Origin of the sequence: Brucella pseudogrignonensis (assembly GCF_031454375.1) — a bacterium.
GTDB lineage: Bacteria > Pseudomonadota > Alphaproteobacteria > Rhizobiales > Rhizobiaceae > Brucella > Brucella pseudogrignonensis_A.
In genome coordinates, this window is sequence record NZ_JAVDQT010000002.1 from 339,704 (window position 1) to 397,374 (window position 57,671).

Below are 57,671 nucleotides of genomic sequence, written 5' to 3' on the forward strand. Positions count from 1 at the left end.
CGCACTTGCTGCCATGGGCTTGCTGCCTGACCGGATGCGCGTGCGCGGAACCTTGCGTTTTGATGGGCAGGATCTGGCAAACAAGCCAGAAGCCGAACTCTGCAAAATGCGCGGTCGTCGCATGGCGATGATCTTTCAGGAGCCAATGACAGCGCTCAATCCGGTTAAAACCATTGGTGCGCAAATTGCCGAAGGCCGCCGTCTGCATCTTGGCGAAAGCCGCACTGATGCAGAACGCAAGGCGCGCGAGTTGCTGGATCGCGTGGGACTGCCTGCACCGCGCTTTAATCTCGATCTGTATCCTCACCAGCTTTCCGGCGGGCAACGCCAGCGCGTGATGATCGCCATGGCGATTGCGTGCGAGCCTGATCTGCTAATTGCCGATGAACCGACCACGGCGCTTGATGTCACTGTCCAGGCACAGATTCTTGATCTCATGGATGAGCTGATCGACGAAACAGGAACAGCGCTGATGCTCATTACCCATGATCTCGGCGTTGTGTCGGAAATGACTGATCGTATCGCAGTGATGTATGCCGGGCGGATTGTAGAAACCGGGCGAACCGAAGCCGTGTTCAATCGTATGGCGCATCCTTATGCGCGGGGGCTGTTTCAGGCTTCTCCACATGGGGCTAATCTGGTTCGCGATCATACGAAGCCGCGTCAGCGCCTCGCTGCAATTCCCGGTGTTGTACCGGACCCGCTGGCCCGCCCGCCATATTGCAGCTTTGCTGATCGCTGCGCATTCGTTGAAGGCGATTGTCGAAAACTCATTCCGCCGCTCGATCTGATCGGTGAAAGCGAAGGCATTGCCCATCGCGCTGCCTGTCTACATCCACGCGATGGAGAGGTGCTGGCATGAGCAAGATGATTTTGCAGGTTCGTGATGTCGTGCGTGAATATCAGCTCCCGCGCCCATCATTCCTTTCAAAGCCGGGATCATTGCGCGTTCTCCACGGTGTTAATGTCGAGATCGAAGCAGGGCAAAGCCTTGGTATCGTGGGCGAAAGTGGTTCGGGCAAATCAACACTCGCCCGTGCTGTGATGGGGCTTGAACGACCGCAATCTGGCCAAATTCTTATCAATGGTCAGGATATCTACGCGCTTGACCGTTCAGGCCTGCGTGAAGCGCGTAAAGGTTTTCAAGCGATCTTTCAGGACCCTTATGGTTCGCTCGATCCGCGCCACACGGTAAAGCGGATCATTTCGGAGCCGATTGTTTCACTGGAGCGCGGGACAAGCAGCAAGGAGCGGGATGAGCGCGTGGCAGAAGTGCTGGAAGCTGTCGGCCTCCCCAAAGCATCTGCCGAAAAATATCCGCATGAGTTTTCCGGGGGGCAGCGCCAGCGTATTGCTATTGCCCGAGCCCTGATTACCAAACCGGCGCTCATCGTTGCTGACGAACCCGTTTCAGCTCTTGATGTCTCCATTCAGGCGCAGGTTCTCAATCTGATGATGGATCTGCAGGAAAAATTCGGCCTTTCCTATCTTTTCATCAGTCACGATCTCGGTGTCGTGCGCGCAATCACCGATCGTGTAGCGGTGATTTACCACGGCAATATCGTCGAGCAGGGAGAGACCAGCGCGGTCTTCGACAATCCGCAACATGAATATACGCGCGCATTGGTTGATGCTGTGCCGAAGCCATTTTCGGGACGGCGCAAACGTGCCCGCAAGCTCAATTCTACAATCAAACTACCAGAATGAAATAAGGGAACGCTATGTCTTCACTTGCCGATTTGTCAGCTGTCGATCTTGTTTCTGCCTATAAGGCGAAATCGCTTTCGCCGGTTGAAGCTACGGAAGCTGTAATTGAGCGCATTGAGGCCTATGAGCCGAAACTGAATGCGCTTTGGGCGTATGATCCGGAAAACGCGAGGGCTTCTGCGAAGGCATCGGAAGAACGTTGGGCAAAAGGTGAACCTGCTGGCCCTATTGACGGCGTCCCGCTGACAATCAAGGAAAATATTGCCACGCAAGGTACTGCTGTTCCGCTCGGCTGTGCGGCGCTGCCTCTCAATCCTGCTGCTGTTGATGCGCCGCCCGCAGCTCGCACCCGCGAGGCTGGTGGCGTGCTTTTGGCTAAAACAACCATGCCTGATCTCGGTATGTTGTCCTCTGGGCTTTCGAGCTTTCATAAGCTTGCGCGCAATCCGTGGGACTTGAACACCAATCCGGGCGGTTCAAGTGCTGGTGCGGGCAGCGCTGGTGCTGCTGGTTACGGGCCACTGCATATCGGTACGGATATTGGTGGCTCCATCCGTCTGCCTGCCGGCTGGTGCGGCCTGGTTGGTCTGAAGCCGTCCTTCGGGCGTATTCCAATCGATCCGGCGTTTCTCGGTCGTGTTGCCGGTCCGATGACGCGCACGGTTGCCGACAGCGCGCTTTATATGTCGGTGCTTTCCCGTCCTGATCGCCGTGACGCGATGAGCCTGCCATATCAGGATATCGACTGGATGAACCTTGATATCGATGTAAAAGGTCTCAAAATCGGCCTTTGGCTCGATGCCGGTTTTGGCGAGCCGACGGGCGATGAAACACGCGCGGCTGTGGAAGCGGCAGCGAAGCTGTTCGCGGATGCTGGCGCGATTATTGAGCCGGTTGCTCCATTCCTCAATCGCACCATGATCGATGGGCTTGATCGCTTCTGGCGCGCACGTTCCTGGGCCGACGTCTCTAAGATGACGCCGGAAAACCGTGCGAAGATCTTGCCATACATCTATCAATGGACTGAAACCGCTGAAGGTTTGACTGGCGAGGAAGTCTATTCCGGCTTTTCCCAAATAGATGCGATGCGCCATGCAGCCCTTGCGGCGTCGAAAGATTTCGATTTCATCATTTCCCCAACTGCTCCAATGCCGACCTATCCGGCGGAATGGGCCTCTCCGGTCAATGATCCGCAGCGTCCTTTCGAGCACATCGCGTTTACCGTTGCGATGAATATGTCGGAACAGCCTGCAATCTCGCTCAATTGTGGCTATACGTCCAAGGGACTGCCTATTGGCTTGCAGATTTTTGGCGAGCGCTTTGATGATCTGGGCGTGCTGCGACTTGCAAAGGCCTATGAGGATATGCGACCCGTTCAGCGTCCTTGGCCCATCATTGCATAAGAAGAAAGGCCGCGTGATGCGGCCTTTTCTTTATTTTGATCTGAGTGGCGCTCGTTCTTTGTAACGATCAACAGCGGTGAGTTTCTGAACCAGAGGTTCTGCATCGCGCCAGCCGTATATTTCGGTGCGCAGATATTCGAGTTCCGTATCAAGCTCGTCTTCGCCGACTTCCGTCCACCAAGACTTTGGCCGTCCGTCCGTGCCATCTGACCAGCGATAGCGACGCTCCTTTAGCTTGTCTTTCATTTCAAACGGGCTGTTTTCTGCATAAATGCGAAGGCGCGATTTCTGACTTGCTTTAAGCAATTCTGCAAAGGGCGTGGTCTTGCCGGACTTTTCCTTTAGCACTGCGAGCAACGCCTGACAGTCGTCTTCTGCGCGGTGGCCATTATGGAAATAGCCGCTCTGGCCGATCAGATAACCAAGTTTGGTGCCTTCAAAGCCGCGAGCCGTCCAGTCAATCTCCTTGACCGAGCAAGCCCAAGGCTTGTTTTCAAAGACGGGTGAAAAACGTTCCAGAAAAGGCCGATCAAAACCAGCATTATGTGCAATGATGATGTCGGCTTCAGCAATCAGCGCTTCAAGTTTAGCACGCGGGATTATTTGCCCGGCTACCATTTCATCAGTGATACCTGTGATACGGGTAATATCGGCTGGAATTGGCTTTGAAGGTTCTTGCAAAGCGCCAAAAGTTGCACAAACATCACCGATGGAGCCATCATCCGCATAGCGGAAGGCCACCGCACCGATTTCGATGATTTCTTCCTGCGCTGCATTTAGGCCGGTCGTTTCAGTATCAACCACAATGCCAAGTCGTGGGAAACTAATCTTATCAGCATTCGCGACTGTTCGGGGAGGATCAAGTCTCTGCAAAATACGATAGCGCCCGCTGTCTTTCAGACGCTGTACCATTTCCGCTTCATCAATAGGAGTCGATTTTCCAACTTTGGTTCGGATAGGACGCAGTTCTGCCTGTTTTTCAACCTCCGATGTGGAGGCGTTAAAAAGGTCAAACTGTTGTCGCATATAACGTCTCCGCCTTATAATAATTGGCGTTAGATTGCCATTTCAGCAATTTCTTACCAAGAGGAGAAATTAATTAGTAACAGATAATGTTACGATCCATGTGTCTAAATATTCTTGAATTATTTGATTTTGTTATCAAAAATTATTTTAAGAGTGGATCACCTTTTATTGTTTATATTGTGTCATTGTTTTTCGTCCTTGTAAAAAACGAGGAGGAACTGAAAGCTGCTACTTACAGGAAAAACGGGCGGCTCATCCGGCTAACTGTCGATTTTTAGCTCTTCGGGCGTATCTATAATCGGGAATGTGACCAGCGCGTCGTTGGGTGAATCATATCACTTATCGAGTGAATTATTTATTTTCGTAGATGAGGATGGGCGCGTAAAGAATTTGGTTACCATAATTTTGCATAATTAGAATGTCTTATCAGCGGATCATTGAGATTACGGGTGTTTGTTTTTTGACGAAATCCTGGCTTCGATGACTTTCTGAATTCTATTTTCCATGCGGGTTAAGAGTTATGGCGCTGGTAACTGATACATTCGATTTTAGTTTTGATACCGCATTCAGTTTTCGGTATAAATTTTCTAATAAGAAGAATTTTAGATTTCCTCAAATTGCTACGGTTTTAGCAGTTGGTTTGTTTGCATTTAGTGGTGTTTTAAGTGCGATAGGGGTCGCTGAGACTGTCTTGCCCATTTTTGCGTCCGTTGCCCCTGTAATGCGGCGCTTGCCTGGGGATTTTCCGCAGAAATTTGCGACTGTAAATCATAGACTTGGTATAGATAATGTCATTCGGCAGCGTTTTATTGCGGCTTATACCGCTGATACGCGTTATTCAAATGTCGATTGGCACCGCAACAAAGTCGATGGCGACCGAGATATCATTTCGGATATCGGACCAGATAGCGTCATCGAAGAGAAGGTGGCAATTTCAGAAAAGATAGTGGAGCCACGTGCAGAACGTGTTCCTTACACGCCGATCAAAGCTGAACGAGTTGCCGAAATAGACACCTCACATCTGGTGCCTGACGTTGCGCCACAGATACCGATCATAAAAAATGCCCCAGAAATATTAATGCCTGACGAAGTTCCGTTACCTTCGCGTAAGCCTGTAATAAGCCGCTTACCTGCACAGACAACTCGTTATGCTTCAGAAGCCACTCGGAACGACGAACCGAAGCATGACGGACTTTTGAAGAGACTGTTTAAGTCGCCACTTAATAGTCGCGTCGCCATTTATGATATTTCTGCCGCGACTGTTTATTTACCAAATGGCGAGCGGCTGGAAGCTCATTCCGGTATCGGGCCAATGCGCGATAATCCAAATTCGGTTACCCAGAAAAATCGAGGTGCCACGCCACCTCATACATATAATTTGCGCATGCGTGAAAGTCTTTTCCACGGCGTCGCAGCAATTCGATTGACGCCCGTCGATGGTCGTAATCCACATAATCGAGATGGTCTTCTTGCGCATACATATATGCTGGGTAAAAGTGGAAACTCGAATGGTTGCGTTGTTTTTAAAGACTATCCGCGGTTTCTGAACGCCTTCAAGCGTGGTGATTTCAATCAGCTTGTTGTTGTATCTAGTATGACATCCAAGACGCCACGAGTTGCTTCTATTTATTGACGGAAAAGTTACAGATATTTTAAAAATGTAGGTCTATGACTTCATCAAATGACATATCTAATCTTTTGAGATGCAATTGTATGTTTGGCGAAGCCGAATAAGGGTTGCGGGACTTATGCAAGGTACAAAGCGATATCGCCGAACGTGGTGTTGGTGAAGGTGCAGAATAAGTCACTGTTCGTGATCGAATATGTGCAGAAGATAAAAGTAAAGAAGCGCATTTTAAAAATACGGAATGAAACAGAATTAATTTGCCTGAATACAGTATATTTCAGTCGTTGGATCTTTGAGATTTTATGTCAGCGCCGGGAAAATAAGCTCGGCTGATCGCATCTATGTGCTTCGCATAATGGGAAAGCTCTGCCTGTTCACATTCAGGCAGTTTCAACTTCTCAATGAAAGCGGATGCGTCGATGCCCTATCAGTTAAGCCTTCTCGACAAGAGCCCTGTGGTGCCGGCAGGACACGCGGAAACTGCACTTGCTAATACCGTGTCCTATGCGCAAGCGGCGGAGAAGGCCGGATATAAGCGCTTCTGGGTAGCGGAGCATCATCATGCAGATGAGTTGGCCGGACCATCTCCAGAAGTTCTTGTGTCCTATCTTCTGGCGTTGACCAAGCGCATAAGAATTGGCTCTGGTGGCGTTATGCTTCAGCATTACAGCCCCTATAAGGTTGCCGAGAATTTTAACCTGTTAGCAGCACTCGGGCAGGGGCGTGTCGATCTTGGTGTTGGGAAAGCGCCGGGTGGGTTGCCGCTATCAACCAAGGCGTTGCAGCAGGAGCTAGGCGCCGAAAAACGCCTCGATTTTAACAGCAAGATTGAGCAACTCAGCGCGTTTCTTGGTGGTGATAGGATTACCTCGGGGCAATTCGAAGGGCTGGCAGCGACGCCGAAGCCGCAGGTTCCTGCTGAAAAATTTGTGCTTGGTGCAAGCCCTGATAGCGCATTGCTCGCCGCTCGTTCAGGTTGGGATTTTGTTTATGCGGGCCATCTCAACGGCGATACTGCCAATCTACAGAAGACCTTTGATGTCTATCGTGATGCGACCGGGAACGTGCCAGTTCTAGCATTGGGCGCAGTGGTGGCTGAAAGCAAAGACGACGTCGATGCGGCTGTCAGCAAAATTAAGATTTTTAAAGTCCATCTGGCGTCAGGTGTATCTGTTTCAGTTGGCACACCGGAGGCGGCAGCGGAGTTTGCGCGGCAGGCTGGTGAGACCGATTATCGTGTCGAGGAAAAGCACCCAAGCGTGCTTTCAGGTTCTGCAAAGCAGGTGAAGCAGAAGCTTGATGAATTGCACGCGCAATATGGGGTTAAAGAGTTTGTACTCGAGTTCCCTGCTGTTTCCCATGAGCAAAGACTGGCTGCGATTGAAAGCCTCGCAGGCGAACGCCTAGCTATTGCCGCCTGATTAAAAGCCATTGGCTAGAGCGTGTTGCGCTTATTTGTAACCAAGGTGCTCGCTCTAATTCTTTGTTTTTACGCATATCGTTATCGGAAAACCGGTCCCCACTTTTCCGCGACATGCTTTAGAAGGAGAATCTCAAATGAGTTCCAAGCAGATTAGATTTGGCGTGATGCTGCAAGGTGCAGGCGGGAATATGAGCGCCTGGAAGCATCCGTCCGGCCCTGCTGATGCCAGTGTAAACCTCCAATTCGTTATTGATACGGCGCGCAAGGCTGAAGAGGCGGGCATTAGCTTCGCATTTATCGCGGACGGGCTTTATATCAACGAGATTTCCATCCCACATTTTCTCAATCGTTTTGAGCCTTTGACTGTTCTCTCAGCGCTTGCAGCGCATACAAAACGTATCGGCCTCGCGGGCACGGTTTCTTCGTCTTATAGCGATCCGTTTACAATTGCGCGGCAGTTTGCATCGCTTGATCTGATTTCCGGTGGGCGCGCTGGCTGGAATGTTGTGACAACCCCGCTGGAAGGATCGGGCCGGAATTACGGCAAGCCGCATCCCGATCATGCGCTTCGCTATGAAATTGCTGATGAATATCTCGACGTCACCAAAGGCCTTTGGGATTCATGGGACGATGACGCTTTTGTTCGTGATCGCGAAACTGGTCAGTTTTACAAGCCGGAAGGTTTCCACCGCCTTGACCACAAGGGTCGTTTCTTCTCCGTTGAAGGACCGCTCAACATTCAGCGTTCACCGCAGGGGCAGCCGGTTATCTTTCAGGCTGGCGCTTCGGAAGCAGGTATCGGTCTGGCCGGTAAACATGCAGATGCTGTTTTCACCAATGCAGGCACGATCAAAGACAGCCAGACATTCTACGCGCAGATCAAGGCGAGTGCTGTTGCGCATGGGCGCTCACAGGATGATATCGGTATTTTCCCCGGCATTGGTCCGATTGTCGGACGAACGGAAGCTGAAGCCGAAGAAAAATATCAGGCAATCCGCAATCTGGTAAGCGTCAACGAGGCTCTCGCCTATCTTGGACGCTTCTTCGATCATCATGATTTTACGGCTTATGACCTTGATGCGCAGTTCCCTGAGCTGGGTGATATTGGCAAGAATAGTTTCCGCTCCACAACAGATCGTATCAAGCGTGATGCGGCTGAACAGAAGCTGACTTTGCGTGAGGTGGCTCTTAATGCCGCAACGCCGCGCACCTCTTTCATCGGCACGGCTGAGCAGATTGCCGATGAAATTATCCGCTGGAAAGAGCAGAAGGCTGCGGACGGCTTCATTCTCGGATTTCAGGTCATTGCCGAAGGGCTTGATGATTTCACTGCCCATGTTCTGCCAATTCTGGAAGAGCGCGGCTATCATGAAAGCACGCTCAAACACGATACATTGCGTGAAAATTTGGGGCTAGTCCTTCCGCAGAGCCGTTATGCGGCGCCTGCACAGGAAGGCGATCAGAAGGGCGCGGCATGACTGTTCAACCGTCGCCAGAGGTAAACCGAAAACTCGAAATCGAGGCAGGTCTTGCCTCGTTTATCGGCGAGTTTATCGCTCTGCGTCGCGACATTCATGCGCATCCTGAACTTGCGTTCAACGAAACCCGCACATCTTCACTGGTTGCAGATTATCTCAGCCAATGGGGCTATCAGGTAACAACTGGTATTGGTGGTACTGGTGTCGTGGGAACCCTGAAGCGTGGTACCTCCGGCAAGACCATCGGTATCCGGGCAGACATGGACGCGCTGCCGATCATTGAAGCGACGGGTCTTGATTACGCAAGTGACAATTCCGGCGTTATGCATGCATGTGGCCATGATGGGCATACGAGCATTCTTCTAGCCGCTGCGCGGTATCTCTCTGAGTTCGGTCGTTTTTCAGGCACGCTTCATGTGATTTTCCAGCCTGCGGAAGAGATCGGAGCAGGGGCGAAGCGTATGATCAACGATGGTCTGTTTGAGCGCTTTCCCTGTGATGCAGTCTATGGGCTGCATAACTGGCCGGGCGTACCTGCAGGACAATTTGGCTTTGTGAGCGGGCCTGCGATGGCGTCCGTGGATCGTGCGCGAATCCGCGTGAATGGTCGCGGCGGTCATGGTGCGGAACCACACAAGTCGGTTGATCCGGTTGTCGTTGCTTCTTCTATCGTTCTGGCATTGCAAACTGTTGTTGCGCGCAATCTGGACCCGCTCGATATGGGAGTGGTGACCGTGGCGTCCATTCATGGGGGCGATGCACTCAATGTCATTCCGGCGCATGTTGATCTTGGGCTTACTATTCGCTCGTTCTCACAGAGCGTCCGGGAAGAACTGCGGTGGCGGATCGAAGCCGTTGCGCGCTCTCAGGCTGAAAGCTATGGCGCTATTGCTGATGTCGATTATCAATGGGGCTTCCCGGCGCTGATCAATGCGAAAGCTGAAACGGAATTTGCGAAACAGGTCGCGCTTACAAGCTTTCCAAAAGGAACGGTGATCGAAGACTTCCGGCCGCGCACAGCAAGCGAGGATTTTGCTTTCATGCTGGAGGAAAAGCCGGGGTCTTATTTCTTCGTCGGCAATGGTGACAGCGCCGGTCTGCATAGCCCGGATTATAATTTCAACGATGACATCTTACTGCCAGCAGCCCTGTTTTGGGTGCGTCTGACTGAAGCTTCTCTCAACTGATACGGAAGACCACATCATGGCGGATGAATTTCTCTACACCTCAACACTTGATAGTCGTGCAGTGCCTTTGATCGAAGCGCTGACGATTGAATATGATACGCGCTATGGCAATTATTTCAGTGAAGAGGGTGCTGCTGCGGAAATGAACAAATATCCGCCGGAGGCCTTTGCGCCGCCGCATGGTAATTTCCTTTTATTGCTGCGTGACGGTCAGACCATCGGTGGTGGTGCATTCATGCGCTATGACGATGAGACTGCAGAGTTCAAACGCATCTGGACTCATGGTGATCTGCGCCGGCAGGGACTGGCGAAAAAGGTACTGCAAGAGCTTGAAACACAGGCTCGGATTCAGGGCTATAAGCGCGTTTACCTGACCACTGGTTTCAGGCAGCCGGAAGCCAAAGAACTCTATCTACGCAACGGATATACAGCACTTTTCGATGTTGCTGCTGATCCGGAAATTTACGGGACGCTGCCGTTCGAAAAGCACATTGCAAATATTTCTGAGCGCAGTTTTGAATCAATTGAAATTGCGCAGAAACAGCCGGTTTTTGGCTAAGTAAATGCATGGCGTTTAAGTGGGTGTTGTAGAAAAAACATCCACGTCAGCTCGATTAAATAGACTTATTTGTTTTGAAAATGGGTCAATCTTCTCCGAAAATTGCAACATAAGACTTCCATGACAGGCGCTTTCGCATCTCGTCATAAGTGGAATGACAAATCGGAGCAGCGTTGATCATGGCCATTGCTACAGACTTTGTGGGTACCGAACGCGAGGCTAAACCTCGCGTTAGTCCCGGTGATTTTAAGCATTACCGCATTGTGCCAGCGCGTTATCCGGCGCGGGTTGTGGGTACGATTTTTGCGGCTGGTTTGATCATTGCTGTGATGCAATCGGTCCTCACCAATCCGAAATGGGGCTGGTCAGTTTTTGCGGAATGGTTCTTCGCTGAGCCAGTGCTTGTCGGTCTGATGCGCACACTTTGGCTAACCGCGCTTGCAACTGTGCTGGGTTTTGCCCTTGGTACTGCACTCGCACTAGCGCGTGTTTCAAAGTCGCCGCTTTTGTCGGGATTGTCGTGGGCCTATATCTGGCTGCTGCGCTCCATTCCGCTGATCGTTCTGCTGCTCGTGCTCAACAACCTTGGCTATCTGTATGAAACCGTTCGTTTCGGTGTGCCTTATACAGATATTACCTTCGCCGAATATCCGACCGTTCAGATATTGAGTCCTTTTGCAGCAGCACTTCTTGGGCTTAGTCTTAATCAAGCGGCATTTTCATCCGAGATTATTCGCGGCGGTATTTTGTCGGTAGATCAGGGGCAGCTTGAAGCTGCTGCTGCTCTTGGTTTGCCGCGCCGTCGTCAGGCTTTCCGTATCGTGCTTCCGCAAGCCATGCGCACGATCCTTCCGACAGGCTTTAACGAAATCATCGGCCTCGCGAAGGGCACGTCGATGGTCTACGTGCTGGCACTGCCTGAACTGTTCTATACGGTCCAAGTCATTTATCGCCGTAACCTTGAAGTCATTCCGCTGCTGATGGTTGCGACTGTCTGGTATCTGATCATCATGACTGTGCTTTCGATTGCGCAATATTATACGGAACGGCATTTCTCGCGCGGCGCATTGCGTAATCCACCACCGGCTTTGTTTGGACGTCTGTTCTCGCGCTTTGTTCCAACCCGGGAAAAGGCATCTGCTGAAGTTCAGAATGTTGTGAACCGCGAGAAGGATGCACGAATAACCGAAGCGCTTGCTGTTGGTGGATTTACAGGTGGACGACGCGGATCAGTCGATATTCATGGCGTATCAAAAAGCTTTGGCGATAATCTGGTTCTTGATAATGTCAGCCTTCACATCAAGCCGGGCAGTGTTACGGCCATTCTAGGGCCATCGGGTTCTGGAAAATCGACACTTCTGCGCTCGATCAATCATTTAGAGCGCGTCGATGATGGCTTCATCGCGATTGATGACGAATTGCTTGGCTATCGTCAGAGCGGCAACACGCTCTATGAACTCAAAGAAAAGGATATTCTGAAAAAGCGTGTCGATGTTGGCATGGTGTTCCAGAACTTTAATCTCTTCCCGCATCTGACCGTGTTGGAAAATATTATCGAAGCACCGATGATTGTGCGTGGTCTGAGCCGCGACGCCGCAACCGTTATTGCAAAGCGTCTGCTGGCTCGTGTTGGTCTCAGTGAAAAGATCAATGCTTATCCGCGTCAGTTATCCGGTGGTCAGCAGCAGCGTGTTGCCATCGCCAGAACGCTCGCTCTTAATCCAAAAGTCATTCTGTTCGACGAGCCGACCTCTGCGCTCGATCCGGAACTGGTTGGCGAAGTGCTTGATGTGATTAAGGAGCTTGCACGCTCCGGCACCACGCTTGTGATCGTAACCCACGAAATCGGCTTTGCGCGTGAAGTGGCAGATACTGTCGTCTTCATGGAAGAGGGCCGCATTCTCGAAACAGGCCAACCGGAACAGCTGTTCAACGCGGCCACGCATCCAAGAACCCGGGAGTTTCTCGCCAAAGTTCTCTGACGCCAGAACACCCGCTTAACCTATCCCAAAATTCAGACAGCAGCGATCGCCCTTGCACCGGCGATCGACGGGAGCTGTTTGTCGAAAATTCAGATCAATCTCAGGAGTTATTCAGTGAAACCAGCTCATTACAAAAATGCAATTCTGGGCGGCTTGTTTGCAGCAGCCACCCTGTTGAGCGCACCAGCCTTTTCCGCAGAACTCGATTTTAGTCCGGAGCAGCCAAATCGTCTGCGCACTGAAAAGAGTGATGCTGTCATTAATGCCGTGCCGAAAGATTTCAAATTCGTGCAGGACGATAAGTTCGTCGTCGGCATCAATCCTTGGGTGCCTCCGATCAGCACTTATGCAACGGATGCAAAGACCGTGGTGGCATTTGATCCTGATCTTATTCAGCTCGTTTCCGATTCACTGGGTCGTGAGCTGGTGCTGGTGCCGATTGCGTGGGCTGACTGGCCGCTTTCGCTTCAATCCGGCAAGTTTGATGCGGTTATTTCCAATGTGACCGTGACCGAAGAGCGCAAGGAAAAGTTCGACTTCTCGACCTATCGCAAGGACGAGCTTGGCTTTTATGTGAAGGCTGACAGCCCGATCACGTCGCTGAAAGAGCCAAAAGATATTGCGGGTCTCAAAATCATCACCGATCCAGGCACCAATCAGGAAAACATCCTTGTGCAATGGGACAAGCAGAACGTTGAAGCAGGTCTGAAGCCTGTCGAAATTCAGTATTACGACGATGATGCGGTCAAGAGCCTTGCGATTGATTCCGGTCGCGCGGATGCGGTCTTCAGCGTCAATGCTGTGCAGGCCTATGCGGCATCGCAGCATGGCAAAACCAAGCTTGTCGGAACTGTAAGCGGTGGCTGGCCACAGACAGCGGAAGTGGCAATCACCACACGCAAGGGCAGCGGTCTGGCCGACGCGCTGACACTTTCACTCAATGAACTTATCAAAAATGGCAAGTACCAGCAGGTGCTTGAACGCTGGAGCTTGAGTTCAGAGGCTGTTGATGAAGCCAAAACCAATCCGGCTGGCCTGCCGAAAAGCGGATCGTAAGATCCGCTCGTAAAGAGCCAGAATATCGAGAAATCAGGTCATTACATGGAGCTTTAAGCTCAAGGAGATGGGAATATGACATATATCAGAAAAGCGGGATACTTCACTGCAGGCCTGATTTCGATGGCTGTGCTAACTTCGGGGACAGCGTGGAGCGAGGGTAAGTTTGACCTTAGCCCCGAACAGCCAAACCGCTTACGGGTTGAAAAGCTCGATAAGCGTATTGACGAGGTGAAGGACTTTAAATTCGTCAAGGATGGTGTTTTGACCATTGGTATCAGCACCAGCGGACACTTGCCACTGCATGATTATGCGTCTGACTCCAAGACTGTCATCGGCTACGATGTTGATCTGGCGCAGATCATTGCCGACAGCCTTGGACGCGATCTTCAGCTGGTTTCGGTCGCTTGGGCTGATTGGCCGCTCGGACTTGCTTCCGGCAAATTCGACGCCGTGATTTCCAATGTCACAGTGACGGAAGAGCGCAAAGAGAAGTTCGATTTCTCCACCTATCGCAAAGATGAGCTTGGCTTCTACGTCAAATCAGACAGTGCGATCAAGGAGTTGAAGCAGCCAAAAGATATTGAAGGTCTCAAGATAATTACCGATGCCGGAACCAATCAGGAAAAGGTATTGCTTGAGTGGGATCGCCAGAATGTTGCAGCTGGTCTCAAACCGATTGAGGTGCAGTATTACGACGATGATGCCGTAAAAGATCTCGCAATTCAGAGCGGCCGCGCTGATGCAGTGTTTAGCGTGAATGCGACACAGGCCTACTCGGCTGGCATCAACGGCAAGACCAAGCTTGTTGGCACTGTTAGCGGTGGCTGGCCGATTACCGCCGAAATTGCCGTGACGACACGCAAAGGCAGCGGACTTGCACAGCCGCTGACCAATGTTCTCAACGATCTGATAGCAAGCGGTGCCTATACCAAGGTTCTCGATACATGGAACCTTGGGCCAGAAGCTATCACCGAAGCACATACAAACCCGCAGGGTCTGCCAAAGAGCGGATCGTAAGGGTTTGGGCTGGCGCATGAGGGGTGATTGTGCCAGCCCGCAAAATTCCAAGCTGATGGAGAATGGTTTATGAGAGCAAGTGCTCTGTTGTTAGCTACATGGGCGGCTATCGCGGCTTCGTCGCTGCCGGCCCTTTCGGCGGATGATTTTGATCTGTCGCCTGAACAGGCCGGACGTATTCACGTACAGAAAGATGCTGCGGCAATAGCCGCCATTCCTGCTGATTTTAAATTCGTGACGCCGGGCAAGCTGACCGTGGCGGTTGCGCCCGGCGGACCGCCGCTCGCAGCCTATGCAACAGATGCCAAGACGGTTGTCGGGGCTGATTTGGATTATGCATCGGCGATTGCTGAGAGCCTCGGCCTTGAACTGGAAAGCGTGCCGGTTGCGTGGATTGACTGGCCGCTGGGGCTCGCATCCGGCAAATATGATGCGGTGATCTCAAATGTTGGCGTGACAGAAGAACGCAAAGAGAAATTTGATTTTTCGACCTATCGGCAAGGTCTACATGGCCTTTTTGTGAAAGCTGACAGTGCCGTTACGTCCATTAAAGAACCCAAGGATGCGGCTGGTTTGCGCATCATCGTGGGAGCCGGAACCAATCAGGAGCGTATCCTCGTTAAGTGGAGTGAGGAAAACGAAAAGGCAGGGCTGAAGCCGCTAGAACTGCAGTATTACGACGATGAGGCAGCGAGCCTTCTGGCTCTGCAATCGGGTCGTGCCGATGTGATTGTGCAGCCTCATGCGCAGCTCGTGTTCATTGCCTCGCGTGACGGAAATATCAAACGTGTAGGTACGCTGAGCGCTGGCTGGCCAGATCGGTCTGACGTGGCGATCACTACACGCAAAGGCAGCGGTCTGGCCGACCCGCTGACTGTGGCCACCAACACTCTGATTAAGAGTGGCGAATATGCCCGTATTCTTGATCGCTGGCATTTGAGTGAAGAAGCCCTAGAGCGATCTGAAACCAATCCGCCCGGATTACCAAAGTTCAAATAACTTCCCCTCCGCAGCATATATCGAAGGACAAAACGTGCCAAAAACGATTGATTACTTCTTTTCCATCGGATCACCATGGTCTTACCTTGGGCTTGATACGCTAGAGGAACTCGCAGAACGGCATGTGGTCGAAATCAAACCCTATCTTGCAACTGTGATTGAAGAAAACGGCGGCATCTTTTCGCGCAACCGGCCGGAAGCCCGGCGTGCTTATGGTACACAGGATCTTAAGCGCTGGGCCAGATTTCGTGGCAAGCCGCTTTTGATTGATGACAGGCCCGCTCTAAGCGATCCAACTCCCGCTTCCTTCAGTGTGATCGCGGCCTATCTGGATGGTCAGAACTGGCTGCAACTCACCCGCGTTCTGCAAAACGCTTTCTGGTCCGAAGCAAAGGATATTGGCAATCCAGAGGTCCGCAGGGCGGTCGCGGATGAAGCGGGTTTCGATGGCGCATATCTCATCGGGCGCGAAAATGATCACGATGTTCAGGCTAAGTGGAAGGCTGATCGTGAGCGTGCTGTCGATAAGGGTGTGTTCGGTTTCCCAACCTATATCTATGACACAGAGACTTACTGGGGGCAGGATAATCTCGGCTTTCTAGCAAGCCACTTGCGGGGAGAAACTTTTTAAATTCAAATGGCTGCATTAGAAACTTCAGATAATGCAGCCAGTTGTTACATCGGCTTTTATCGAAGTGCGTAGCCTCCGTCCGGATAAAGCGTTGAGCCGGTGACAAAGCGGTTTTCCATGAGATAAAGCACAGTATCAGCGATCTCCTGCTCAGTTCCCGGACGCCCGACAAGTGACGCTCCGCGGTAGTGTTCAAAGGCCATTTCGCGTATTTCCTGCGGGCGATTTTGCCACAAGTGGCCATCGATTGTGCCCGGTGAAATCGTATTCACACGGATGGGGGCGAGATCAATTGCCAGTCCACGGCCAAGTCCTTCAATCGCACTGTTACATGCGGCATAGATCGCTCCACCCTTGATCGGTCTCGCACCAGCGGCACCTGCCATCAATGTTATCGACCCCGTTTTATCGAGATAAGGAAGAGCCTGCTTTACAGCCCAGTACTGCCCCCAGAATTTGGAGCGAAATGGACTTTCTATTGCTTGCTCATCATTGCTGTCGATGCCAGCAATTGTGTAGGTTGCTGCCGAAATAAACAGATGATCGAATTTCCCCGCTGTATTGAAAAAAGCTGCAAGCAATTCATGGTCAGATGTATCGACCTCTAAGGCTTTCGCGGGTTCGCCTAAGCTCGCCTTTGCCTCCTGTAGTTTCTGAGCGTTGCGTGCGCCAATGACGACATGAGCACCTTTCGCTATGGCATTTTGAGCAACCGAAAAGCCGATGCCTGTGCTGCCACCAATCACAACAATAGTCTTGTCTTTCAATGCATCTGGCATGCTTTCGCTCCTCGAATACTGGATTTCTATGCGGAGCAATTTACCATGGATATAAATTCGCATTTCTGGCATTTAATATAGTCATATAAGACACATAGTATCGAGTGATGATCTCAAACGAACGATTTAACGGTATCAGAGCTTTTGTTCAGGCAGAGCAGTCGGGCAGTTTTGCTGCTGCATCTGCCGTGCTGGGACTGTCGCAATCCGCAGTCAGTAAGGCTGTTGCGCGGCTTGAAGAGCGTCTCGGTGTTAGGCTGTTTCAACGGACCACCCGTAGCTTAAGCCTCACCGACGAGGGGCGTGTCTATCTCGAAAGCTGCCGCCGTGCGCTTGAAGAACTCGCCAATGCAGAGATGGTGCTTTCCTCGCGTCAGGAAGTGCCGACGGGCCGCGTCAGGATTAATTTGCCAGACTTGTTCGGGCGCAGACGCATCGCGCCAATTCTGATCCAACTGGCGAAAGAACATCAGAATCTTCATTTCGAGGTTTCGTTTGAGAACCGCATCGTAAACCTTATTGAAGAAGGTTTTGATTTCGCGGTTCGCATTGGCCATCTGCCGGATAGCATAGACCTTTTTTCAAAATGCATTGGCCAGCAAGATATTATTCTGTGTGCAGCGCCCAGCTATATCGCTTTGCATGGCGAACCGGTGACGCTGGAACAACTCGTTGAGCATAGCTGTATTACGCAGTTTCGTGGTGGGCACGTTGAGCCATGGATGACGCTGAACGCTAAAGGAGAGGCCGTTCGATGCGAGATGCGCGCCAATCACAGTTTTGCTGGCTATGACATGATCGTCGATGCGGCAGTTGCGGGTCTTGGTCTTGTACAGGTGCCGCATTGGCTGGTTGAAGATCAACTTGCATCCGGTGCACTGGTTCAGGTGTTATCAGGCGTTAAAATGCCGAGATTACCCATCCATATTCTGTGGCCGGGTGGGCGCATTGTTGCTTCGCGCGTGCGGGCAACGATTGACGCTATAGCAGAGGATTTACGACGGGTAGCACCGCGCTCAATTTGATAAGCGCGGCGCAAGTCACATTATTGGCTGGAAAGACTATTTCCGGCTGGAGCGCTAAGTTCGAAGAGATGTGCTCCGTTCTCCGTGCTGATTTCTCGATAGCCGATGATACGAAACCATTTGACGACGTCAGGACGATCTAGCCAGCTTCGGGAATGGATGGGGCGGTCGCCCGATAAGGCCTGAATTTGCCTTATATGCTTGCGGCAAAACCGAACTGACCGCGCATTGAAAAAGTCTTCTTTGGCCGCAAAAAGCGTATCTGTTGCGTCGTCAGCTTCCTGCCATGCAATGATCGCAACAACTCTATCGCCTTCGATTAGAGCATGTGCACGACCTTCACTAAGATTCATCGTGAAATTGTCATGGGCAGTTTTGACGTCTTTTCCGGCAGCGTTGTATTCCGTAGCCATCCGCTCTGAAAGGTCGTGAAAAACGCTCTCAAGATCACCGACACTCGCTGTGCGTGCTTTCATCTTTCTGACCTCCCTTTGTTGTTTTCCTCCCAAGCCAGACGACAATTTGATTATCCTCAAGGCGGTTGGGAGCCACATCTTCAACGATAAAACGTCGATGTCGGTTCCACTAAGAAATTATGCCACGTCGAGTTTATGGATAAAACCCAAGAAAGACGACGCTATATCTTGGGTCAAAGTTTAGCATCTCTATGTGACAGATGATGAGCACGATGATGCATGAATCACGGAAATATGAAGTGTTAATTCCTTGAGTGGCGCAGGCTGCGCAATCATATTTCTTAGCTCAATGAGTGTGCAGTCGTAAAATCACCGATCCTACTAGCACTCATCAAGACGGTCCCGAATTTCGCAATAGCCTCAGGAACAATCAATTGACAAAGTCTCTTCATCTTACGGCGTTTATGCGCCCTGTAAGTCTTCACACTGGCGCTTGGCGATATCCCGGCGCCTATGCCGATGCGAATTTCAATTTTCATCATCTGAAAGCTTTTGCGCAAAAACTGGAGGCGGCCAAGTTCGACGCATTTTTCATGGCAGACCATCTTGCAGTCCTTAACATGCCGGTTGAGGCACTGAAGCGCAGTCATACGGTTACGTCGTTTGAACCATTCACGCTGCTGTCAGCTCTGGCCGCAGTGACTGACAAGATTGGGCTAGCTGCGACTGCTTCCACCACCTTTGACGAGCCTTACCATATTGCCAGACGTTTTGCCTCGCTTGACCATATTAGCCAGGGACGTGCAGCGTGGAACATCGTGACGACATCCAATCCCGATTCAGCACTTAATTTTGGCAAGGACGAGCATGTCGAGCATGGCGAACGCTACAAGCGTGCGCGTGAGTTCTATGATGTTGTAACGGGACTATGGGACAGCTTTGCGGATGATGCATTCATCCGGGATCAGGAAAGCGGCATTTTCTTTGATCCATCCAAGATGCATGTTCTTGACCATCATGGCGACGATTTTAACGTGCGTGGGCCACTCAATATCGCGCGCCCTGTACAAGGATGGCCGGTGATTGTTCAGGCTGGTCAATCAGAACCGGGCCGTCAGCTTGCGGCAGAAACTGCGGAAGTGGTGTTTTGTGCGCCGCGAGACATTGTTGAATCAAAAAAGCTTTATGCTGATTTGAAGTCGCGGTTGGCTGCGACTGGACGTGCGCCAGCATCGTTGAAGATATTGCCTGCAGCCTTTATCATCCTTGGCGATAGCCTTGAGGAAGCCAAGCAGAAGCGTGCGAAGCTCGATAGTCTTGTTCACTATGATAGCGGTATCGCATCGCTATCGATTGCTCTTGGTCATGATGTATCAGGCTTTGATCCAGACGACTATTTGCCTCAAATTCCCGAAACCAATGCAAGCAAGTCGGGCAGGGCGCAGGTGCTTAAACTGGCCGAAGAGGAAAAGCTGACTGTCCGTCAGCTCGCCCAGCGTTACGGCGGCTATTCGGGTCTTGCTTTCGTCGGAACCGTCGAAAGCGTTGCAGATGAAATGCAGAAATGGCTGGAAGAGGATGCCAGTGATGGCTTCACGGTTGTTTTCCCTTTCCTGCCGGAAGGCCTTGATGATGTGGCGGAAAGACTGGTGCCTGAGCTACAGCGCCGTGGTATTTTCCGCACGGATTATGAGGGCAGCACGCTGCGTGAACATTTGGGCTTGCCGCGCCCTTCAAACCGCTTTTTTGATGGCAGCTAAGGTGTCTGACTTCTGAACCGATGTAGCGGGATGGATCGGTATTTTCAAACCGAGATTGTCCCGCAATGTCGTTCCATCATAATCGCTGCGGGCAAGCCCGCGGCGACGAAGCTCCGGCAGAACCAGCTCGGCAAAGTCTTCCAGACCTGCCGGGAAGATAGGCGGCATCACATTGAAGCCATCCGCGCCATAGGTTTCAAAACGCTCTTCGAGCGCGTCAGCCACTTCCGTCGCCGTGCCGACGATTTGCAAATGACCACGCGCGCCCGCAACCCGTAGATAAAGTTCGCGAATGGTCAGATTTTCGCGCCTCGCCAATTCAAACAGAAGCTCTTGTCTGCTTTTGCTGCCTTGAGTTTCCGGCAACTCCGGCACGGGACCGTCGAGATCGAACTGCGAAAGGTCGGGGCCGGACCAGCCCGAAGACAGAATATTGAGCCCCACAGACGGGTGAATGAGGTTTTGGAGCTGATCGAACTTATCCTGAGCCTCCTGCCTCGTGCGACCAACAACCGGAAAAATGCCCGGCATGATTTTGATATCGTCGGCATCACGGCCATAGTGCGCTGCACGCTGTTTGACATCCTTGTAGAAAGCGGAAGCTTCCTCAACAGTCTGCTGTGCCGTGAAAACAACATCCGCACTTTTTGCTGCCAGTTCCTTTCCTGCTGCCGATGAGCCGGCCTGCACCGTCACCGGATGCCCTTGCGGCGAACGCGGCACATTCAACGGTCCCTGAACTGAGAAGTGCTTGCCTTTGTGATCAAGCACATGCCGCTTGTTAGGGTCGAAAAACCGTGCCTGCTCCTTGTCATAAAGAAAGGCATCATCTTCCCAGCTGTTCCATAGCCCCGTGACGACATCGGCAAATTCTTCCGCGCGTTCATAACGGTCGGCATGTTCATAATGACGGTCGAGATTGAAATTGCGCGCCTCAAAGTCGCTGGCCGAAGTCACAAGGTTATAGCCCGCGCGACCACCGCTTAAATGGTCAAGTGAGGCAAATTTTCGTGCGATGTGAAAAGGCTCATTGAAGCTTGATGAGGCCGTCGCAACAAGACCGATGTGGCTGGTGACAGCCGAGAGCGCGGACAAAAGCGTGAGCGGCTCAAACTGTGCTACATAGCTGTGCGCTGTGCGGCTTAAAATTTCGAGATTGTCGCCGCGAGTTCCTGCGCCATCGGCAAGAAACAGCAGATCGATTTTGGCTGCTTCTGCCAGCGAGGCAACGTTGCGGTAATAGTCGAAATTGATGCCAGCATTTGCAACAGCATCCGGGTGCCGCCATGCAGCAATATGATGGCCGACCGGATAGACGAACAAGCCAAAACGCAGAAAACCCTCACGCTTTGCCATTTCAGGCGCTCCGCGCCTGAGATGGTGTTGCAACGGATAAGGCTGGCAGTTCCAGATTGGCGCGGAAGTCAGAACCGATATACTCCGTATCAATCAACGACCGGCGTCGAAGCTCCGGGATCAGACCATTCAGCAGCAAATCTTCCTGATCAGGATTACCAATGCCGTGCAGTGTGAGAACGTCAACAGCACCCGTATTGAAGCGTTCTTCAATCGCATCAACAAGTTGCTCCGGCGTACCCGCAATCGACCAGTGACCGGTTTCCTGTGCCTCAATAATCAACTGACGCAGGGTCAGACCTTCACGCGCATAGCGGCGGAAGACTTCAACACGGCCCCGGCGGCGGTTAATGCTGGTGACTTCCGGCAGCAGGTTTTCCGGTAGAGACTTGTCGAGCGGCAGATCGCTCAGATCAATATGGCCGCCGAGCATATCTGCAAGTTTGACACGTCCCTGTTCATAGTCGATTGCTTCATGCTTGTCTTTCAGACGGCGAGCGACATCGGCTTCCGATGAGCCAATCAGCGAATGAAGCGAGTTCATGATGAATGGCAGATTGTTGCCACGGCCAAACTGTGCTGCTCTGCGGCGCAGCTCGGTGGCAAAGGCCACAGCATCTTCAAGCTTTGGCTGTGATGTATAAACGACCTCCGCATAGCGTGCACCAACTGTGACACCGGCGTCGGATTGGCCGGCCTGAAACTGAACCGGACGACCCTGCGGCAGAGGTGGCACATTCAGTGGCCCTTCGACGCTGAAATGCTTGCCCTTATAATTGATCGGGTGAAACTTTGCCGGATCAACCGCGATATTACCCGACGCTTTGCGGGTGATCGCATCTCGCTCATTTGCATCATAAAGCGCGTTGACGATTTCGATAAATTCTGCGGCCTTCTCGTAGCGTTCCTCAGGGCTTGGTAATTCACCGCCGAAATTTTCTTCGCCGACCGAAGAAGTCACGGCATTCCAGCCCGTTCTGCCACCGCTCAAATGATCCAGCGTTCCGATCTGGCGTGCGAGATTGTAAGGATGCAGAAATGTCGTTGAGACGGTCGCAATAAGCCCGATATGCGATGTGGCATGTGCCAGCGCTGCAAGCGCGATAACCGGGTCTTGCGTGCCGGTGGTGCCTGCAAGACCCGCTGGATCAAGTTGCAGAAGGTCGGCAGTAAAAAGACCGGTGATTTTCTCGGCTTCAGCCTTCTTTGCCAACTCTATCGCGCGTTTGAACCCAAAGGTCTTGTCCTGGTCATTGTCCGCGGAAACAACGTTGCTTGCACCGAACAGGGTTTTCAAGCGGCGGGTACGTGTTCTTGTCATGGAAGTATCCTCGTTTTTATGCCGCGCTTATTGTTGGTACTGCATCAAGCAGGGCGCGTGTGTAATTGTGCTGTGGTGTGGAAAAGACGTTTTCAACGGCACCACTTTCGACAATGCGACCATCTTTCATCACTATTACGCGGTCCGTCAGATGGTGGACAACGCCAAGATCGTGGGAAATGAACAGAAGCGATGTGCCGGAGACCGCTTGTAGCTCGGCCAGAAGGTCGAGCACCTGAGCCTGCACCGATACATCAAGCGCGCTTACAGGCTCGTCGGCGACCAGCAATTTCGGGCGCGGTGCGAATGCACGCGCGATGGCAACACGCTGGCGCTGACCGCCCGACAATTCACGGGGATAGCGCTTGAGAAACTGTGCCCCCAGACGCACGGCATCCAGCACTTCCACCACGCGCTTGCGGCGTTCATCGCCATAGACATGAACTGAATCAAGGCTTTCACCGACGATCTTTTCAACCGTGTAACGCGGATCAAACGAACTGAGCGCATCCTGCGCAATCAGTTGCATATGCGCCCGCTGCGCGCGACGTTGCTCCTCGCGCAGATTGCTCCAGAGTCTGCCATCAATATGCACAGTACCCTGATCGGGTTCAGTTAACCCCAGAACGATCTTCGCGACGGTGGTTTTGCCAGAGCCGGATTCCCCGACAATGCCGAGCGCTTCGCCAGCTCTCAATGAGAATGAGACATCATTGACGGCCAATGGCGTGTTGGCTTTGCCATAATGTTTGAAAAGCCCCTTGGCTTCCAGAACATTGGTGCTCTCATCGATGCGCTTTGCTGGCAGAGCCACCCTGACTTGCGGTTGGTGCGGCTGTGCTGGCGATAGCCGGTAGCCGCGCGACCCGGCCGACGGTACGGCTTCAAGCAAATGTCGCGTATAGGCTTCCTTCGGCGCACTAAGTATCTGCCTTGTTGGGCCTTCCTCAACGATGCGGCCATTGTGCATGACCAGAACGCGATCGGCCAGCCGTGAAACAACAGCAAGATCATGGCTAATCAGCAGAAGTGTGTGTCCCGCCCGGCGACGCTCCGCAAGAAGATCGAGGATCTGCTTCTGAACCGTCGCGTCAAGCGCTGTGGTCGGTTCGTCGGCAATGAGCAGTGACGGCGAACGGGCAACCGCTGTTGCGATCAGCGCGCGTTGCCGCAAACCGCCGGAAAGCTGATGTGGATATTGCAGCAATCTGCGATCAGGGTCGGGGATACCGACCGAGCGCAGCAATGCCTTGCTGCGATCCGTGACATCGGGCCTTCGGAAAAAGCTTGTTGTCCCGAAGGCATCGGAAAGCTGTTGCGAGATACGACGTAGCGGATCGAGCGACACCAGCGCGTCCTGCAGGACAAAACCGATTTTGTTGCCACGAAGACCGCGCCATTCCTTATCGCGGTAATCAAGGACATTCAGACCATCGATCTCGAAAAGGTCTGCCTTGACGATAGCGCTTGGGCCTGAAAGTCCGATCAGTGCTCGTGCCGTCACTGACTTGCCCGAACCGGACTCTCCAACAAGCGCCACCGTCTCACCGGGGTGAATGGTCAAATTGATGCCTTCGACGACTTTGACCAACTGGTCGTCGCGTTGAAAGCTGATGGATAGATTGCGAATTTCAACAAGGGGCGTTGTCATGACTGCCTCCGGCCTTCAAAGGCAAGTTGCCAGCGCCGTCCGAGAATGCTGATGGAGATAACGGTGAGTGTGATGGCCAGACCAGGCCAGACGCCAATCCACCATGCAACACGCAGATAATTGCGCGCTTCTGAAAGCATTGCGCCCCATTCGGGAGCTGGTGGCTGTGGTCCCATACCAAGAAAGCTCAAACCCGCAGCACTTATGATTGCTGTGCCAAGCCCGATTGTTGCAAGAATTGGTACCTGCGCAATGGCGTGGGGCAATACGTGCCGCAACACGAGGATATGACGCTTCAGCCCAAATGTTTTCGCCTGCTCGACATAACCGCTTTGCGCAATAACAAAGGTCTGCGCGCGCACGACGCGGGCGAAACGCGGAATGATGGCAACCCCAAGCGCAAAGATCAGATTGACGGTGCCCGGTCCTGTGAACGAGATGAAAACAAGAGCCAGCAGCAGATCGGGAAAGGAAGACACCACATCGAGAAAGCGGGAAATTGCTTCATCAATCAGGCCGCGCGATAGTCCAGCCAGCAGCCCTAAAATCGAGCCAGTGATAGCACCGATAGCCACAGCACTAAAGCCGATCAGTACCGAATAGCGCGCACCGTGAACCACGCGCGAAAACACGTCGCGGCCAAGATGATCGGTGCCAAACCAATGCTCTGCCGACGGCGGCAATTGTGCTTGTAGGGGATCGGCCAGCAATGGATCGGCTGTTGTGAGTAAACCCGGCCAGAGCGTTGCAACGGCAATGAGCGTTAGAAAGAGTGATGGTAGTGCCAGTGCCGGGCGCGAAAGGACCAATCGGGTTAGATCACGTAAGCTTGTGCCAGCCGGTTTTGCCGTCGAGTGTGTTTCAAGTGCGGGGGTGACACTCATGATCTATCTCCGGCCTTCGGTTCTCAGGCGCGGATCAATCAGCAGATAGAGCACATCAACGATGGTGCTCATCACCACATAGATAAACGCCGAGAAAATAGCGACAGCCAGCACCACCGGCAGGTCGTGATAAAGCACTGCATCAACGGTGATGCGCCCAAGACCGGGTCGCCCGAAGACGGCTTCGGTGATGACAGCACCTGAAAGAAGTCCACCAATCAGCCAGCCGGTCAGTGTCACTGCTGGTAGCGATGCATGGCGCAAACCATGTCTCAAACGCAGCACAAGATTGCTGGTCCCCCAACTGCGCACTGTAAGCGCAAAGGGTTCTTCCAGTGCGCGTTCCAGACCTTCGCGCAAAACCTGTCCGATCACCGCGCCTAAAGACAAGCCAAGCGATAGAGCTGGAAGAACGAGTGCTGCGAAATTCCTGTCCCCCGACACCGGAAACAGCTTGAGTGTGAAGGAGAAGACGAAGAGCAGAACGATGCCAAGCCAGAAGGATGGCGTTGAAATCAGAACCAGTTCTGTGCCGGCCGCGATTGAGCGCGGCAGCTTTTTACCGGCTGTCAAAACAGCGCTGCCCACAGCAAAGACTATTGCCACAAAGAGCGCAGCACCCGCGAGCTTGAGCGTCGGCCACATCTGCGAAAACAACAGCTGTGAAACGTCTGTTTGCAGATAATAGGAGCGACCAAAATCGCCATGCAGAATACGTCCGAGATAGGACAGGTATTGCATGAAGATTGGATCATCCAGCCCCCATTCAGCGCGAATGGCAGCTTCGACTTCAGGCGTGCGCAGCTGCTCGCCAATCAGTATGCTGACGATGTCGCCCGGCGCGAGGTGGACGCTGATGAAGCTCAAGGTGATTGCCGCCCAAAGAACCAGCAGGCCTGAGCTTATGCGCAGAGTGATTTGTCCCGTAAGGCTGTTCCGCGGGACTCCGAAACGCCGGGGCAACCAGCTTGCGGGTGCGCGACCGATGGTCGTGGTATTTTCAGCATCCATGATCTGTAGCTCCTCTGTGCCGAAGTCCGCAGGACGGCGTGTTTATTCGCTGCGCCAGATATTGTGCGCGCTTTCAGGAAGTTGCTTGAATGGGCGGAAGCTGATGCCTTTGACATAGCTTGCAGCCGCAACCTGATCTTCAGGCTCGTACAGCGGCAAGGCATAGGCCTGATCCAAAATGGCGAAGTTTTGCAGCTTGCTGTAAAGCTCAAACCGCTTTGCCTGATCGAGCGTTGAGGCGGCTTCATTCAACCATTGCGCTAATTCAGGTGCTGAAGCGCGGCTGTAATTGATGTAACCGCCCTTATCGAGTGGCAGGTAATGCAGCTCGATATCGATAGCGTCGGTTGGCGTGTTGGAATTGGCAATCGAGCCAAATTCGCCGGTCTTTCGGCGATCTGTGTAGGTTCCAGCATCCACATAAACGATCTTGAGATCAATGCCCGCACTCTGGCGCGCCTGCGCCTGCAAAGCCTGCAAGAGAACGTCGCGCTGGTCACGCACTGTTGCCTGTGCCTGAATAACTTCGATGGTCAGCGGCTTGCCATCCTTGGTGCGGAAGCCTTCGGCATTGCGTTCCGTCCAGCCTGCTTCATCGAGAAGCTTGTTGGCAAGCTCTGGATTTGCACCGTACTTTCCTTCGATGCTTTTATCGTAGAACTGCGGATCAATAGGCGAAGTGATGCCCCATGCGCGGGTGCGTTCCCCGCGATAGACAGACTTGAGAACGGCATCGACATCAATGGCTGCAACCAGTGCTTTGCGAACATTAAGCTCCTGCGTCGGCCCCCATTCGACATTGAGGAAAAGCGAATAAGGCGTGCCCGTATTCAAGGCCGTCTGATATGTGAAATCAGGATTGTCCTTGAACAAGGCCGCATCATTGCCGGAAACACCTTCAATGACATCAACCTGACCAGACGTAAGAGCGCCGGTTCTGACCGAGGACTCGCCTAAGAAACGGTAGGTCACTTCATCCAGATAGGCTGGACCCTGATGAGCAGCATTTGCCGGTGCCCAGTTGTAATCCGGGTTTTTTGCGAAGTTGAGTTCCTGTCCTTTGGCATAGCGCTTCAAAATGAAAGGACCAGTTCCTGCAATCTGAGGTCCGCCGGATTTGATTTCTTCAGATTTGAATGCAGCAGGTGAGAGAATTTCCAGACTGGCAATATAATCGAGAAATGGCGCGTAAACGGCTTTTAGCGTGAAACTGACGGTGTTTTCGTCAAGCGCTTTCGCTTCTGCAATGCGCGACACGGGACCGGTGCTTGTGCTGCCGGAATAGGCCGGGTCTTTGAGCGCAGTAATGTTCGCTACCACGGCTTCCGCATTGAATTTTTCGCCGTCCGTAAACTTCACATCATCGCGTAGCGTGAATGTGTAGGTTTTACCGTCGTCCGAAATCTTATGATCTTTCGCAAGCCAGGATACATAACCGCCGTCAGCGGTGCGTGCGAGCAGCGATTCATAAGCATTGCGCAGCAGAAGTTTGGTTTTGTCCTGACCATTGAGTTGCGGATTGAGCGTTGCAGGCTGGGTTTCAACGCCCCAGACCAGCTTGCCACCTTCAACGGGTTTGGCATCTTCCGCGAAAGCGATTTTTGGCAGTGCGACCGCTGCGAAAACTGCGGTTCCGAGTGTCAGGAAATATCGGCGATTAAGCATGTATCGGTCTCCCGTCAAAAGGATGAAATTAATCTTGAATCCAGATGTCGTAGGCGTTTTCCGGAAGCCGCTTGAAAGGGCGAAAGCCAATGCCTTGAACGCGAGATGATGCGACGATCTGATCGGCAGGAACGTAGAGCGGTAGGCCATAAGCCTGATCGAGCAACGCAAAACGTTGCAATTCTGCGTAAGTCTCAAAGCGCTTTTTGGGATCGAGCGTGGAAGCACCTTCGTCCAGCCATTGCGAGACTTTGGGGTCTTCCGTACGGCTATAATTGATCGAGCCGCCCTTATCGCGTGGCAGATAATGGAAATAGATGGTGACGCCGTTTTCCTGCGTCGTGGTTGAGTTTGGAATAATGCCGTATTCGCCGTCTTTCTGACGGCTGGAATAGGTGCCCGCATCGACATATTGCAGCGCAATATCGATGCCTGCATTCTGTCGGGCCTGTGCCTGTACAGCTTGCAACAGAATATCCCGCTGATCACGCACGGTGGATTGCGACTGCACCACTTCGATTGTCAGACGTTTGCCGTCTTTGGTGCGGAAGCCGTCGGCATCGCGTTGCGTCCAGCCGGCATCATCGAGAAGCTTATTGGCAAGTTCTGGATTAAACCCGTAAGTGCCTTCAATCGACTTGTCGTAAAAGTCAGTGTCAGCGGGCGTAAGAATGCCCCAGGCACGTTCGCGCTCACCGCGATAAACCGACTGAATAATACGCTCCACATCAATGGCCGCCAACACGGCTTTACGCACATTGACGTCGGAAGTGGGTTCGCGGGTGATGTTGAGATAGAGTGTGTAGGGTGTTCCGGTATTAAGTGCAGCCTGATAGGTAAACTCCGGATTATCCTTGAAAAGTTGCGCATCATTGCCGGAGATACCTTCTGCAGCATCAATCTGCCCGGAAGTGAGCGCGCCGATACGCACTGAGGATTCAGGCAGGAAACGATAGGTCACATCATCGAGATAGGCCGGGCCTTGATGTGCGGCATTTTCGGGCGCCCAATTATAATCCGGGTTTTTAACGAAGCGGATTTCCTGACCCTTGATATAACGGTCGATAACAAATGGCCCGGTTCCTGCGACTTCTGTTCCACCAGCCTTTAGCTGTGTAGACTCAAATGCTTTGGGCGAGATCAGTTCAATGCCTGCCGCACCATCCAGAAAAGGTGCGTAAACGCGGTCGAGTTTTATAACGACGGTCAGCGGATCAACGGCGATGACTTCGCTGACACGCGCGACATGGCCTGCACTGATGCTTCCTGAATAAGTAGGTTCTTTGAGTTTGCTAAAGTTGAGAGCAACAGCCGCCGCATCGAATTTCTCACCATCCGAAAACTTCACGCCGTCGCGTAGTTTAAACGTGTAGGTTTTGCCGTCTTCAGAAACTTCATAGCTCTCAGCAAGCCACGGCACATAACCACCCTCCGGTGTGCGGGCCAAAAGGGATTCATAGCTATTGCGCAAGATGAGCTTGGCTTTGGCCTGACCGTTCAAATGCGGATTGAGCGTGCTTGGCTCTGTCTCAACACCCCATGTGAGAGAGCCACCGCTGACTGGTTTGGCTTCCGTTTGAGCGTAAGTTGTCGTTAAGCCTGCGGCGATGGTGAAAGCAATAGCGCTGGCGCCTGTAAGAAAAATTCGTCTTGTTACCACGTTGATCATCCAGTGTCGGGAAATTGTGAAAACTTATGCCGCGATTGCCGGGCGATTATCGGCGAGCAGCTCAATGGTTTTGAGACGATGGCTGCCTTCTGAAACAGGGCAGTCGATAACGAATTCAGCGATGCCAAACTCATGATGCAGGCGTTGAAGTTCTACGTGAACATGGAGGGCTGTGCCGCGAATGACATGCGGCGTGCGTTCCTCAATTGTGTATTCAGTGGCGCCTGCCTGCCTTACATATTCCAGCGCTTGCTCACGGCTGCCGACATTGACAGGCTGCGAGCCTTTAGCGGCTACCCGGAAACGACTTGTGTTAACGGCCAGTTTTTCCGCCTCGGCATCGCTCTCAGCAACAATAACGCTGACCGCTAAAATGGCAGGGCGGTTCGCAATTGCCTGATAGGCTTCCACCGCTTCTTTGATGGCTGCCGGATCGCCCTGAATGTGGCCAGCATAGACGAAATCCCAATTGAGACGCCCCGCAAGTTGAGCGCTTTCAACACTGGCGCCAAGCAAGCAACGGTCAGGCTTTTGCGGTGGAACCGGATAGGCTGCGAGGTCGTTTTCGTCGTCAGCAGTTTTGATGGAATGGTCTAAGTACTGGTCAAGCTCATTCAGTTGTTCTTCAAAGGATGGCTTGCGTGCAGGATCATAAGCACCTTGCAAAGCACGCGTTGAAAGCGGGAGGCCACCCGGCGCTTTCCCCACACCCAGATCAATGCGTCCGGGGGCAAGCGAAGCAAGCAGATTAAAGTTTTCAGCAACCTTGTAAGCACTATAGTGCTGCAACATTACGCCGCCCGAGCCGATACGAATATGCTTCGTATGTGCCAGCAAAAAGCTGATCAGAACTTCCGGTGATGAACTCGCAAGTGCGGGCGAGTTGTGATGTTCGGCCACCCAAAAGCGGTGAAAGCCTGCGGCCTCTGCTTTCTGTGCAAGCTTTATCGTACGGCTGAGTGCCGATCTGGCATCTTCGTCGTCATGAATAGGGCTTTTGTCGAGAAAGCTAAGCGCATAAGGCATGTTATCCTCATCAGTAAAATCAATGAAGATGTAGCCTATGTTTTTTGTAGAGTTTTAATCTAGCAATGTTCTTCTAATATTTATTATCTGATTAAACGTTCATGCCGTGCAAATCATAAAACAAAGATGCACCGTATAGAAAATATGCTTTTCCGTGTTTTGGTTTTGCTTCCTGTAAATCGATCATGGATAGGTATTTATTTCTTCGGAGGTCTGTTATGGTAGATATTATTACCCAGTCGTCGCTTTTGGATCCCGCCGCGCAGCCACTTATTGATGGCTTGGTGCATGAATATGACAGCCGCTATGCGAATCTGGATCGTCCTGGTGGTGCTCGTTCGGAAATCCTGCGCTATCCCACGGAAGCCTTCTCACCACCCCTTGGTGGCTTTTTGCTGTTGCAGCGTGACGGTGAGACTATCGCCGGTGGTGCATTTATGAGCCATGATGACGAGACCGTTGAACTCAAGCGCATCTGGACGGCATCACATTTGCGCAGGCAGGGACTGGCGCGCCGCATTGTGTTCGCGCTCGAAGAAGCTGCCGGAGAACTGGGTTATACGCGGTCCTATCTTTCGACAGGCTTCCGCCAGCCAGAGGCTACAGCGCTTTACATTTCGCTCGGCTATCGCCCGCTGTTTGATACGTCAGTCGATGTTCAGCAATATCGGTCACTCCCTTTTGAAAAACACATTGGCTCCAAGTTGGGACATCCAATTGCGACGCCAATTTATTCGGCTGCGGCTTCATTTGAAGAGGCAACGCAGCGCGTGCAGGAACGTAAGGCCGTGCAGGAAGCAAAAATTCTCGCGCGACTTCAAAGCTATCGCGAAACGGCCGCTTAAGGGGAAAGCATATGCCACTTTCACATATTGAACATTTTGCCTTTCTCATTCCCGGCAGTCACCGTGAGGACAATCCGGCGCAAGGCATCGAAGATACGTTGCAACTCTTTGAGCATGGAGAGCGGCTAGGCTATGACAGTGGCTGGGTGCGTCAACGACATCTGGAGCGTGGCATTTCTTCTGCATCGACCTTCCTTGCAGCGGCATCGCAGCGAACCAAACGTATCGGTCTCGGCACCGCTGTTATTCAGCTTGGCTATGAAAATCCGTTTCGGCTGGCCGAGGACTTGGCTACGGTCGATTTGCTTTCTCACGGCAGGTTGAATGTTGGTGTTTCGGTTGGAGCACCGCCTTTTGCGCATCTAATTGAGGGCTTCGTTGATACTGTTCCAATTGCAGATTACAGCCATGCGCGGGCTGAAAAACTGGCGCGTGCCTTACGCTCAGAGCCGCTTTCGGGTGAGACTGAAGCGGGCAATGCTGCTGGCGCTCAAATTCCACGTTTAAGGCCGTTCGCTGAAGGGCTGACCGACCGCTTATGGTATGGCGGTGGTTCGCAAAACTCCGCTAAATGGGCGGGTCAGGCTGGTTTCAACCTTTTAACCGGCAACATTGTCAGTGGTGAAAACACAGACGATTTTCTGACCGCGCAGAAAGCGTTGATTGAGCGATTCCGGCAAGAATGGGTCCATGAACGTGCGCCGCGTGTTGCTCTGGGTCGTGTGATCTTGCCAACCGATAGCGCCAGTCCGGATGCCCGCCGTCGCTATGCCGAATTTGTTGCTGAGCGCGATAAAAGGACGGGCTTTGCTCATGGTCCACGTCGCACACTGTTCTTGCCGGATATCGTCGGCACGACTGAAGAAATTCTGGAAACTCTTTCCAAAGATCCGGTTCTGCCGTTGGTGTCAGAGTTTCGTCTGGAGTTGCCTTATGAGTTCTTTGCTGAGGATTACGCGCAAATTTTGAGGGATTTCGCAAAGATCATTCCAGCCTCCGGCGCTTCTCGCCCAGAACTCAGCGCCGTTCGTGCTGGCTAGCTATCAATCAATTTTTGACGATCGGAATAAAGACATGACGCAATCCAAAGGTCTGCTCTTCGGTGTGGGTATCGATGTGGCTACCGCTTCACAGAACAGTGACAAGCCATCGCGACAGTTCTGGACCGAGCTGACAAAGCCGTTTGACGACGAGTTCGCATTTCTGACGTTGGAAGATGGTTTTGCCAACAAGAATGACGACGGTCTGGATGCCATATTGCTGGCAAACTGGCTGGCACCGCGCTTGGCCAATATCGGGATTATCGCTGGTGCGGCGGTTAATTTTTTGGAACCGTTTCATGTCTCAACTGCCATTGCGACGCTGGATTATGTCAGTGAAGGGCGGGCAGGTATTCTGGTGCAAGAACTTGCCAAAGACCGAAATATCGAGGCCGGACAGGCTCTGGGTGTTTTAAACGGCTACCCTTCGTTAGAACAACAAGCACTTGATCGCGACACGCAAGACGCAATCGAAGTTATCCGCAGGCTTTGGGATAGCTGGGAAGATGATGCGGTCATCCGCGACAAGAAAACCCAGCGTTTTCTTGATGCTTCCAAGCTTCATTACATTAAGTTTGAAAGCGATAACTTTCGGGTTCTTGGGCCGTCGATAACACCGCGCCCACCGCAGGGACAGCCTGTCGTTGCGACCACAATCACCAACCATAATGACATTGTCAAAGCACGCGGCGCTGATGTCGTTTTCGCTCCAGCGAGCGGCGCGTTGTTGAAGGCCATAGGCGAGACTGCACACGTCGTTGTTGGCGATATCGAGCTTTCAGAAGCACCAAATGTTGAGAAAGTGATTGAGAGCATTCTCCAGACCCAAGTGCTTGGTGTGAAAGGCATAAGGTTGGTGTTGTCCGACCCGCAATCACAAAGCGATTTTGTTTTGAATGAGCTGCTGCCAGCACTGCGTGCACAAAATCTAATCCGTAAGGCCGAAGGCACCACTTTGCGTGCGCGCTTTGGTCTGCCGGAAGCAATCAATCGTTACTCAACAGCCGCCTGAGTGAAGGAACCAGGAAAATGACAAAGCTGAAGCAGGTTATTCTCGGAGCGCAGTTTCCGGGCGTCAACAATTTCACGGTTTGGAGCGATCCGGCAGCAGGTAGCCAGATTGAGTTTTCATCGTTCAGGCATTTTGCCGAGACTATTGAGCGTGGAAAATTCGATTTCATCTTTCTTGCGGAAGGTCTGCGGGTACGCGAGCAAAAAGGCAAGCTGCATGAACTCGATGTAGCAGGCCGTCCGAATACGCTGGCTATTCTCACGGCATTGTCTTCCATCACCGAACACGTCGGGCTAATCGGTACACTCACAACCACATTTAACGAGCCTTATGCACTTGCTCGTCAGCTCGCGACATTTGATATTCTCTCAGGGGGTCGTGCGGGCTGGAATGTGGTGACGTCACCCGGTGCTTTTACTGGCGCAAATTTCCGGCGTGGTGATCATCTGCCGTTTAAGGAACGCTATGAGCGCGCGCGCGAGTTTTTGGATGCAGCTCGGAAAATCTGGGCGGGCGGCGACTTTGCTTTCAAAGGTAAGCACTTTGATATTGCAGGTCATTCAAATCTGGCGCCGTTGCCGCAAGGCGCGCCTGTGATCGCACAGGCGGGCGACTCGCAGGAAGGACGGGAGCTGGCCGCGAGTCATGCTGATGTCATTTATTCGCGCCATGGTACACTTGAAGCCGGTCAACAGTTCTATCGCGATGTGAAGCAGCGCCTTACACATTATGGACGTAGCCCGGATTCACTCAAAATCTTGCCGGGCGCAAATTTTGTTCTGGGCGACACGCAAGAGGATGCGCAGGAAAAATTGCGTCAGATAAGGCTTCAGCAGGTTAGCCCTAAATCAGCGATTACATTTCTGGAACAAGTCTGGAACCGCGACCTTTCAAGCTATGATCCCGATGGTCCTTTGCCGGAACTAGAGCCGGATGTAGCACATGAGCAATTGGCTCTGGGGCGCGCGACACGCTACGATGATCGTCTTGAGACTGCACGGACATGGCGTGAGCTTGCTGAACGCGATAAGCTCAGCATACGTGATCTCATCATCAAGGTCACAGCGCGGCAGGAGTTTGTCGGTACGCCGCAAACAATTGCGGATGAAATCAACACCTATGTTCAAGCAGATGCCGCCGACGGATTCGTCTTTGCTCCGCATCTTACGCCGGGCGGCTTTGATGAATTTGTCGAAAAGGTTATCCCTATTTTGCAGGATAAGGGCGTGTATCGCGAAGAATATTCAACAAGCACATTAAAAGGTAATCTGGGCCTAAATTTTTAACATTCGATTTTGTGGAATTATTGCGAAGCGCATCATATCTATGATCACGGTATCTGATATATTTCCCATAAAAGAATCCAAGGCTTTAGCAGATGTCTTAAGTTTAAGACATCTGCACGGGCTCGTATTGAGATCATGGGCGACGACGATCGAATCTAACTAGGCCACTTGTGACGGATGTCTGTTGCTTGGTCTTGTCTATAATAACACCGTATCAGTCGTCGATTTTGCTACTGTTATCATCCTGTTTATTTATGACGTCCTGACAGGCGGAGCCGCCCAAATTCTGCATGCCCAATTCAAAAATGTTGCCAAGGTGGAAATTAATAAAGCAAAGAACTGTAAATCAACGTAAGAGATAAGACGTAGGTGCTTTTTGATGGAACAACTATTTCAAAATATCTGAAAGGCGCTTTTGGTCTCTTTCTACGCGTTTGAGATTAAGGCCTGCCAGCAAATCAAGTATATGTGTTTTCATTAACTCCGCAGCATCGACTGGCTTATGTTGCTCAATTGCGTTCACCAGAGCGTGATGTGCATGGCTTTCACAGGTGGTTTCGCGACGACGCCAATAAAGCGCAATGATCAGTGATGAGCGAGGCAGGAGGTCAGCAACAAAGCCTGCCAAAATGGAGTGGTTGGCAATGCCAGCAAGTTCGAGATGGAAACGCGCGGACAAACGAATGGCATCACTGTCGCGTCCTGCATGAAGTGCTTCATGCTCTTTATCGAGATGTTCGCGAAGTTTTCTGACATCTTCCGCAGTCGCAACTTTAGCTGCGAGTGCGGCGACCTCCGGCTCTATCAGCATGCGCGCTTCAAAGACTTCTCGTGCTTCTTCTTGTGAGGGCTCGGCGACAAATGCGCCTCGGTTCGGCTCAAGCCGCACGAGACGATCATGGGCAAGCGCCTGTAATGCAGAACGCACAACTGCGCGACTGACCGAATAGATTGTAGCCAGTTCGTCTTCCGGTAATTTGGTTCCCGGCAACAATTGATGGCTCACGACAGCATCTCGCAACCCCTCATAAACAGGATGCCAGCGCGTCGACCCGCTATTACCGCTAGTTTCATTGTTGTCTGTGGTTTGGGTGTCCAGTAAGTTCATTTTATCCAGATACAAACGATGCCGGGTGGTGTCCGCACAAAATGCGTTCGAGTTTCATCTGACATACATATCGAAGCCGTGATCCTTGCTGTCAACGGCATTAAGATCACCGCTTACACTATAAGGCGCTGCATCCAACGTGTAGTTATTAGATGTCAGCATAATTTCCCCGGTGAAAATGGTGCAAAGATGCCTTGGAATTCTTTTACTCTGGGTGCTTGATAGCCGCCGAGTTTAGACGTTTTAAGCCCAAGTGTGACTAAACTCTCGCAGAGTTTTACCGCTGCTGTAACGCCATCAATGACTGGAATCCCGTGCTCTTCCGACAATGATGCTGCAAGGTCCGCCATACCTGCACAGCCAAGAACTATTGCTTCGGCATGATCATCTCGCTTGGCACGCACTATTTCTTCCGAAATGCGAAGCCGCGCATCTGAACCTGGGATTTCCAAATCAAGCACAGCGACATCGCTGGCTCTGACTTTTGCGCAGCGTGTTGCAAGACCATAACGTGTGAGATTGTGCTCAATTGCCGGAACCGAGCGGGAGAGGGTGGTAACGACACTGAATTTACCGGCTATCAGGCTTGCCATATGAAAGGCTGCCTCACCAATGCCAATCACCGGCATGTTAATTGCACAGCGTGCGGCATCCAGCCCCGTATCATCAAAGCAGGCAATCACGCAGGCATCTGCGTGTGAGTTTTTTTGCATTTCGCCAATCATGCCGGGAATGGCAAAAACCTCATCGAAATAGCCTTCAATGCTTGGTGGGCCATCAATGGGATTGACGGCAATGATATTGGTGTCGGAGAGTGCAACACTGCGTGCGGCCTCGCCGATTTTCCGCGTCATGGACGCGGTTGTATTGGGGTTAATGACAAGTATGTCCATTTCCTCGGACCCTAGTATGTTTTTTATCGTTGTGGATGGTTCAGGGCGCATTGTGCGCCCTGAATTTAAATTTCGCCGCCGAGATAGAGCTTTTTGATGCGGTCGTCCGACACGAGTTCGTCGGAGTTACCGGAAAGTGCAATCCTGCCTGTGGTTAAAGCATATGCGCGTTGCGAAATGCGGAGTGCCATGCGGGAGTTCTGCTCAACCAGAAGCACGCTGACCTTTTCGTCGCGATTGATCGCAACGATGGAACGGGCAATATCCTGCACGAGTTTGGGGGCAACACCGAGGGAAGGCTCGTCGAGCAGTAGCAGCTTCGGTTTGGCCATCAAGGCGCGTCCGATAACCAACATCTGTTGCTCGCCGCCACTCATCGTACCTGCGGCCTGCGAATAGCGCTCCTTAAGACGTGGAAAACGGCCCAGAACCATTTCAAGCGTATGGGCGATCTCTGCTTTGGCTGATCGCGTAAATGCGCCCATCAGCAGATTATCGCGTACCGTCATGTAAGGAAAGACGCGTCTCCCCTCCGGCACCATGGCGATGCCCATTTCGACAATCTTGTCAGAGCGCGTTCCATCAAGGCGATTGCCTTCATAATAAATTTCGCCTTTACGCAATTTATTAAGTCCGGTAATTGCACGCAGGATTGAAGACTTTCCAGCGCCATTAGCACCGATTAGTGCTACTGTTTCACCCTGATTGACGGTGAGCGATACGCCTTTCAATGCATAGACATGGTCATAATAGAGTTCGGCATCTTGGACTTTCAGAAGCTCTGTCATGATCAGTATCCAATCGTTTCATCTTCTGCGCCGAGATAGGCTTCGATAACTTTTTCGTTCTCCTGAATTTCCTTTGGCGTGCCTTCGGCAATTTTCTGGCCGAAGTTGATGACGACGATCCTGTCGGAAATATTCATCACCGCAGGCATGTCATGCTCGACAAGCAGGACAGTGATGCCGCGATCACGCACTGCACGCACCATCTCTACCGCTTTTACGGTTTCGTCATGATTCATGCCTGCAAAAGGTTCGTCCAGCAGAAGAACTTTGGGTTCAGTCGCAAGGCCAATTGCTATTCCCAGCGCTCGTAAGTGGCCATGCGGCAGGTTTTGCGCAACTTCGTTACGTTGTGATCCGAGGCCAAGAAAATCAATAATTTCATCGGCTGAGCGCTCAAACTCTAGTCTATCCTGTCGGGCGAGAGTTGTTCCAATATAGCAGCCAAGAAAACTTGCTTTGGCACGCAAGTGATGTGCGACAATGACGTTTTCGCGCACTGTCATGCCTTTGAAGATAGTTGTTTCCTGAAAAGTTCGAACTACTCCCTTTCGCGCCACGATGTGCGGTGCGAGACCGGATATGCGCGCACCATTAAACAGGACTTCGCCTGTTGTCGGACTGAGGAAAGACGCTATCAGTTTGAAAAGCGTAGATTTTCCAGCGCCATTAGGGCCGATAACCGATAGGATTTCCTGCGCTTTGACTGAAAACGAAACATCATTTACCGCTACCAGTCCGCCGAAACGTTTGGTTACGCCTTTGACTTCCAAAAGTGCGTTCATGATCCCGATCCTTTCTTACCAGTCAATCGCAAGCTGAGAAGGCCATTTGGCAGGAACAGCATCAGAATGATCAGCAGGCTCGAGAAAATGAGAAGCTGGAATTTTCCGGTCTGAAAAAGGAAATCCCATCCGAAATAGAGAACAAACGTACCGATGATTGGGCCGAATACGTAGCCAAGACCGCCAAGAAAGCAGTTAAGCATGAAGTTGACGGAGTCGGTGACCGTGAAACTTGATGGGTAGATCGACTGCGATATCGCCACAAACATTGCGCCGCCCAATCCTCCAAGGAAGGACGAAATCGCATAAGCAAGCACGCGCAGATTGGTAATATTGACACCTATAGAGGAGGCAAGTTCTTCATTCTGTTGCAGTGACTGGCAAAGGCCTCCGATGCGTGAATGAATAAGCCTGTAAAGGGCTGCAAAACATACCACCATTAGGAATACTGATACGAAGTAGAAAGCTGCTCGCGGATTTTGTAGCGTTGCGAAGTCGGGCAGGATGGTTAGACCGAAAATCGATATTCCTCCCGGTGGAGGGATGTTGACCATTCCTTTTGCGCCATTGGTAATCGGAAGAGCCATGGCGAGCAGGCGCGCTACTTCGGTAAGTACCAGTGTAACCATCGCAAAATAAACACCACGAAGGCGCAAAATCGGCAACCCGATCAAAATACTGGTAAAAGCGCAAAAGAGACCTGCCAGCGGCAATGTCAGCCAGAAAGACACGCCATATTTGACCATCAGAATGGCAGAGACATAGCCGCCCATGAGAGCATATGCACCCTGACCGATATTGATGCGTCCAATATAAAAGGTGAGCCATACACCAGCACTGACAATGGAAAGCAGGGCGACTGAGGTTAGCGTGTAATAAAGATCGTTACGTCCTGTTATGGTGATCAGCAACGGTATGCCGATGAAGACCAGAGCGAGGAAAGCAACGACGCCAATAAGTTTTACTGTCTTTGTCATGTTTGCCTCCATCAGCCCCAAGGTTTACCCATAAGCCCATTTGGACGAAGACTGAGGAAAACCATCAATCCAGCGAAGATCACGAGGTAGGTAATGTCGCCGTAAGGACGCAGCACCGTAAGGCCGACAGATTCCAGCATTCCGAGAATGAAACCGCCTGCAATTGCACCGCTTACGACACCTGCACCGCCAATCATCACCATCATGAAGGCCTTGATAGAAATAGCCCCCCCAATACCGGAATTGACACCAGTAATAGCAACCAGCAAGCCGCCGACAAGACCCGCAAGCATGGCCCCTAATGCGAAGCCGATCATGGAATAACGGTTTACATTCACGCCCATTAACTGCGCTGCAACGCGATCTTGAGCGAGCGCGCGCATCGCGCGACCAGGTTTCGTAAACTGCATGAAAAGAACAAATGCTGCGATGAATACAACTGCCAGCACACCGATCAGGATGCGATCATACGGTATTATCAACCAATCCGACACAAATACGCCATTGATGATTTTAGGAACACCGCGCTGCTTTTCCCCAAATAGCAGCAAAATCACAGCATCCAGAAAAAATGCAATTGCTGCTGCAAGCAGCATCGTACTTTCGTCGCGAACACTTCGCTTTATGACAGGTCTGAACAGAAACTTTTCAATCAGCGCGCCCACAATCATTAGTGTGACTGCAGAAGCAAACAACGCCGCAACAAAGGGCAGGCCGAGTTGGCCATAGATCGTATAAGTAACAAATCCGCCGAGCACATACATCTGCCCATGAGCGAAGTTCAAAACATTCATCAAAGCGAAAATAAGCGTCAGTCCGAGCGCAATCAGCGCATATTGTGATCCTAGATATAGTCCGTTGACTATGACTTGTTCCATGAAGGCAAACTCCCTCCTGCGGAGAGTGGCCTTGCCTAGTTCTCCGTGGCTGTTCATTACGATTGGGAGGCAGAAGCGGATGTTATGATCATCCGCTTCCAAAAATATTTGTGTTTAGTCGACCTGACCGACGAACAGCGTTTCGAACTTTCCGTCCTTGTACTCGGTGACGACCATAGGAATACCCAACTGACGCTTCTGCGTGAAAGATGTATCGCCTACATAGGTGAGCTTGGAACCATCCCCCTTCACATAGGGATTTGGTGCAGAGAAAGTATCGACTGTCTTTTTGAACTCTTCGACGTTGTCGATCGCAGCAGGGTTAGCCTTCATCGTTTCGATTATATATTCAAGCGCATAGACTTTTGTGTTGGATTCATCGTTATACTCGCCATAAGCCTTGGTATAACGGTCAACGAACTCTTTCATCGTATCGGATGCGATTTCAGGGGTGGATGCACCACCGACCGAAATAAATCCATTGGCCAGTTCACCCGCGCCTTCTTCCAGCACCTTCGCGTCCTGCGCAGTTTCAGTGGAGATGAAACCCTCGTAGCCCAATTCGCGTGCTGCGCGGATCAGAAGTGGCGCGTTCCCGGGTGCAACGCCGGAAAGAACCAAAAGGTCCGGCTTCTGCATGATGATTGGGGTTAAAACTGGCGTGAAGTCACGCGTGTCATTCTGATAGGCATCGCTGGTTGATACGACTTCGAGACCAAGGGCTTTTGCAGCTTCAATACCGCTGTCACGTTGGCTTAGTGGATCAGATTCATTGGCAGCAACAAAAGCAACGCTTTTTACGCCTTTGTTTTCTTTCAAATATTTGTAAATAGCTGGGCCAGACTGATAATTGGCAATCATACCCAAAATAGCGTTGGATGCTGGCGGTGTATAAAGTTCTTTGGGGAAGGAGTAAGGGAAGTAGATAATCCCTTTGGATTCAGCGACCGGGCGAACTGCCGCAGCGCCGTCATCAACATTTGGCCCAACAACGTAATGAACGCCTTCCTGCGCCATTTTTTCCATGCCCGCGATTGCACGCTTTGGGTCTTTCTGGTCGTCGAAAGTAACGATCTTGATTTTGTAATTATCATCCCCAATCTTTACCCCGCCCAGCTCATTTAGCCAGTCTGCGCGCACCTGCATCGATCTAACATTCGATGTGCCCCATGCGGCTGCTGGGCCACTTGTGACGCCAACAAAGCCAATCTTGAGTTCTTTGTCAGCAGCCTGAGAAATATTAGCGGATATGATTGCGAAAAGCGAAACGGCGCTAAGCGCCGCAGTCTTGATGACTGCGCGTCTGTTAAACATTTGTATTCCCCTTGTTACTTTACCACTCCCTCGTTTTGTGGGGAGAAGCATGTAAGGATTGAACGATACACACGCCAGATTGTCAACAATATTTATTTTTTGGTAAACAATGTGAATTTGGCGGTATTGCGGATTTATATTCTCCCAATAAGATCGCGCCAAAAAGTTGTGATGACGATTATGAGTAAATTGCTATTAGCTATTGAATTTGAAAGGAAAGCCGGGCATTTTCGGTTGTTGCAATAACCCATGAGCTATTATGTCAGTCCAGCGCGCAAGTTTTTATATCCTTCTGGCACTGGTGACCGTTGCGTTTGCCTGGTTGTTGATCCCCTATTATTCCGCTGTGCTATGGGGCGTCATTCTGGCGCTCATTTTTTATCCCGTGCAGCAATGGCTTTTGCGGGTTTTGCGAGGCCGCAGAAATATTGCAGCGTTTCTCTCGGTGCTGATGTGCATATGCCTCGTCATCCTTCCAACATTACTGATATTCGGTTTGCTGGCTCAGGAGGGGAATTCTGTCTATCAACGATTGAGCACGCGCGAATTTGACCTCAATACTTACATAACACGAATTCTTGCAGCGTTACCGGACAGTCTAGAAGAGTGGATGGTGCGTTTTGAACTTGGTACTTTTGCTGAGTGGCGCACACGTATAACCGGTGGAATTCTGCAAGGTAGCCAGATTTTTGCAAGCCGTCTCGTTAGCCTCGGACAGAATACACTTCAGTTCATTATAAGCTTCGGCATTATGATTTATCTGCTGTTCTTTCTGTTCCGTGATGGAGATGAGCTGGGAGAAAAAATTAGGCAAGCGATTCCGCTTAGCGAAGATTATAAAAACCAGTTCGTCGAGAAGTTTGCTGCCGTCATCCGTGCGACTGTGAAGGGAAACATCATTATCGCGCTTATTCAGGGCGCAATTGGTGGGATCACATTCTGGCTGCTTGGTATTGAAGCTGCATTATTGTGGGGTGTGATGATGACTATCTTCTCATTGCTGCCCGTGGTTGGTGCTTCACTTATATGGGCACCTGTTGCCGTATGGTTTATCGTAAACGGCATGTGGCTTCAGGCATTTACACTGATATTCGTCGGTGTTTTAGTGATTGGGCTCATTGATAATCTTCTACGTCCCCCTTTGGTGGGTAAGGGCACGCGTATGCCGGATTTTGTGGTTCTCATCTCCACAATTGGCGGAATTTCACTTGTTGGGATTAATGGGTTTGTCGTCGGTCCAATGATTGCGGCAATGTTTATTGCGGCATGGTCGCTTCTGGCGCAGGAGCAGAGCTCCCAAAAGTCCACGTAGACTAAAATTAAAATAACTAAATATAGGCTAAAAACAAGAACGCCCACTGCACTGGGAGGAGGAGTGTGCAGCGGGCTGATCTGAAAAGCGCGACTGGGAGGAGGAGTGTCGCGCTCCGAGTTCAGCCTCTGGGAGGAGGAGTGAGACTGAACAATCTCAAAATAGGTTTAGTGGGGCTCGGTTACAAGCAGCGATACTGCAAGGCAGATATGCATTTTGGAATAGCTTGAAATAAGAAACCGCCCCGCTGCGGTTAACGCGCTGGGGCGGCTCTCAACTCCTCCAAGTGGCGCAGACAATAACGGCATGCATTTAAAAAGCAACCCCTTATAACTTACATGCAAATTTCAGTAATTACTGAAATCATCATAACGTTACGAGGGTATGCTTAATAAGCTGCGTCTCATCGTTTGCATTTTAACATGGTCAAAGGTGTATTCAGAAATTTATTTCCGATCGTGTAAAAATAATCAGATGATGGCCCCCCATTAAAACTTGATTATACAATTTCATACTTTGGAATAAATCGATTAGATCGGTGAGTATCTTCATCATTCGATTTCCACACACAAACCTCATCAACGAGCGATAATTAAAGTTGACTCGTAATATCAAGATTAATATAGCCTGCCGTTAACATGAGTTAATTTATCATCTTAACGGATTATGGCGATAGTCAGCTTGGGGGTTGTAGTGAAATCGAATTCTGGACGTATCCGCTATTTTTGGAATACTACGGTGTTATGCGGCACTTTTGGTGCTGTGGTGCTATTGGCTGCGCCTGCATTTGCACAAAATGCAGCGCAGGGTAGCGATTCGAAGAATCAAACTGCGGATCAGGGGCAGATTGATAAGAAGCGCAAAGATCAAGCGCTCCAGCTCGACACTATCACCATTTCACCTACGATTCAGAATGCTGCTGCTATTGATGCCATGGCATCAACCAGTGTTATCACACAGCGTGATATTGATCGGATTCAGGCAACGACTGCTGCGGATCTGTTCAGAGCAACTCCCGGCGTTCATGCATCGCTGAATGGCGATGATCCGGCTACTTCAATTAACATTCGCGGTCTTCAGGAGTATGGCCGTGTCGCGGTAACGCTGGACGGCGCACGTCAGGATTACTGGCGCGTTGGCCACGGCTCTGGTTCATTCTACATTGAACCAGAAATGCTCAAACAGGTAACTGTAATTCGTGGTCCTGTTTCCAACGCTTACGGTTCAGGCGGCATTGGCGGTCTCGTTGCTTTTGAAACCAAGGATGCTGGCGATTTCCTTCGCGATAGCGAAACCTGGGCATTAAGCGAAAAGCTACGGTATGAAAGCAACGGCAAAGGCTGGATGACCAGCACGGTTGGAGCTTATCGCTTCAACGAGAATTTTGATGTTATCGGCAATCTGAACTATCGCGATAGCGACGCTTATAAAAACGGCGACGGCGATGTTGTTCGCTGGACTGGTGAGCGTGTTGTCAGTGGTTTAGGTAAGGTTACAATTCGTCCGGCTGAAGGACACGAACTAAAGCTGGGCTACTCGCGCCAAAAATACAATGACATCATGACTGCAAGCAGCGGTTCAACCTCCAGTAATTTGTCGAGGTTTGATGCTGATACAATCGTTAGTACATATACGGGCAACTATACATACAAGCCTGAAGATAATCCACTCTGGAATTTATCTGTAAACGCTTATTACACCGATACAGACAATGACCAATACCAGGTCTGGCCAAAAGCCAATATCGGTAAGACGCGATATTATGACGTGTCAACGGCAGGGTTCCGTGCATACAACAGCTCGCGTATTGAGACCGATGCCATGGTCCACACCATTACTTATGGTGTTGATTATTATAAAATGCGCGGTGAATCTGACACCGATAATTTTGGCAATGGTGACCAACAGGCCTATGGTGGTGTTCTGCAATGGCAAGGGGAATACCAGAAGTGGCTGGAGATTATCGGTGCACTGCGATACGACGGTTACCGGCTTGATGGGACGACGAAGGCTACTGACGTTTTAGCATCTCAAGATGTTAATGTTGATGGCCATCGTGTTTCTCCGCGTTTAAGCGTAGGTGTAACACCATGGGACGGCGTCCAGTTCTATGGTCTTTATTCGCAGGGCTATCGTGTTCCGCATATGCAGGATATGTTCCGCCAAAATGGTGCGCATGGTTCAGGCTATGAACCAAATCTTCTGCTAAAGCCGGAAGTTGCGACCTCGTTTGAGGCTGGTGTGAATCTCAGGCAGGATGGGATCCTCGATGCAGGTGATCAGGTCAGAGCTAAGATCAATTTCTTCCATACGGATGTGAAAGATTACATCAACACAGTCAAGAACGGCGCTGTTACCACCTCTCAAAACGTAGGCACTGCCCGACTGCAGGGCGTGGAGTTCGAGGGCACTTACGATAACTGGTGGGGCTATATCAATCTTGCCGCTTCTTACACAGATGCTGAGATGAAAGATGGTATTTATAAGGGTGATAGTCTGAGCAATACACCGCTGAACAATTTCAGTACGACACTGGGGCTGAAGGCTTTTGACGAAAAGCTAATCTATGGCGTTGAGTACGAAAGTATTGGCAGGGTTAATCGTGCACTTACAACAGGCGCAGTTAAAGTATATCCGCGTGTAGATCTCGTGAACGTGTTCGCGAATTGGCAGGTAAATGATAATCTTAAGCTAGATTTCGGTGTCGATAACGTCTTTGATAAAGCGTATACAGACGCGCAGACTGGTTGGGCAACAAGCACAGACATTGATCAGGCCAAGGGAAGAACCTTTAAGATCGCCATCACGGGTCGCATCGGCGGCTAAAATATCGAAATGAAGGCAGAAATGCCTTCATTCTTTTTTGCATCAACGGATTGAGAAAGCCTGTGTCCAAGTCATCCTCTGAAGCTACCCGCGCATTACTAAGCTATGCAAATATTCCGCTACAAAATGGCAATACATATCTGCCTAACATTATCGATCGTCTAAACTCCTATCATGCAGAATATCTCTTGCTTGATGAAGTCAACGTATTTGATTTTTCATTTGGTCGTATTGAGATCGATAACAAAGAACATGGCTACCGTGTAGCTCTGCATGCTGATGATGATACAGGCTTGCATCGTTTGAAAGATCTGGCAGCGGTTGCCATTAAACTTTACACCAAGGAAGAAGCTCCGGAGATCATCTGGCAAGGAGACAGAGCTGGAGAACAAGTTCTTCCTCAATTTCGTCTGATGCGGGTAATTTCGTCAGAACAGATCACGCCTCATATGCTGCGCTTACGTCTCGCAGGGGACGACTTGAAGCGGTTTTCGTTGTTTGGTGCCATGCATATCCGTTTGCTATTGCCAACAGCCGAGGTTCCGAAGCCTGTTTGGCCAATTATGGGTCCAAATGGATTGCCTTTCTGGCCAGACGACTTTCGCAAACCTGCGTCCCGCGCTTATACGATCCGTAGCCTTAATATTGATGCGGGCTGGCTTGAGATCGATTTTTACCTTCATGAAGTTGAAGGACTGGCTTGCACATGGGCTAAAAATGCCAAGGCTGGCGATGAAGTTGGGCTAATGGGGCCGGTTGGTCGACCTTTACGTCGTGCAAGTCGCTATCTGATGGGCGCTGATGCCACCGGCCTTCCTGCAATCGGTCGTATGCTTGAAGAGTTTTCGGAAGAAGTGACCGGGCGTGTTGTAATCGCTGTCGATAGCGAAAAAGACGTGCAGAATCTCGCGCATCCGCAAGGTGTTTCCATCGATTGGATCATTGATCCAGATCAGAAACGCGCTGCTGAAACACTCACACAAGTGTTATGTGAAGCAGAATGGCCGGAAGGTCCTGATAGCTTTGGATGGTTTGCAGGTGAGGCAGATCAAGCAAAAGTTATTCGCCAGCATTGGCGTCAAAAACTTGGTAAAAGCCGTGAAGAAACGCTCGTTGCAGGTTATTGGCATAAAGATGCTGTCGGATTTATGGCTGGTTGATAAAAATGCTGAGCTTGTAAGTCATAATAACCTTTCGCTCGCAAACATAATGCGCTAGGCACCCTACAAATTATGAGTGAAGGAGCCTGGCCATGGCTGAACTGTTGAAACGCTTTGCAGAATATTACAAGCCACATCGCGGTTTGTTTATGCTGGATTTCTCAAGTGCTGTGGCAGCGGGTCTCCTTGAGTTAGCGTTTCCTATAGCCGTGACCGTGTTTATTGATCGTTTGTTGCCTACAGGGCAGCTTGGAATTATCGGTCTGGCTGCTATCGGCCTTCTGGCGATTTATGTCCTCAATGCGGTTCTGCAAGTCATTGTTACGTATTGGGGGCATATGCTCGGTATCAAAATTGAAACCGAGATGCGCCGTAAGGCATTCGATCATTTGCAAAAACTGTCCTTTGGTTTTTTTGATAATCAGAAAACTGGACATCTGGTGGCGCGACTGACCAAAGATCTTGAAGAGATTGGAGAGGTCGCTCATCATGGTCCCGAAGATGTATTCATAGCTATTATGACGCTGATTGGTGCTTTTGCGCTAATGATGTGGGTACATGTTCCGCTCGCGCTTATCACAGCTACGATCATACCGCTCTCGGCTTATGTGACCATGCGTTACGGTAGACGCATGACCTCTAACTGGCATGCTCTTTATCGGCGCGTCGGTGACTTTAATGCGCGTATTGAAGAAAATGTTGGTGGTATTCGGGTTGTTCAGGCCTTCACCAACGAGGATCATGAACGTAAACTTTTTGCGGAAAACAACGAAAACTACCAGCGAACAAAGTTGGCTGCCTACAAGATCATGGCTGCTTCAATGTCGCTATCTTATTTATCGATGCGCTTCGTGCAGGTAGTTGTTATGCTCGCCGGCGCTTGGTTTGTTGTGCGTGGCGAACTAACAGCTGGCGGTTTTGTGGGCTTCTTGCTGCTTGTTAATGTTTTCTTCCGTCCGATCGACAAGATTAATTCCGTAATTGAAAGCTATCCAAAAGGCATTGCAGGCTTTCAACGTTATGTTGAGTTTCTGGACACGCGACCTGATATTGCAGATCGCCCCAACGCACAGTCTGTCGAGCGTCTTAACGGTGATATTGAGTATCGCCATGTCAACTTCGGTTATAGCGATAAGCGTCCTATTCTCAGTAATCTTAATCTTTCTATCAAGTCTGGTGAAACCATCGCTTTTGTTGGATCTTCTGGTGCAGGTAAAACAACAATCTGTTCAATGTTGCCACGCTTTTACGATGTAACCGAGGGTGGAATATTTGTTGACGGTATTGATATTCGCGACATGACACTCAAATCACTGCGGTCGAATATTGGTATTGTCAGTCAGGATGTGTTCCTGTTTGCAGGAACTATTCGTGAAAACATTGCCTATGGGCGTCTTGAAGCAACAGACGAAGAGATCATTGAAGCTGCACAGCGAGCACGACTAGATGGTGTGATTGCTGATCTTCCAGACGGATATGATACGGTGATTGGTGAGCGTGGCGTGAAGCTTTCTGGAGGTCAGAAGCAGCGCCTGGCCATAGCACGCATCTTTCTTAAAAACCCGCCGATTCTGATCCTTGATGAAGCCACTTCAGCATTGGATACCGAGACAGAGCGTGCCATTCAGCAATCCCTTGCTGACCTTTCTGTCGGGCGTACAACACTGGTCATCGCGCATCGTCTCGCAACCATTGTGAATTCAGACCGGATTTTGGTTGTTGAAGGCGGAGAAATCGTAGAACAGGGCAACCACAGTGAATTACTTTCATTGAAGAATGGCCGCTATAATCGCCTGCACACAGTTCAATCAGCATCTATCGACGGCCTTTTGTCTGCTTGATCTTGTCTCAATCTCTTCCGCCCCTATTATTTTTTCTAATATGGCGGGAGGGATGTTGTGAATAAAATTATTATTAAGCGTATATACGAAGCTCCCGAAGCCGATAATGGCTTTCGGGTGCTTGTTGATCGTATCTGGCCCCGGGGTATGTCAAAAGAAAAAGCACATATTGATTTATGGGCAAAAGACATCGCGCCTACGTCTCAGTTGCGCAAATGGTTTGGTCATGAAGCTGCTAAGTGGCCGATATTTCAAACCAAATATTGTGAAGAATTGATGGGCAATTTAAATGCAGTTAAGGCTCTTCTACAGGATGCAAGAGGGAGAGAGATAATCTTACTTTATGGTGCAAAAGACGAGCAGCACAATCAGGCAATTGTCCTCAAGGATTTTATTACCTCTCATTGGGAATTTTTGAAAGAAAATCCATAATATTCAGATCAATTATCCTTTTTATAATCTGCCCGATTGATCCCATGCCTCTGCATTTTGTCGTAAAATGTCTTGCGCGGAATGCCTAGTGTTTCGAGTGTTTCCTGAATATTTCCGCTATGTGCTGCGAGTGTTTCGCGAATAAGATCGGCTTCAAAACGTTCCAAGCGTTTTGGCAGCGTTTCTTGTTCCTCTTGCAGACTAACTGATTGTTGAGTGGGAAGTTTAACGCCCAATGCAAAACGTTCAGCGAAATGAACCAGTTCGCGCACATTTCCCGGCCAGTTATGTTCCATCAGGTGGCGGTGTGTTGCGTTATCCAGTGCGGGTATGTCGCGATTAAAGCGTCGTGCAGCGCGTGCAAGAAAATGAGAAAAAAGCAGCGGAATGTCGTCACGACGTTCACGCAATGGTGGGATCGTCAACGTCACAACATTCAACCGATAATAAAGGTCTTCACGAAAATCGCCGCGTTGCAGCGGGTCTCCCAGATCGATCTTTGCAGCGGCGACAACACGAAGATCAATGGGACGAACTTCGTTAGTTCCAAGGGGCGTGATCTCGCGCATTTCGAGAACGCGAAGAAGCTTCACCTGAGTAGCAGGGGGCATGCTTTCTATTTCATCTAAAAAAAGCGTGCCGCCGCTTGCATGTTCAATACGTCCGACGCGTTTCTTTTGAGCGCCGGTGAACGCACCAGCTTCGTGGCCGAAGAGTTCGCTTTCGATCACTGTTTCGGGCAATGCACCACAATTAAGGGCGACGAAATTGCCTTTACGCCGACCACCCCAGTCATGCAGCAATTGAGCAACGACTTCTTTGCCGGTTCCGGTTTCGCCCGCAATCAAAACATCAACATTGGTATCGGCGATATCAAGGATGGTACGGCGGAGGTTTTCGATTGCAGGCGTTTGGCCGATGAGCGGCATATCGTTTTGTGCATCGTACGCTAATTCACGCAGTTTACGATTTTCCAGAACCAGTTTCCGGCGTTCTGCTGCCCTTAAAACGCTGTGAACCAACCGGTCAGCGGCAAAGGGTTTAGCGATGAAATCATAAGCGCCATTCTGAATAGCCTGCACTGCCATGGGTATATCACCATGGCCGGTGATCAGGATAACCGGCAGGTCGATATCTATCGCTTGAATACGCGCAAAAAGCTCTAATCCGTCGATCTGGGGCATACGCACATCTGTTACAATGACGCCTTCGAATGCGGCTGTAATTGCCAATAACGCCTCAGTCGCACTCCCAAAGTCCTGCACGTCATAGCCGGCAAGCTCCAAAGTCTGTCGCGTAGCTCGACGCAATGCTTTGTCGTCGTCGACCAATATAACGGGAATGTTCATCATGCTTTCTTAAACTCTACGCGGAAGGTCGTGCCGTTAAGGCTGCTTTTTGCCGATATTTTTCCGCCATAATCAGTGAGGATTTCCTTCACGATTACCAGACCAAGACCAAGGCCGTGGTCTTTCGACGTATTAAACGGCGTAAAGAGATTTTCCTGGATATTTTGCGGGATGCCGGGACCATTGTCAGAAATTATCAGCACAATGCTTTTAGAAAGCGACTTTGCTCTGACTTTTATCTTGCCACTATTTCCTTTGATTTCAACAGCTTCCAGAGCATTTTGAAATAGGTTTATTAGCACTTGTTCCAGTCTCAATGAATGGCCCGTAACTTTCACGTCGCTGGAAGGCAATTCAATGTCAAACTGATCCATGCTGCCTGAAAAGCGGCTGCGTAGCAGAACCAGCGCACCCGATATAATCTCTGCGAGTGACACGGCTTCTGACGGCCGATGGCCTTTGCGTGCAAAAGTGCGCAAATCACCGGTGATCGCCCCGATGCGTTCTGTCAGTGTCGCAATTTCAGCAAGATTTTCGGTTGCAGCATCCAGTTGTTTTCGCTCAAGAAAAATACGCGCATTATCCGCATAAGCACGAATGGTTGCGACCGGCTGGTTTATTTCATGCGCAACACCCGCTGCAACTTGCCCCATGATTGCCAGGCGGTTGGCGTGAACAAGGTCTTGTTGTACGCCTTGCAGCATCGTCTCCGTTTTATGGTGATCACTGATCTCTGACTGCAACTGGTCACGTGCTTTAACCAGATCTTTCGTTCGCTCGATAACGCGGTCTTCAAGATCAGATTGTCGGCGTTGTGCATCCGCAATTCGTGCGATAATCCGTTGCCTGCGACGTAACATGATACCAATAAGCGTTGCGAAAGCGGCGATGATAATGAATGCGACAAGGCGTGCCTCGCGGACCGCAGCCTCAACAGGTGCTCGCATGAGCGCAAGACTGTATATTTGCCACGGCGTTGTTTCGACAGGCGAAGTGATCGCCAAATAATCGGTATTCTTAGCCGTGCCCGGAAGAAGCGCTTCAACCAGAACTGTATCATTATCACCGTCAATTGGCCTCATTGAAAGCGGTAGCGGCTTGAGTGGAGCATCACCAAACTGAAGACTCTGGCGAATAGCTTCAACCCGTTTTGGTGGAAATTCGCCAATCGTCATAAAGCGCCAAGAAGGAAGGCTAGTGATCAGCACGATACCACGATCATCAGTCACAAAAGTCGGACGGCCGGTTTCGTGCCAGTCTTTTTCAAGTTGATCGAATGAAAGCTTCACGACCACAACACCAAGCGGACCATTCTTGCCGTCAATACGTCGTGCGATGTAAAGCCCCGGCAGGTGGCTCACATTGCCCAATGCAAAATATTCTGTGCTGCCGTCTTTCAGTGAGCCTTTGAAATACGGTCTGAATTGATAATCATTGCCGACAAAGCTATCCGATTCGCGCCAGTTACTGGCTGAAATCGCTGCACCGTCTAGACCGATAAGATAAATAACGGCAGCTTGTGTACCTTCCGCAAGCGCCTCAAATTTCCGGTTCAAAAGATCAATCGTTGCAGAATTGTTTGTTTCTAGCGCGTCTGTAAGCTCTTTGTCCTTTGATAAAACGAGCGGCAGAGCGCGTTGTTTTTCCAGCACTGCTCGAAGAAACGCCGCATTGAGGTTGGAGTCGATACGCGTTTGCTCGCGCAGGCTCTGTAATGCGCGCTCACGGGCATTATTACCGACAAACCAGAACGCCAATGCAAACACAGCAATACAAACCGTGCCAAACACCCACCAGGTAAGGCGGTTGGAATTTAATGCCGATTGCGTTTTGCTGCCTGTGTTTGACTGGTTTCTCATCGCTACACTGTGCATCAAACAGCACAAATAGAAAAGAGTAATGTGCGACATGCCGCACAAATATGATCGTCTATTATTTGCGATTTATAAAAAATTGATATTTTTCAAATGGATAGAATACTCAACTCCAACTGGCACGGACCTTGCAAATCATGACGCGACCGGCAGCGCTGCTGTCGACTGAAAGAACGAATGGCTCGGGAGGCTGGACGTGATCCGGATAGAGCCAAATGGAGGAAGTCATGATTTCTGTACCAAATGGCGCTGTGGACGAACCACGTCGCCCAATCCCACTTTACAAGCAGCTCTATGTCCAGGTTCTGGTTGCAATTGCAGCGGGCATTCTGCTCGGGCATTTTTACCCGGAATTTGGCACTCAGCTTAAGCCGTTAGGCGATGCGTTCATCAAGCTTGTTAAGATGATCATTGCGCCGGTTATTTTCCTAACCGTTGCGACTGGCATTGCTGGTATGACCGATATGAAGAAAGTCGGACGTGTGGCTGGCAAAGCCATGATCTACTTTCTTACATTTTCTACCCTTGCGCTGATCATTGGCCTGATTGTTGCCAATCTTGTGCAGCCGGGTGCAGGCATGCACATCGATCCGGCGTCACTCGATCCACAAGCTGTCGCTAACTACACTGAAAAGGCGCACGAGCAGACCATCACGGGCTTTTTGTCTGGCATCATTCCGACAACGATTGTTGGCGCATTTGCATCTGGCGATATTCTTCAGGTTCTATTCTTCTCGGTGCTGTTTGGTATTTCGCTCGCTATGGTCGGCGACAAAGGCAAACCGGTCACAGATTTTCTTCAGATGCTGACGACGCCCGTTTTCAAACTGGTTTCGATCCTGATGAAGGCAGCGCCAATCGGTGCCTTTGGCGCTATGGCGTTTACGATTGGAAAATACGGTATCGGCTCGATTGCCAATCTGGCCATGCTGATTGCGACGTTCTACATTACAGCTCTTCTGTTTGTAGTTTTCGTTCTCGGTGCTGTCGCTCGTTATAATGGTTTCTCGATCTTCGCGCTTGTCCGTTACATCAAGGAAGAGCTGTTGCTTGTTCTTGGCACGTCGTCTTCAGAAGCTGCATTGCCAAGCCTGATGGACAAGATGGAAAAGGCCGGTTGCAAACGCTCTGTTGTTGGCCTCGTCATCCCTACCGGTTATTCGTTCAATCTTGATGGCACGAATATCTATATGACGCTTGCAGCACTTTTCATCGCACAAGCGACGGATATTCCGCTGTCATTGACAGATCAGATATTGCTTCTGCTGGTTGCGATGCTTAGCTCCAAGGGTGCCGCTGGCATTACGGGCGCAGGCTTCATCACACTCGCAGCAACGCTCTCCGTTGTTCCGGCAGTGCCTGTTGCTGGTATGGCATTGATCCTTGGTATTGATCGCTTCATGTCTGAGTGTCGTGCTTTGACCAATCTTGTTGGCAATGCGGTTGCGACAATCGTGGTTGCACGTTGGGAAAACGAGCTGGATGTCGAGCGTCTCAATGCTGCGATGAATGGACAGCCGATGGAAGTTGAACCAGAGCCGATTGAGGAAGGCTTTTTGCAGCCTGCAGAATAATTTCTTATTTCGATAAATGAAAACGGCCCGCTAAAAGCGGGCCGTTTTGTTTATTTATTATCTTCTGCTGCTTTGCCCTGCGTGATCAAGCGCGCACTGTGCTGGCCTGATATGAATGTCCAGAGCCAGCTCCATGCAACGGCTGCGCGACTGCGTGTACCGATCAGGAAGAAGATATGGGCGATGCCCCATACCCACCAAGCCAGCGATCCTTTAAGCTTGATGCGCCCCATGTCGACCACAGCAGCACCACGACCAATCGTTGCGAGATTGCCCTGATGGCGATAGCGGAATGGTGCTGGCGTTGCTGTGCCTGAAACACGACTGCGAATGACTTTCGCAACATAGGCACCCTGTTGCTTGGCAGCGGGAGCGATGCCCGGAACAGGTTTACCGTCTGGACCTTCTACCCAAGCCGTATCGCCGATCACGAAAACATTCTCATGGCCGGGTACGCTGAGGTCTGGTAATACGCGCGCGCGTCCCGCCCGATCACTCTCAGCGCCAAGCCAAGCTGCGGCAGGTGAGGCGGCGACACCAGCTGCCCAGATTGTCGTCTCGCAAGGAATAAACTCATCACCGACAGTCACGCCATGCTCGGTGATTTCCTTGACGGGTACGCCAAGGCGCACTTCCACGCCGATCTTCTCCAAAGCATTCTGTGCATAAGCAGAGAGATCATCAGGGAAGGCGGCCAAAATGCGCGGGCCAGCCTCCACCAGCAAAATACGCGCCTGACGCGTATCGATATTACGAAATTCTGGCCACATCGTATCCTTGGCCAGCTCGGCAATGATTCCTGCGAGTTCTACGCCGGTCGGTCCCCCACCAACCACCGAGAATGTCAGCAATGCCTGCCGCTTTGCAGCATCGGTTTCACGTTCTGCCCGTTCAAATGCGAGAAGCAAGCGGCGGCGAATGGTCGTGGCGTCCTCCAGCGCCTTAAGACCGGGCGCCACTTTCTCCCAGCGATCATTGCCGAAATAAGCGTGACGTGCGCCGGTTGCTAAAACCAGCGTGTCGTAGTCAATCTCGCTGCCGTTTTCGAGTTTGACTTTTTTAGATGCCGTATCGACGTCCACGACAGTGCCAAGCAAAGTCGTAACTTCTTTACGGTCCTTGAATAGATGGCGAATTGGCCATGCAATCTCTGATGTCGCCAGGATCGTTGTGGCAACCTGATACAACAGAGGCTGAAAAAGATGATGATTACGCTGATCGACAAGCGTAATGCGAACATTTGCGCCTTTCAGATCATGGATTAATTGCAGGCCACCAAAACCTGCACCGACGACGAGGATATGGGGGGTATCCGGTCCGCTCATTGAAGCTATACACCTGAGTTTGGCGTGAGCACGAGTCACGCTGATAGAAGTTAGTTGCGCTCTTAAAATAACGCTACCAGACTGATCGTAAAGGACTTAACGGCAAAGTGAAGCTAATTCTTGATAAAAATTATCATGTTTTTGCAAAAAGCGTACTAACCCGGATATTGTTGAGCGAACATCGCCTCGATTTCATAGACCTTTGATAGGGCACAACACGATGTAAATGCATATGGATAATGATGTCGTCTGTATGAAATACGGAAAATAACTGTCGCCCGCTCAACAAGCGGGCAACTTGAAAATTAGTCAATTAATCACGCTTCGACCTGGGTTAGTCGAACAAATAGTCCGAAACATCGGCAAGTCTTAAGCTAAAAGTCGTCGCGATGATTCATATGACGCAGATAGGCAAAAGCTGTGCCTGCCAAGACTGGCAAAATAACCAGTGCCATCCAGAAGAAAATATTGCTCATGTTTCCCTCCCATTTCTAGTCATGTTAACACAATTTAAAGATATGTGAACAATTCGTTAATCTGGTACTTGTTCCCTTATTAAAATCGAACTCAATCGCCGTTTATTACCTGAAATGCGGTGCTTCTGTTTCGGACCTATTTACGAGGATAGAAATCCAGTTAGATAGCCGTTGGTGAAATGAGTTTCCAACATTGCGTTTTTCCGCCCCTCAATAGCTATTGCCAGAATATGATTGTTTGATTAGAAGTAGCCTTACATCAAGAGTTGGGGCGACGCCCAACGCCAACCTGCCTTCCCGGGCAAGGTGGTACTTTCTGAAAAGGAAGGATGTGGCCCAACCGGCAAATATACGGATGAAGCCACACGCGTCTGCCCCGATATAACGAAGGACTGACGCGTATGCCTATTAAAATTCCTGACGATCTGCCCGCAACCAGTGTTCTCGAAGCAGAGGGCGTTATGGTTATGCGTGAGGCGGACGCTGTTCGTCAGGATATCAGGCCGTTGAAAATCGGTCTTCTAAATCTGATGCCCAATAAAGTAACTACCGAAACGCAGATTGCGCGGTTGCTTGGCGCGACGCCGCTGCAACTAGAATTGACGCTTGTGCGCATCACTAATCACGTAGCGCGCCATACACCTGCCGATCACATGCTGTCATTCTATCAGCCATGGGAACACGTGCGTAACGAGCGATTTGATGGTTTTGTCATTACCGGCGCGCCTGTAGAGCGTATGCCGTTTGAAGATGTGACATATTGGGATGAGATGCAGCGGGTTTTCGACTGGACGCAAACCCATGTTCATCGCACGCTAAACATCTGCTGGGCAGCGCAGGCGGCTGTGCATCATTTCCATGGTATGGGAAAATATGATTTGCCGGGCAAGGCGTCGGGTGTTTTCAGCCAACAAAACCTTGAGCCATCTTCGCCGTATTTGCGCGGTTTCTCTGATGATTTTGCTATTCCGGTTTCACGCTGGACGGAAGTGCGCAAAGACGACATTCCGTCAGATAGTAATCTGAAGGTTCTTGTCGACAGCCCTGAAAGCGGTCTCTGTCTGCTGGAAGATCCAAAGCATCGTTCACTGCACATGTTCAACCATGTTGAATATGATACGACCTCACTTGCAGATGAATATTTCCGGGATATTCAGCTTTCGCCGGATACGCCAGTTCCAGCAAATTATTTCCCGAATAATGATGCCAGCCGCAAGCCGCAGAATTGCTGGCGTGGACATGCCCACTTGCTGTTCGGCAACTGGATCAATGAGATGTATCAGTCCACGCCATATGACTTGGAAAATATTGGCAAACCCTGAAAATGATTAAGCTCATCCCAATTTCGGGATGAGCTTTTTTATCAGGATGAGCTTGCAAAACGCTGCACGAACTTGTGCCATTGATCTTCACTGCCGTGGAAGACGTTGAGATCAATTTTTTCGTTTACGCCTTGCGACAGGCCAGATCCGGAATATTGCCAGAATAGCCAACGGCGACCCGGATAGACCTTGGATGGATGCTGCGCAACAGCGCGAAGCCAGAACGGGTAGTCGGTAAATGCGCCCTTGAGATTGTCGTCATAGAAGTCCGGCGCGGTATAAATGACGGGACGCTTGCCGTAATGACGTTCCAGCGCATCCATGAATACCTGCATTTTTTCACGGACCTGTGCAGGCGACGGGCGGCGCTTACATGAGGAATCGCCGTTCCATTCGACATCGATCACTGGCGGCAAGGCATCAGGATCGTTTGGCACATTACGAATAAACCAGTCAGCTTGCTGGCTTGCGACACGGCACCAATAGAAGAAATGGTATGCACCGCGCTTTAGGCCTGCTGCCTTTGCTTCACGCCAGTTTTTACGGAACATCGGATCAAGATGATCGCCGCCGTCGGTGGCTTTGATATAAGCGAA

At 50.8% G+C, this 57,671-nt stretch carries 48 protein-coding genes and 1 riboswitch (2 of these 49 running past the window's edge); of the genes, 26 read left to right on the top strand and 22 right to left on the bottom strand.

Annotated features, from left to right (window positions below; translation table 11 throughout):
• The 3 genes in view from J2782_RS09460 to J2782_RS09470 are tightly spaced (at most 14 nt apart) and all read left to right on the top strand, a layout consistent with a single transcriptional unit that may run on beyond the window.
• Window positions 1-862, top strand: the 3' portion of a protein-coding gene (locus J2782_RS09460; protein WP_310011771.1) for an ABC transporter ATP-binding protein. The gene continues 167 nt to the left of window position 1, outside the view; the window shows 862 of its 1,029 coding nt (coding positions 168-1,029); its start codon lies off the left edge, out of view; its stop codon occupies window positions 860-862.
• Entirely contained in the window at window positions 859-1,707 is an 849-nt protein-coding gene (locus J2782_RS09465; RefSeq protein ID WP_310011774.1) for an ATP-binding cassette domain-containing protein, read from the top strand. The genes J2782_RS09460 and J2782_RS09465 overlap by 4 nt, the downstream gene beginning before the upstream one ends.
• Before the next feature lie 14 nt (window positions 1,708-1,721).
• The gene (locus J2782_RS09470; RefSeq protein ID WP_310011777.1) at window positions 1,722-3,110 is read left to right on the top strand and encodes an amidase; all 1,389 of its coding nucleotides are present in this window, start codon (window positions 1,722-1,724) and stop codon (window positions 3,108-3,110) included.
• A gap of 30 nt (window positions 3,111-3,140) precedes the next feature.
• Here J2782_RS09470 and J2782_RS09475 read toward each other — a convergent pair whose 3' ends face one another.
• Window positions 3,141-4,136 carry a 3'-5' exonuclease gene (locus J2782_RS09475; protein ID WP_310011779.1) on the bottom strand — a complete coding sequence of 332 codons (996 nt, stop codon included), beginning with the start codon at window positions 4,134-4,136 and terminating at the stop codon, window positions 3,141-3,143.
• A gap of 520 nt (window positions 4,137-4,656) precedes the next feature.
• Between J2782_RS09475 and J2782_RS09480 the strand changes: the two genes are divergently transcribed.
• From J2782_RS09480 to J2782_RS09525, 10 genes are all read left to right on the top strand, one after another.
• A complete protein-coding gene (locus tag J2782_RS09480; RefSeq protein WP_310011782.1) occupies window positions 4,657-5,769 on the top strand; it encodes a DUF2778 domain-containing protein in 1,113 nt (370 codons plus the stop codon).
• 413 nt (window positions 5,770-6,182) lie between these two features.
• A complete protein-coding gene (locus J2782_RS09485; RefSeq protein WP_310011784.1) occupies window positions 6,183-7,184 on the top strand; it encodes an MsnO8 family LLM class oxidoreductase in 1,002 nt (333 codons plus the stop codon).
• A gap of 136 nt (window positions 7,185-7,320) precedes the next feature.
• Complete coding sequence (locus tag J2782_RS09490) at window positions 7,321-8,664, top strand: LLM class flavin-dependent oxidoreductase (protein WP_310011785.1); 1,344 nt, start codon at window positions 7,321-7,323, stop codon at window positions 8,662-8,664.
• Window positions 8,661-9,851, top strand: coding sequence for a M20 aminoacylase family protein (locus tag J2782_RS09495; protein ID WP_310011787.1), 1,191 nt, complete (start codon window positions 8,661-8,663; stop codon window positions 9,849-9,851). Before J2782_RS09490 ends, J2782_RS09495 begins: the two co-directional genes overlap by 4 nt.
• A gap of 16 nt (window positions 9,852-9,867) precedes the next feature.
• Entirely contained in the window at window positions 9,868-10,410 is a 543-nt protein-coding gene (locus tag J2782_RS09500) for a GNAT family N-acetyltransferase (RefSeq protein ID WP_310011788.1), read from the top strand.
• A 179-nt stretch (window positions 10,411-10,589) separates the two neighbouring features.
• Window positions 10,590-12,392, top strand: coding sequence for an amino acid ABC transporter permease/ATP-binding protein (locus J2782_RS09505; RefSeq protein WP_310011790.1), 1,803 nt, complete (start codon window positions 10,590-10,592; stop codon window positions 12,390-12,392).
• Between the two features lie 114 nt (window positions 12,393-12,506).
• The gene (locus J2782_RS09510; RefSeq protein WP_404989617.1) at window positions 12,507-13,448 is read left to right on the top strand and encodes an ABC transporter substrate-binding protein; all 942 of its coding nucleotides are present in this window, start codon (window positions 12,507-12,509) and stop codon (window positions 13,446-13,448) included.
• A gap of 75 nt (window positions 13,449-13,523) precedes the next feature.
• On the top strand, window positions 13,524-14,468 hold the full coding sequence (locus J2782_RS09515) for an ABC transporter substrate-binding protein (protein WP_310011791.1): 945 nt from the start codon (window positions 13,524-13,526) through the stop codon (window positions 14,466-14,468).
• 69 nt (window positions 14,469-14,537) lie between these two features.
• Window positions 14,538-15,467 (top strand): ABC transporter substrate-binding protein, encoded by a 930-nt coding sequence (locus tag J2782_RS09520; protein ID WP_310011793.1) that lies wholly within the window; start codon window positions 14,538-14,540, stop codon window positions 15,465-15,467.
• Between the two features lie 34 nt (window positions 15,468-15,501).
• Window positions 15,502-16,098, top strand: coding sequence for a 2-hydroxychromene-2-carboxylate isomerase (locus J2782_RS09525; RefSeq protein WP_310011795.1), 597 nt, complete (start codon window positions 15,502-15,504; stop codon window positions 16,096-16,098).
• 56 nt (window positions 16,099-16,154) lie between these two features.
• Here J2782_RS09525 and J2782_RS09530 read toward each other — a convergent pair whose 3' ends face one another.
• On the bottom strand, window positions 16,155-16,877 hold the full coding sequence (locus J2782_RS09530; protein ID WP_310011797.1) for an SDR family oxidoreductase: 723 nt from the start codon (window positions 16,875-16,877) through the stop codon (window positions 16,155-16,157).
• A 107-nt stretch (window positions 16,878-16,984) separates the two neighbouring features.
• Here J2782_RS09530 and J2782_RS09535 point away from each other — a divergent pair, with 107 nt between their 5' ends.
• Window positions 16,985-17,902, top strand: a complete 918-nt coding sequence (locus tag J2782_RS09535) for a LysR family transcriptional regulator (RefSeq protein ID WP_310012303.1) — start codon at window positions 16,985-16,987, stop codon at window positions 17,900-17,902.
• 20 nt (window positions 17,903-17,922) lie between these two features.
• Here the strand turns inward: J2782_RS09535 and J2782_RS09540 are convergent, their stop codons facing one another.
• Window positions 17,923-18,378, bottom strand: coding sequence for a hypothetical protein (locus tag J2782_RS09540; protein ID WP_310011798.1), 456 nt, complete (start codon window positions 18,376-18,378; stop codon window positions 17,923-17,925).
• Between the two features lie 374 nt (window positions 18,379-18,752).
• On the opposite strand from J2782_RS09540, the gene J2782_RS09545 reads away from it, so the two are divergent.
• Window positions 18,753-20,078, top strand: a complete 1,326-nt coding sequence (locus J2782_RS09545) for an LLM class flavin-dependent oxidoreductase (protein WP_310011800.1) — start codon at window positions 18,753-18,755, stop codon at window positions 20,076-20,078.
• On the opposite strand, the gene J2782_RS09550 is transcribed toward J2782_RS09545, so the two are convergent.
• From J2782_RS09550 to J2782_RS09585, 8 genes are read right to left on the bottom strand one after another with little or no spacing between them, the layout of a single operon-like run.
• Window positions 20,052-21,434 (bottom strand): LLM class flavin-dependent oxidoreductase, encoded by a 1,383-nt coding sequence (locus J2782_RS09550; RefSeq protein WP_310011802.1) that lies wholly within the window; start codon window positions 21,432-21,434, stop codon window positions 20,052-20,054. The two genes, J2782_RS09545 and J2782_RS09550, sit on opposite strands and share 27 nt — an antisense overlap.
• A 1-nt stretch (window position 21,435) precedes the next feature.
• Entirely contained in the window at window positions 21,436-22,755 is a 1,320-nt protein-coding gene (locus J2782_RS09555; RefSeq protein ID WP_310011804.1) for an NtaA/DmoA family FMN-dependent monooxygenase, read from the bottom strand.
• A 16-nt stretch (window positions 22,756-22,771) separates the two neighbouring features.
• A complete protein-coding gene (locus J2782_RS09560) occupies window positions 22,772-24,406 on the bottom strand; it encodes a dipeptide ABC transporter ATP-binding protein (RefSeq protein ID WP_310011805.1) in 1,635 nt (544 codons plus the stop codon).
• Window positions 24,403-25,290, bottom strand: a complete 888-nt coding sequence (locus J2782_RS09565) for an ABC transporter permease (protein WP_310011806.1) — start codon at window positions 25,288-25,290, stop codon at window positions 24,403-24,405. The genes J2782_RS09560 and J2782_RS09565 overlap by 4 nt, the downstream gene beginning before the upstream one ends.
• Before the next feature lie 3 nt (window positions 25,291-25,293).
• Window positions 25,294-26,301, bottom strand: coding sequence for an ABC transporter permease (locus J2782_RS09570; RefSeq protein WP_007878999.1), 1,008 nt, complete (start codon window positions 26,299-26,301; stop codon window positions 25,294-25,296).
• Between the two features lie 42 nt (window positions 26,302-26,343).
• Window positions 26,344-27,966 (bottom strand): ABC transporter substrate-binding protein, encoded by a 1,623-nt coding sequence (locus J2782_RS09575; protein ID WP_310011810.1) that lies wholly within the window; start codon window positions 27,964-27,966, stop codon window positions 26,344-26,346.
• A 28-nt stretch (window positions 27,967-27,994) separates the two neighbouring features.
• Window positions 27,995-29,626 carry an ABC transporter substrate-binding protein gene (locus tag J2782_RS09580; protein WP_310011811.1) on the bottom strand — a complete coding sequence of 544 codons (1,632 nt, stop codon included), beginning with the start codon at window positions 29,624-29,626 and terminating at the stop codon, window positions 27,995-27,997.
• Between the two features lie 33 nt (window positions 29,627-29,659).
• The gene (locus tag J2782_RS09585; protein ID WP_310011814.1) at window positions 29,660-30,661 is read right to left on the bottom strand and encodes an LLM class flavin-dependent oxidoreductase; all 1,002 of its coding nucleotides are present in this window, start codon (window positions 30,659-30,661) and stop codon (window positions 29,660-29,662) included.
• A 218-nt stretch (window positions 30,662-30,879) separates the two neighbouring features.
• Between J2782_RS09585 and J2782_RS09590 the strand changes: the two genes are divergently transcribed.
• Genes J2782_RS09590 through J2782_RS09605 form a run of 4 tightly spaced genes read left to right on the top strand, consistent with a single transcriptional unit; the run spans window position 30,880 to window position 34,844 of the window.
• Window positions 30,880-31,506, top strand: a complete 627-nt coding sequence (locus J2782_RS09590) for a GNAT family N-acetyltransferase (protein ID WP_310011816.1) — start codon at window positions 30,880-30,882, stop codon at window positions 31,504-31,506.
• 11 nt (window positions 31,507-31,517) lie between these two features.
• On the top strand, window positions 31,518-32,546 hold the full coding sequence (locus J2782_RS09595; RefSeq protein WP_310011818.1) for an LLM class flavin-dependent oxidoreductase: 1,029 nt from the start codon (window positions 31,518-31,520) through the stop codon (window positions 32,544-32,546).
• Between the two features lie 34 nt (window positions 32,547-32,580).
• Window positions 32,581-33,558 carry an LLM class flavin-dependent oxidoreductase gene (locus tag J2782_RS09600; RefSeq protein ID WP_310011820.1) on the top strand — a complete coding sequence of 326 codons (978 nt, stop codon included), beginning with the start codon at window positions 32,581-32,583 and terminating at the stop codon, window positions 33,556-33,558.
• A gap of 17 nt (window positions 33,559-33,575) precedes the next feature.
• Window positions 33,576-34,844, top strand: a complete 1,269-nt coding sequence (locus J2782_RS09605; RefSeq protein WP_310011821.1) for an LLM class flavin-dependent oxidoreductase — start codon at window positions 33,576-33,578, stop codon at window positions 34,842-34,844.
• A gap of 388 nt (window positions 34,845-35,232) precedes the next feature.
• On the opposite strand, the gene J2782_RS09610 is transcribed toward J2782_RS09605, so the two are convergent.
• The 7 genes from J2782_RS09610 to J2782_RS09640 all read right to left on the bottom strand — a co-directional run bounded on the left by J2782_RS09610 (window position 35,233) and on the right by J2782_RS09640 (window position 41,584).
• Window positions 35,233-35,952: a GntR family transcriptional regulator gene (locus J2782_RS09610; protein WP_310011823.1), complete on the bottom strand. Its 720-nt coding sequence runs from the start codon at window positions 35,950-35,952 to the stop codon at window positions 35,233-35,235.
• Between the two features lie 155 nt (window positions 35,953-36,107).
• Window positions 36,108-36,845: an aspartate/glutamate racemase family protein gene (locus J2782_RS09615; protein ID WP_310011824.1), complete on the bottom strand. Its 738-nt coding sequence runs from the start codon at window positions 36,843-36,845 to the stop codon at window positions 36,108-36,110.
• 65 nt (window positions 36,846-36,910) lie between these two features.
• On the bottom strand, window positions 36,911-37,633 hold the full coding sequence (locus J2782_RS09620) for an ABC transporter ATP-binding protein (protein WP_310011826.1): 723 nt from the start codon (window positions 37,631-37,633) through the stop codon (window positions 36,911-36,913).
• A 2-nt stretch (window positions 37,634-37,635) separates the two neighbouring features.
• Entirely contained in the window at window positions 37,636-38,415 is a 780-nt protein-coding gene (locus J2782_RS09625) for an ABC transporter ATP-binding protein (protein ID WP_310011828.1), read from the bottom strand.
• Window positions 38,412-39,392, bottom strand: a complete 981-nt coding sequence (locus J2782_RS09630) for a branched-chain amino acid ABC transporter permease (protein WP_310011830.1) — start codon at window positions 39,390-39,392, stop codon at window positions 38,412-38,414. The genes J2782_RS09625 and J2782_RS09630 overlap by 4 nt, the downstream gene beginning before the upstream one ends.
• An 11-nt stretch (window positions 39,393-39,403) precedes the next feature.
• Window positions 39,404-40,270, bottom strand: a complete 867-nt coding sequence (locus tag J2782_RS09635; RefSeq protein WP_310011831.1) for a branched-chain amino acid ABC transporter permease — start codon at window positions 40,268-40,270, stop codon at window positions 39,404-39,406.
• Window positions 40,271-40,384: 114 nt separating this feature from the next.
• On the bottom strand, window positions 40,385-41,584 hold the full coding sequence (locus J2782_RS09640) for an ABC transporter substrate-binding protein (RefSeq protein ID WP_310011833.1): 1,200 nt from the start codon (window positions 41,582-41,584) through the stop codon (window positions 40,385-40,387).
• 259 nt (window positions 41,585-41,843) lie between these two features.
• Between J2782_RS09640 and J2782_RS09645 the strand changes: the two genes are divergently transcribed.
• The 5 genes from J2782_RS09645 (at window position 41,844) to J2782_RS09665 (ending at window position 49,155) form a co-directional block, all read left to right on the top strand.
• A complete protein-coding gene (locus J2782_RS09645; protein WP_310011835.1) occupies window positions 41,844-42,896 on the top strand; it encodes an AI-2E family transporter in 1,053 nt (350 codons plus the stop codon).
• Window positions 42,897-43,589: 693 nt separating this feature from the next.
• Window positions 43,590-45,722: a TonB-dependent receptor domain-containing protein gene (locus J2782_RS09650; RefSeq protein ID WP_310011837.1), complete on the top strand. Its 2,133-nt coding sequence runs from the start codon at window positions 43,590-43,592 to the stop codon at window positions 45,720-45,722.
• A gap of 62 nt (window positions 45,723-45,784) precedes the next feature.
• Window positions 45,785-46,882, top strand: a complete 1,098-nt coding sequence (locus tag J2782_RS09655; protein ID WP_310011839.1) for a siderophore-interacting protein — start codon at window positions 45,785-45,787, stop codon at window positions 46,880-46,882.
• 92 nt (window positions 46,883-46,974) lie between these two features.
• Complete coding sequence (locus J2782_RS09660; protein WP_310011841.1) at window positions 46,975-48,723, top strand: ABC transporter ATP-binding protein; 1,749 nt, start codon at window positions 46,975-46,977, stop codon at window positions 48,721-48,723.
• 57 nt (window positions 48,724-48,780) lie between these two features.
• Window positions 48,781-49,155 carry a DUF488 domain-containing protein gene (locus tag J2782_RS09665; RefSeq protein ID WP_310011843.1) on the top strand — a complete coding sequence of 125 codons (375 nt, stop codon included), beginning with the start codon at window positions 48,781-48,783 and terminating at the stop codon, window positions 49,153-49,155.
• A gap of 8 nt (window positions 49,156-49,163) precedes the next feature.
• On the opposite strand, the gene J2782_RS09670 is transcribed toward J2782_RS09665, so the two are convergent.
• Together J2782_RS09670 and J2782_RS09675 are read right to left on the bottom strand one after the other, a co-directional pair.
• A complete protein-coding gene (locus J2782_RS09670; protein WP_404989618.1) occupies window positions 49,164-50,507 on the bottom strand; it encodes a sigma-54-dependent transcriptional regulator in 1,344 nt (447 codons plus the stop codon).
• Window positions 50,504-52,363 (bottom strand): sensor histidine kinase, encoded by a 1,860-nt coding sequence (locus tag J2782_RS09675; RefSeq protein ID WP_310011846.1) that lies wholly within the window; start codon window positions 52,361-52,363, stop codon window positions 50,504-50,506. Before J2782_RS09675 ends, J2782_RS09670 begins: the two co-directional genes overlap by 4 nt.
• A gap of 242 nt (window positions 52,364-52,605) precedes the next feature.
• Between J2782_RS09675 and J2782_RS09680 the strand changes: the two genes are divergently transcribed.
• Complete coding sequence (locus tag J2782_RS09680) at window positions 52,606-53,952, top strand: dicarboxylate/amino acid:cation symporter (protein ID WP_310011848.1); 1,347 nt, start codon at window positions 52,606-52,608, stop codon at window positions 53,950-53,952.
• Between the two features lie 50 nt (window positions 53,953-54,002).
• On the opposite strand, the gene J2782_RS09685 is transcribed toward J2782_RS09680, so the two are convergent.
• Entirely contained in the window at window positions 54,003-55,277 is a 1,275-nt protein-coding gene (locus J2782_RS09685) for an NAD(P)/FAD-dependent oxidoreductase (protein ID WP_310011849.1), read from the bottom strand.
• A 727-nt stretch (window positions 55,278-56,004) separates the two neighbouring features.
• A riboswitch (SAM-I-IV-variant riboswitch) is annotated at window positions 56,005-56,114 on the top strand.
• A gap of 40 nt (window positions 56,115-56,154) precedes the next feature.
• On the opposite strand from J2782_RS09685, the gene J2782_RS09690 reads away from it, so the two are divergent.
• Window positions 56,155-57,075, top strand: coding sequence for a homoserine O-succinyltransferase (locus J2782_RS09690; RefSeq protein WP_310011851.1), 921 nt, complete (start codon window positions 56,155-56,157; stop codon window positions 57,073-57,075).
• A gap of 41 nt (window positions 57,076-57,116) precedes the next feature.
• Here J2782_RS09690 and J2782_RS09695 read toward each other — a convergent pair whose 3' ends face one another.
• Window positions 57,117-57,671, bottom strand: the 3' portion of a protein-coding gene (locus tag J2782_RS09695; protein ID WP_310011853.1) for a glycoside hydrolase family 25 protein. It continues 501 nt past the right edge of the window; the window shows 555 of its 1,056 coding nt (coding positions 502-1,056); its start codon lies beyond the right edge, outside the window — the gene reads right to left on this strand; its stop codon occupies window positions 57,117-57,119.

What these genes read in the sequence shown, in the direction of transcription:
- J2782_RS09465 (WP_310011774.1), top strand. Translation starts at nt 859, where the DNA reads ATGAGCAAGATGATTTTGCAGGTTCGTGATGTCGTGCGTGAATATCAG.
- J2782_RS09470 (WP_310011777.1), top strand. Translation starts at nt 1,722, where the DNA reads ATGTCTTCACTTGCCGATTTGTCAGCTGTCGATCTTGTTTCTGCCTAT.
- J2782_RS09475 (WP_310011779.1), bottom strand. Translation starts at nt 4,136, where the DNA reads ATGCGACAACAGTTTGACCTTTTTAACGCCTCCACATCGGAGGTTGAA.
- J2782_RS09480 (WP_310011782.1), top strand. Translation starts at nt 4,657, where the DNA reads ATGGCGCTGGTAACTGATACATTCGATTTTAGTTTTGATACCGCATTC.
- J2782_RS09485 (WP_310011784.1), top strand. Translation starts at nt 6,183, where the DNA reads ATGCCCTATCAGTTAAGCCTTCTCGACAAGAGCCCTGTGGTGCCGGCA.
- J2782_RS09490 (WP_310011785.1), top strand. Translation starts at nt 7,321, where the DNA reads ATGAGTTCCAAGCAGATTAGATTTGGCGTGATGCTGCAAGGTGCAGGC.
- J2782_RS09495 (WP_310011787.1), top strand. Translation starts at nt 8,661, where the DNA reads ATGACTGTTCAACCGTCGCCAGAGGTAAACCGAAAACTCGAAATCGAG.
- J2782_RS09500 (WP_310011788.1), top strand. Translation starts at nt 9,868, where the DNA reads ATGGCGGATGAATTTCTCTACACCTCAACACTTGATAGTCGTGCAGTG.
- J2782_RS09505 (WP_310011790.1), top strand. Translation starts at nt 10,590, where the DNA reads ATGGCCATTGCTACAGACTTTGTGGGTACCGAACGCGAGGCTAAACCT.
- J2782_RS09515 (WP_310011791.1), top strand. Translation starts at nt 13,524, where the DNA reads ATGACATATATCAGAAAAGCGGGATACTTCACTGCAGGCCTGATTTCG.
- J2782_RS09520 (WP_310011793.1), top strand. Translation starts at nt 14,538, where the DNA reads ATGAGAGCAAGTGCTCTGTTGTTAGCTACATGGGCGGCTATCGCGGCT.
- J2782_RS09530 (WP_310011797.1), bottom strand. Translation starts at nt 16,877, where the DNA reads ATGCCAGATGCATTGAAAGACAAGACTATTGTTGTGATTGGTGGCAGC.
- J2782_RS09535 (WP_310012303.1), top strand. Translation starts at nt 16,985, where the DNA reads ATGATCTCAAACGAACGATTTAACGGTATCAGAGCTTTTGTTCAGGCA.
- J2782_RS09540 (WP_310011798.1), bottom strand. Translation starts at nt 18,378, where the DNA reads ATGAAAGCACGCACAGCGAGTGTCGGTGATCTTGAGAGCGTTTTTCAC.
- J2782_RS09550 (WP_310011802.1), bottom strand. Translation starts at nt 21,434, where the DNA reads ATGGCAAAGCGTGAGGGTTTTCTGCGTTTTGGCTTGTTCGTCTATCCG.
- J2782_RS09555 (WP_310011804.1), bottom strand. Translation starts at nt 22,755, where the DNA reads ATGACAAGAACACGTACCCGCCGCTTGAAAACCCTGTTCGGTGCAAGC.
- J2782_RS09560 (WP_310011805.1), bottom strand. Translation starts at nt 24,406, where the DNA reads ATGACAACGCCCCTTGTTGAAATTCGCAATCTATCCATCAGCTTTCAA.
- J2782_RS09565 (WP_310011806.1), bottom strand. Translation starts at nt 25,290, where the DNA reads ATGAGTGTCACCCCCGCACTTGAAACACACTCGACGGCAAAACCGGCT.
- J2782_RS09570 (WP_007878999.1), bottom strand. Translation starts at nt 26,301, where the DNA reads ATGGATGCTGAAAATACCACGACCATCGGTCGCGCACCCGCAAGCTGG.
- J2782_RS09575 (WP_310011810.1), bottom strand. Translation starts at nt 27,966, where the DNA reads ATGCTTAATCGCCGATATTTCCTGACACTCGGAACCGCAGTTTTCGCA.
- J2782_RS09585 (WP_310011814.1), bottom strand. Translation starts at nt 30,661, where the DNA reads ATGCCTTATGCGCTTAGCTTTCTCGACAAAAGCCCTATTCATGACGAC.
- J2782_RS09590 (WP_310011816.1), top strand. Translation starts at nt 30,880, where the DNA reads ATGGTAGATATTATTACCCAGTCGTCGCTTTTGGATCCCGCCGCGCAG.
- J2782_RS09595 (WP_310011818.1), top strand. Translation starts at nt 31,518, where the DNA reads ATGCCACTTTCACATATTGAACATTTTGCCTTTCTCATTCCCGGCAGT.
- J2782_RS09600 (WP_310011820.1), top strand. Translation starts at nt 32,581, where the DNA reads ATGACGCAATCCAAAGGTCTGCTCTTCGGTGTGGGTATCGATGTGGCT.
- J2782_RS09605 (WP_310011821.1), top strand. Translation starts at nt 33,576, where the DNA reads ATGACAAAGCTGAAGCAGGTTATTCTCGGAGCGCAGTTTCCGGGCGTC.
- J2782_RS09610 (WP_310011823.1), bottom strand. Translation starts at nt 35,952, where the DNA reads ATGAACTTACTGGACACCCAAACCACAGACAACAATGAAACTAGCGGT.
- J2782_RS09615 (WP_310011824.1), bottom strand. Translation starts at nt 36,845, where the DNA reads ATGGACATACTTGTCATTAACCCCAATACAACCGCGTCCATGACGCGG.
- J2782_RS09620 (WP_310011826.1), bottom strand. Translation starts at nt 37,633, where the DNA reads ATGACAGAGCTTCTGAAAGTCCAAGATGCCGAACTCTATTATGACCAT.
- J2782_RS09625 (WP_310011828.1), bottom strand. Translation starts at nt 38,415, where the DNA reads ATGAACGCACTTTTGGAAGTCAAAGGCGTAACCAAACGTTTCGGCGGA.
- J2782_RS09630 (WP_310011830.1), bottom strand. Translation starts at nt 39,392, where the DNA reads ATGACAAAGACAGTAAAACTTATTGGCGTCGTTGCTTTCCTCGCTCTG.
- J2782_RS09635 (WP_310011831.1), bottom strand. Translation starts at nt 40,270, where the DNA reads ATGGAACAAGTCATAGTCAACGGACTATATCTAGGATCACAATATGCG.
- J2782_RS09640 (WP_310011833.1), bottom strand. Translation starts at nt 41,584, where the DNA reads ATGTTTAACAGACGCGCAGTCATCAAGACTGCGGCGCTTAGCGCCGTT.
- J2782_RS09645 (WP_310011835.1), top strand. Translation starts at nt 41,844, where the DNA reads ATGTCAGTCCAGCGCGCAAGTTTTTATATCCTTCTGGCACTGGTGACC.
- J2782_RS09660 (WP_310011841.1), top strand. Translation starts at nt 46,975, where the DNA reads ATGGCTGAACTGTTGAAACGCTTTGCAGAATATTACAAGCCACATCGC.
- J2782_RS09670 (WP_404989618.1), bottom strand. Translation starts at nt 50,507, where the DNA reads ATGATGAACATTCCCGTTATATTGGTCGACGACGACAAAGCATTGCGT.
- J2782_RS09675 (WP_310011846.1), bottom strand. Translation starts at nt 52,363, where the DNA reads ATGAGAAACCAGTCAAACACAGGCAGCAAAACGCAATCGGCATTAAAT.
- J2782_RS09680 (WP_310011848.1), top strand. Translation starts at nt 52,606, where the DNA reads ATGATTTCTGTACCAAATGGCGCTGTGGACGAACCACGTCGCCCAATC.
- J2782_RS09685 (WP_310011849.1), bottom strand. Translation starts at nt 55,277, where the DNA reads ATGAGCGGACCGGATACCCCCCATATCCTCGTCGTCGGTGCAGGTTTT.
- J2782_RS09690 (WP_310011851.1), top strand. Translation starts at nt 56,155, where the DNA reads ATGCCTATTAAAATTCCTGACGATCTGCCCGCAACCAGTGTTCTCGAA.